General features: G+C 65.1%; 55 protein-coding genes (2 of these 55 running past the window's edge). 18 read left to right on the top strand and 37 right to left on the bottom strand.

The window, feature by feature from the left end; genetic code table 11:
• The 9 genes from V6M89_RS21490 to leuS all read right to left on the bottom strand — a co-directional run.
• A protein-coding gene (locus V6M89_RS21490) for an HDOD domain-containing protein (protein ID WP_332855088.1) crosses the window boundary here: on the bottom strand, positions 1-2079 show its 5' portion. It extends 12 nt beyond the left edge of the window; only the first 2079 of its 2091 coding nucleotides appear in the window; its start codon is at positions 2077-2079; the stop codon falls past the left edge of the window.
• A 207-nt stretch (positions 2080-2286) separates the two neighbouring features.
• Positions 2287-3567, bottom strand: a complete 1281-nt coding sequence (locus tag V6M89_RS21485) for a multidrug effflux MFS transporter (RefSeq protein WP_332855087.1) — start codon at positions 3565-3567, stop codon at positions 2287-2289.
• Between the two features lie 126 nt (positions 3568-3693).
• Positions 3694-4896, bottom strand: coding sequence for a THUMP domain-containing class I SAM-dependent RNA methyltransferase (locus V6M89_RS21480; protein ID WP_442881989.1), 1203 nt, complete (start codon positions 4894-4896; stop codon positions 3694-3696).
• Positions 4897-5005: 109 nt separating this feature from the next.
• Positions 5006-5608 carry a 2-hydroxychromene-2-carboxylate isomerase gene (locus V6M89_RS21475; protein WP_332855086.1) on the bottom strand — a complete coding sequence of 201 codons (603 nt, stop codon included), beginning with the start codon at positions 5606-5608 and terminating at the stop codon, positions 5006-5008.
• A gap of 10 nt (positions 5609-5618) precedes the next feature.
• Positions 5619-6035 (bottom strand): CopD family protein, encoded by a 417-nt coding sequence (locus V6M89_RS21470; protein WP_332855085.1) that lies wholly within the window; start codon positions 6033-6035, stop codon positions 5619-5621.
• 8 nt (positions 6036-6043) lie between these two features.
• On the bottom strand, positions 6044-7315 hold the full coding sequence (locus V6M89_RS21465; protein ID WP_332855084.1) for a glutamate-5-semialdehyde dehydrogenase: 1272 nt from the start codon (positions 7313-7315) through the stop codon (positions 6044-6046).
• Between the two features lie 103 nt (positions 7316-7418).
• Positions 7419-8435: a DNA polymerase III subunit delta gene (gene holA, locus V6M89_RS21460; protein ID WP_217944820.1), complete on the bottom strand. Its 1017-nt coding sequence runs from the start codon at positions 8433-8435 to the stop codon at positions 7419-7421.
• Between the two features lie 9 nt (positions 8436-8444).
• Positions 8445-9017, bottom strand: a complete 573-nt coding sequence (locus V6M89_RS21455; RefSeq protein WP_332855083.1) for an LPS-assembly lipoprotein LptE — start codon at positions 9015-9017, stop codon at positions 8445-8447.
• Between the two features lie 11 nt (positions 9018-9028).
• Positions 9029-11659, bottom strand: coding sequence for a leucine--tRNA ligase (gene leuS, locus V6M89_RS21450; protein WP_332855082.1), 2631 nt, complete (start codon positions 11657-11659; stop codon positions 9029-9031).
• Between the two features lie 142 nt (positions 11660-11801).
• Here leuS and V6M89_RS21445 point away from each other — a divergent pair, with 142 nt between their 5' ends.
• The 3 genes from V6M89_RS21445 (at position 11802) to map (ending at position 13903) form a co-directional block, all read left to right on the top strand.
• Entirely contained in the window at positions 11802-12569 is a 768-nt protein-coding gene (locus tag V6M89_RS21445) for an AraC family transcriptional regulator (protein WP_332855081.1), read from the top strand.
• Between the two features lie 72 nt (positions 12570-12641).
• A complete protein-coding gene (locus V6M89_RS21440; RefSeq protein ID WP_332855080.1) occupies positions 12642-13007 on the top strand; it encodes a VOC family protein in 366 nt (121 codons plus the stop codon).
• Positions 13008-13066: 59 nt separating this feature from the next.
• A complete protein-coding gene (gene map, locus V6M89_RS21435) occupies positions 13067-13903 on the top strand; it encodes a type I methionyl aminopeptidase (RefSeq protein ID WP_332855079.1) in 837 nt (278 codons plus the stop codon).
• On the opposite strand, the gene V6M89_RS21430 is transcribed toward map, so the two are convergent.
• The 5 genes from V6M89_RS21430 to V6M89_RS21410 are packed head-to-tail and all read right to left on the bottom strand — an operon-like array spanning position 13890 to position 16793.
• Entirely contained in the window at positions 13890-14216 is a 327-nt protein-coding gene (locus V6M89_RS21430; protein WP_332855078.1) for a barstar family protein, read from the bottom strand. The genes map and V6M89_RS21430 overlap by 14 nt on opposite strands.
• Complete coding sequence (locus V6M89_RS21425) at positions 14216-14641, bottom strand: ExbD/TolR family protein (RefSeq protein ID WP_332855077.1); 426 nt, start codon at positions 14639-14641, stop codon at positions 14216-14218. The genes V6M89_RS21430 and V6M89_RS21425 overlap by 1 nt, the downstream gene beginning before the upstream one ends.
• Positions 14642-14660: 19 nt before the next feature.
• Positions 14661-15320 (bottom strand): MotA/TolQ/ExbB proton channel family protein, encoded by a 660-nt coding sequence (locus tag V6M89_RS21420; RefSeq protein WP_332855076.1) that lies wholly within the window; start codon positions 15318-15320, stop codon positions 14661-14663.
• Positions 15320-16126, bottom strand: a complete 807-nt coding sequence (dapB, locus tag V6M89_RS21415) for a 4-hydroxy-tetrahydrodipicolinate reductase (protein ID WP_332855075.1) — start codon at positions 16124-16126, stop codon at positions 15320-15322. Before dapB ends, V6M89_RS21420 begins: the two co-directional genes overlap by 1 nt.
• A 16-nt stretch (positions 16127-16142) precedes the next feature.
• A complete protein-coding gene (locus tag V6M89_RS21410; RefSeq protein WP_332855074.1) occupies positions 16143-16793 on the bottom strand; it encodes an outer membrane protein assembly factor BamE in 651 nt (216 codons plus the stop codon).
• A 265-nt stretch (positions 16794-17058) separates the two neighbouring features.
• On the opposite strand from V6M89_RS21410, the gene fur reads away from it, so the two are divergent.
• Positions 17059-17487, top strand: coding sequence for a ferric iron uptake transcriptional regulator (fur, locus tag V6M89_RS21405; RefSeq protein ID WP_116991991.1), 429 nt, complete (start codon positions 17059-17061; stop codon positions 17485-17487).
• Between the two features lie 104 nt (positions 17488-17591).
• On the opposite strand, the gene hrcA is transcribed toward fur, so the two are convergent.
• The gene (hrcA, locus tag V6M89_RS21400; RefSeq protein ID WP_332855073.1) at positions 17592-18608 is read right to left on the bottom strand and encodes a heat-inducible transcriptional repressor HrcA; all 1017 of its coding nucleotides are present in this window, start codon (positions 18606-18608) and stop codon (positions 17592-17594) included.
• A 68-nt stretch (positions 18609-18676) separates the two neighbouring features.
• Positions 18677-19384: an HAD family hydrolase gene (locus V6M89_RS21395; RefSeq protein WP_332855072.1), complete on the bottom strand. Its 708-nt coding sequence runs from the start codon at positions 19382-19384 to the stop codon at positions 18677-18679.
• Positions 19385-19510: 126 nt separating this feature from the next.
• Here V6M89_RS21395 and V6M89_RS21390 point away from each other — a divergent pair, with 126 nt between their 5' ends.
• The 3 genes from V6M89_RS21390 (at position 19511) to V6M89_RS21380 (ending at position 22384) form a co-directional block, all read left to right on the top strand.
• Complete coding sequence (locus tag V6M89_RS21390) at positions 19511-20911, top strand: metallophosphoesterase (RefSeq protein WP_332855071.1); 1401 nt, start codon at positions 19511-19513, stop codon at positions 20909-20911.
• A 143-nt stretch (positions 20912-21054) separates the two neighbouring features.
• Positions 21055-21660 carry a hypothetical protein gene (locus V6M89_RS21385; protein ID WP_332855070.1) on the top strand — a complete coding sequence of 202 codons (606 nt, stop codon included), beginning with the start codon at positions 21055-21057 and terminating at the stop codon, positions 21658-21660.
• Positions 21661-21718: 58 nt separating this feature from the next.
• The gene (locus tag V6M89_RS21380; RefSeq protein ID WP_332855069.1) at positions 21719-22384 is read left to right on the top strand and encodes a hypothetical protein; all 666 of its coding nucleotides are present in this window, start codon (positions 21719-21721) and stop codon (positions 22382-22384) included.
• A 196-nt stretch (positions 22385-22580) separates the two neighbouring features.
• Here the strand turns inward: V6M89_RS21380 and rsmA are convergent, their stop codons facing one another.
• The 4 genes from rsmA to V6M89_RS21360 all read right to left on the bottom strand — a co-directional run bounded on the left by rsmA (position 22581) and on the right by V6M89_RS21360 (position 28275).
• Positions 22581-23357 carry a 16S rRNA (adenine(1518)-N(6)/adenine(1519)-N(6))-dimethyltransferase RsmA gene (gene rsmA, locus V6M89_RS21375; RefSeq protein ID WP_332855068.1) on the bottom strand — a complete coding sequence of 259 codons (777 nt, stop codon included), beginning with the start codon at positions 23355-23357 and terminating at the stop codon, positions 22581-22583.
• A gap of 8 nt (positions 23358-23365) precedes the next feature.
• Positions 23366-24445 (bottom strand): 4-hydroxythreonine-4-phosphate dehydrogenase PdxA, encoded by a 1080-nt coding sequence (pdxA, locus tag V6M89_RS21370; protein WP_332855067.1) that lies wholly within the window; start codon positions 24443-24445, stop codon positions 23366-23368.
• A gap of 19 nt (positions 24446-24464) precedes the next feature.
• Entirely contained in the window at positions 24465-25913 is a 1449-nt protein-coding gene (locus tag V6M89_RS21365; protein ID WP_332855066.1) for a peptidylprolyl isomerase, read from the bottom strand.
• A 100-nt stretch (positions 25914-26013) separates the two neighbouring features.
• Entirely contained in the window at positions 26014-28275 is a 2262-nt protein-coding gene (locus V6M89_RS21360; RefSeq protein ID WP_332855065.1) for an LPS-assembly protein LptD, read from the bottom strand.
• A gap of 107 nt (positions 28276-28382) precedes the next feature.
• Between V6M89_RS21360 and V6M89_RS21355 the strand changes: the two genes are divergently transcribed.
• The 4 genes from V6M89_RS21355 to V6M89_RS21340 are packed head-to-tail and all read left to right on the top strand — an operon-like array spanning position 28383 to position 32653.
• Complete coding sequence (locus tag V6M89_RS21355) at positions 28383-29450, top strand: aminoglycoside phosphotransferase family protein (protein WP_332855064.1); 1068 nt, start codon at positions 28383-28385, stop codon at positions 29448-29450.
• 10 nt (positions 29451-29460) lie between these two features.
• Positions 29461-30195 carry an N-acetylmuramate alpha-1-phosphate uridylyltransferase MurU gene (gene murU, locus V6M89_RS21350; RefSeq protein ID WP_332855063.1) on the top strand — a complete coding sequence of 245 codons (735 nt, stop codon included), beginning with the start codon at positions 29461-29463 and terminating at the stop codon, positions 30193-30195.
• Positions 30195-31520: an aminopeptidase P N-terminal domain-containing protein gene (locus V6M89_RS21345; protein ID WP_332855062.1), complete on the top strand. Its 1326-nt coding sequence runs from the start codon at positions 30195-30197 to the stop codon at positions 31518-31520. Before murU ends, V6M89_RS21345 begins: the two co-directional genes overlap by 1 nt.
• A complete protein-coding gene (locus V6M89_RS21340; RefSeq protein WP_332855061.1) occupies positions 31517-32653 on the top strand; it encodes a UbiH/UbiF/VisC/COQ6 family ubiquinone biosynthesis hydroxylase in 1137 nt (378 codons plus the stop codon). Before V6M89_RS21345 ends, V6M89_RS21340 begins: the two co-directional genes overlap by 4 nt.
• Positions 32654-32777: 124 nt before the next feature.
• Here V6M89_RS21340 and V6M89_RS21335 read toward each other — a convergent pair whose 3' ends face one another.
• The 4 genes from V6M89_RS21335 to V6M89_RS21320 all read right to left on the bottom strand — a co-directional run bounded on the left by V6M89_RS21335 (position 32778) and on the right by V6M89_RS21320 (position 36591).
• Complete coding sequence (locus V6M89_RS21335; RefSeq protein ID WP_332855060.1) at positions 32778-33542, bottom strand: SDR family oxidoreductase; 765 nt, start codon at positions 33540-33542, stop codon at positions 32778-32780.
• A 104-nt stretch (positions 33543-33646) separates the two neighbouring features.
• Positions 33647-35125, bottom strand: coding sequence for an NAD(P)(+) transhydrogenase (Re/Si-specific) subunit beta (locus tag V6M89_RS21330; protein ID WP_332855059.1), 1479 nt, complete (start codon positions 35123-35125; stop codon positions 33647-33649).
• The gene (locus V6M89_RS21325) at positions 35122-35454 is read right to left on the bottom strand and encodes an NAD(P) transhydrogenase subunit alpha (RefSeq protein ID WP_217942466.1); all 333 of its coding nucleotides are present in this window, start codon (positions 35452-35454) and stop codon (positions 35122-35124) included. The genes V6M89_RS21330 and V6M89_RS21325 overlap by 4 nt, the downstream gene beginning before the upstream one ends.
• Before the next feature lie 24 nt (positions 35455-35478).
• A complete protein-coding gene (locus V6M89_RS21320; protein WP_332855058.1) occupies positions 35479-36591 on the bottom strand; it encodes a Re/Si-specific NAD(P)(+) transhydrogenase subunit alpha in 1113 nt (370 codons plus the stop codon).
• 305 nt (positions 36592-36896) lie between these two features.
• Here V6M89_RS21320 and V6M89_RS21315 point away from each other — a divergent pair, with 305 nt between their 5' ends.
• Entirely contained in the window at positions 36897-37394 is a 498-nt protein-coding gene (locus V6M89_RS21315; protein WP_332855057.1) for an NUDIX hydrolase, read from the top strand.
• Positions 37395-37408: 14 nt separating this feature from the next.
• A complete protein-coding gene (mnmA, locus tag V6M89_RS21310; RefSeq protein WP_332855056.1) occupies positions 37409-38515 on the top strand; it encodes a tRNA 2-thiouridine(34) synthase MnmA in 1107 nt (368 codons plus the stop codon).
• 109 nt (positions 38516-38624) lie between these two features.
• On the opposite strand, the gene V6M89_RS21305 is transcribed toward mnmA, so the two are convergent.
• From V6M89_RS21305 to V6M89_RS21295, 3 genes are all read right to left on the bottom strand, one after another.
• Positions 38625-39062, bottom strand: a complete 438-nt coding sequence (locus tag V6M89_RS21305; protein WP_332855055.1) for a response regulator — start codon at positions 39060-39062, stop codon at positions 38625-38627.
• A 30-nt stretch (positions 39063-39092) separates the two neighbouring features.
• Positions 39093-39869 (bottom strand): 5'-3' exonuclease, encoded by a 777-nt coding sequence (locus tag V6M89_RS21300; protein ID WP_332855054.1) that lies wholly within the window; start codon positions 39867-39869, stop codon positions 39093-39095.
• Positions 39870-39932: 63 nt separating this feature from the next.
• The gene (locus tag V6M89_RS21295; protein WP_332855053.1) at positions 39933-40604 is read right to left on the bottom strand and encodes a glutathione S-transferase; all 672 of its coding nucleotides are present in this window, start codon (positions 40602-40604) and stop codon (positions 39933-39935) included.
• Between the two features lie 151 nt (positions 40605-40755).
• Between V6M89_RS21295 and V6M89_RS21290 the strand changes: the two genes are divergently transcribed.
• Together V6M89_RS21290 and V6M89_RS21285 are read left to right on the top strand one after the other, a co-directional pair.
• Entirely contained in the window at positions 40756-42363 is a 1608-nt protein-coding gene (locus V6M89_RS21290; protein ID WP_332855052.1) for an FMN-binding glutamate synthase family protein, read from the top strand.
• The gene (locus V6M89_RS21285; protein WP_332855051.1) at positions 42363-42779 is read left to right on the top strand and encodes a GNAT family N-acetyltransferase; all 417 of its coding nucleotides are present in this window, start codon (positions 42363-42365) and stop codon (positions 42777-42779) included. The genes V6M89_RS21290 and V6M89_RS21285 overlap by 1 nt, the downstream gene beginning before the upstream one ends.
• On the opposite strand, the gene V6M89_RS21280 is transcribed toward V6M89_RS21285, so the two are convergent.
• From V6M89_RS21280 to V6M89_RS21270, 3 genes are read right to left on the bottom strand one after another with little or no spacing between them, the layout of a single operon-like run.
• The gene (locus tag V6M89_RS21280) at positions 42780-43055 is read right to left on the bottom strand and encodes a DUF6587 family protein (RefSeq protein WP_332855050.1); all 276 of its coding nucleotides are present in this window, start codon (positions 43053-43055) and stop codon (positions 42780-42782) included.
• Between the two features lie 2 nt (positions 43056-43057).
• On the bottom strand, positions 43058-44959 hold the full coding sequence (gene feoB, locus V6M89_RS21275) for a ferrous iron transporter B (RefSeq protein WP_332855049.1): 1902 nt from the start codon (positions 44957-44959) through the stop codon (positions 43058-43060).
• Between the two features lie 3 nt (positions 44960-44962).
• On the bottom strand, positions 44963-45232 hold the full coding sequence (locus V6M89_RS21270; RefSeq protein WP_332855048.1) for a FeoA family protein: 270 nt from the start codon (positions 45230-45232) through the stop codon (positions 44963-44965).
• A gap of 247 nt (positions 45233-45479) precedes the next feature.
• Between V6M89_RS21270 and V6M89_RS21265 the strand changes: the two genes are divergently transcribed.
• Positions 45480-45695, top strand: a complete 216-nt coding sequence (locus V6M89_RS21265) for a (2Fe-2S)-binding protein (protein ID WP_116991964.1) — start codon at positions 45480-45482, stop codon at positions 45693-45695.
• A gap of 23 nt (positions 45696-45718) precedes the next feature.
• Positions 45719-46438, top strand: coding sequence for an energy transducer TonB (locus V6M89_RS21260; protein WP_332855047.1), 720 nt, complete (start codon positions 45719-45721; stop codon positions 46436-46438).
• 4 nt (positions 46439-46442) lie between these two features.
• Here the strand turns inward: V6M89_RS21260 and V6M89_RS21255 are convergent, their stop codons facing one another.
• Together V6M89_RS21255 and V6M89_RS21250 are read right to left on the bottom strand one after the other, a co-directional pair.
• Positions 46443-46967: a pyridoxamine 5'-phosphate oxidase family protein gene (locus V6M89_RS21255; protein WP_332855046.1), complete on the bottom strand. Its 525-nt coding sequence runs from the start codon at positions 46965-46967 to the stop codon at positions 46443-46445.
• Between the two features lie 68 nt (positions 46968-47035).
• A complete protein-coding gene (locus V6M89_RS21250) occupies positions 47036-47716 on the bottom strand; it encodes a Fe2+-dependent dioxygenase (protein WP_332855045.1) in 681 nt (226 codons plus the stop codon).
• 165 nt (positions 47717-47881) lie between these two features.
• Here V6M89_RS21250 and bfr point away from each other — a divergent pair, with 165 nt between their 5' ends.
• A complete protein-coding gene (gene bfr / locus V6M89_RS21245) occupies positions 47882-48355 on the top strand; it encodes a bacterioferritin (RefSeq protein WP_332855044.1) in 474 nt (157 codons plus the stop codon).
• On the opposite strand, the gene V6M89_RS21240 is transcribed toward bfr, so the two are convergent.
• The 5 genes from V6M89_RS21240 to V6M89_RS21220 all read right to left on the bottom strand — a co-directional run.
• Entirely contained in the window at positions 48352-49686 is a 1335-nt protein-coding gene (locus V6M89_RS21240; protein WP_332855043.1) for an MFS transporter, read from the bottom strand. The genes bfr and V6M89_RS21240 overlap by 4 nt on opposite strands.
• Positions 49683-50648 carry a PfkB family carbohydrate kinase gene (locus tag V6M89_RS21235; protein WP_332855042.1) on the bottom strand — a complete coding sequence of 322 codons (966 nt, stop codon included), beginning with the start codon at positions 50646-50648 and terminating at the stop codon, positions 49683-49685. The genes V6M89_RS21240 and V6M89_RS21235 overlap by 4 nt, the downstream gene beginning before the upstream one ends.
• A 34-nt stretch (positions 50649-50682) precedes the next feature.
• The gene (locus V6M89_RS21230; RefSeq protein ID WP_332855041.1) at positions 50683-52542 is read right to left on the bottom strand and encodes an alpha-amylase family glycosyl hydrolase; all 1860 of its coding nucleotides are present in this window, start codon (positions 52540-52542) and stop codon (positions 50683-50685) included.
• Positions 52532-54829, bottom strand: a complete 2298-nt coding sequence (locus tag V6M89_RS21225; protein ID WP_332855040.1) for a TonB-dependent receptor — start codon at positions 54827-54829, stop codon at positions 52532-52534. The genes V6M89_RS21230 and V6M89_RS21225 overlap by 11 nt, the downstream gene beginning before the upstream one ends.
• 153 nt (positions 54830-54982) lie before the next feature.
• Positions 54983-55419: the 3' portion of a LacI family DNA-binding transcriptional regulator gene (locus tag V6M89_RS21220; protein WP_332855039.1), read on the bottom strand. 610 nt of this gene lie beyond the right edge of the window; only the last 437 of its 1047 coding nucleotides appear in the window; the start codon falls outside the window, past its right edge; the stop codon is at positions 54983-54985.

Here is a 55419-nt window from a genome sequence, read left to right as displayed (position 1 = left end):
CATCGCCCGCGTTTGCACGCCGGCGACTTGACTGGTGCTGCCACGGGCGGGCAGCAGGATTTCGAAGGTGGTACCCGTTTTACCGGAGCGGCAGGTGATCAGGCCCTGCATTTTCTTCACCAGGCTGTGGACGATGGACAGGCCCAGGCCGTGGTGTGCGCCTTCCTTGGTGCTGCGCACTGCGGAGAACAGATTGGCCAGCACCTCGGCCGACAGCCCCGGACCGGTGTCGCTGACCACCAGTTCCAGGTAAAGCTTGCGTTCGCGGTTGACGTGGCCGCGGTTCGAGATTTCGATCTTGCCGCCGTCGGCCAGGGCTTCGACGGCGTTCTTGATCAGGTTGACCAGGATTTGCTTGAGCAGGTCGGCGTCGCCGTCGATTTCGGCCGGCTCCTCCTGCATGCGCACCACGATCTGCACCGAGGCCGGCACGAAGTCGGTGGCGCGGAACAGGCGCAGCACGTCATCCACCACGCGGCCGACATCGGTCACGCGCGAGCTCTCGGTCGGCTGCAGGTCGGCCAGGCCGTTGATCAGTTGTCCGACGCGGTCGATTTCCTCGTTCAGGATGGACATCTCGCCCACCACCGGCTCGCGCTTGGCCAGCTTGCCGTCCAGCACCGACAGGTAGTTCTTGATGATCGACAGCGGGTTGTTCACCTCGTGCACCACGCGGCGCGAGGCTTCACGGTATTCTTCGGCCACGTGGGCGATCTGGCGCCTGGTGTGGCCACGCTCGCTGATCGCCGTTTCCAGCGCGGCGGCGGCCTGGGTGCCGAACGATTGCAGGAAGCGCTCGCGCTTCTGGAAGCTGGCCATCTGCCACGCCGGCGCGCCGCCGATCAACACGCCCAGGCAGCGCTGGTTGGCCACCAGCGGCAGGCAGACCATGCCCTCGCTGCCGAGGATGCGGAACAGCTGTTCCTCGGCCACGCTCAGGGCTTGCGAGTCGCGGCTGACGAAGGTCAGCTTGCGTTCCGTCGCCGCCTCGGCCACCACGCCGCCTTTGTTCAGCGGGATGACGAATTCGGCCAGCCGCTGCTGCTGCTCGCCGGTGGCGGTGCCGTGCAGCGCGTGGCCGGTCGGATTCTCCAGCAGCACCACGGCGTTTTCAAAGTCGAACAGGATGCGCGCCGAGCGCGTCATCGCATCCAGCAGGCCGGCTTCGCCCTGCTGGCGCGCGAAGGTCTGGCCCATCTCGGACACCAGCACCATATTGCGCACTTCCTCGGACAGCCGCTGCTGCACCGGATCGACCATCGGCGCCGCATAGGCGGTCGGCGTCGGGATATCGTCGGCGCCGGCCAGGTCGATGCCCAGGTAGGCGGCAGACTTCTCCACCTGGCGGGCGGCGCTGCTGACGATCTGCTCCAGTTTTTCGGCATCCAGGCCGCACAGGTGGCCGGCCTCCTCGATGGCCTGCTTATGGTCTTCGTGGAAGCACAGCAGGTGCGCCAGGCGCACCACGCGGATCAGCGGATGGGCCGACTCCAGGCGCGAAATCGGCTCGTGGTGGTACAGCACGCTGTCGGCCAGGAAGGAATCGAGGTGCCAGCGTTCGATCAGCCAGGCGCCCGCTTCCGAGTGGGTGATTTGCAGCGTGCGCTGTTCGACGGCGCACAGGTCCTCGTCGTCGCGCGCCATGAAGTTGAACGCGTATTCCTTCGGCGCGGTGGCCAGCAGCGCCAGGCGGCCGACGTTGTGCAGCAGGCCGGCCAGGTAGGCTTCCTCGACGTGCGGGTACTCCATCTGCTTGGCGATGTCGCGGGCGATGACGGCGGTGGTCAGGGAACCTTTCCAGAAGCCGCGCAGGTCGGTGCTGCTCGAATGCGGGAAGCTGTTAAAGGTCTGGAACACGGATTCGCTGATGACCAGCGTCTTGATCATGTCGGTGCCCAGCGACACCAGCGACTGCTCCAGGCCGACCACGCGCGCATTGCGGTGGTACGCCGAGCTGTTGGCGACGGTGAGGATCTTGCTGGTCATCGCCGCATCCTTGGCGATCAGGGCGGCCAGCTCCGGCATGCCGGCGTCGTCGGCCTGCAAGTGCTCAATCAACTTAATGAGTATCTGCGGCATTGCCGGCAGACGGGCAATCAGCAGGCGATTGCGAATATCATGGTCAGGTTGATGCATCGTATCAAGCGGGTTCTGGGCCGGGTGCGTTGTGCAAAAATCGTGGGCAAAAAACTTCTACCAAAAAGTTATACTAACATAAAGTCTTGTAGTAACTTAACAGCAAGTAAGATTTCTTTCTAAACTAACTCAATTTCCTGCCGTAAATAATTATTGGCCCGGATGGCGTAGAAGCATGCTCCGGTAATAGCGCGACGTCAACCACAAAACGAGAGCAGAGGTACTAAATGCCATCTGTCCCGCGGCTAACCACAGCACGGAGTGTGATAGGAAGGGTGCAATCACCCCCGCCACCAGCGCGCCCAGCAGGGTGGTGGCGAAAGATTGGCAGGATGCCACCGTTCCGCGGATGTGCGGGAACAAGTCCAATGCCAGCAAGGTCGCGCCCGGCGCGACCACCGACATGCCGAAGGTATAAAAGAACATCGGCGCCACCGACCACGGCAACGCCGGCGGCAGCAACAGGTGGTAGCAAAGGTTAAATATCGACGCCGCCAGCAGGAAACAAAAGCCTATGCCTATCTGTCGCGAAAATGTCATCTTTCCGGCAATCCGGTTGGCCGCCAGCGCGCCGAGGAAAATCCCGCTCACCGACGGAATGAACAGCCAGCCGAACTGCGAGGCGCCCAGCCCCAGGTGCTGCGGCAGGAACACCGGCGCCGACGAGATGTACAGGAACAGGCCGGCGAAATTGAAGGCCACCACGCCGGACTTCATGTGGAACAGCGGCGAGCGCATGATCTCGCTGTAATTACGCAGCAGGAAGTGCGGATTGAAGGGCTGGCGCTTCTCTTTCGCCAGCGTCTCCGGCAGGCGGCGGTAGCAGTAGATGAACAGCAGCACGCTGTAGGCCAGCAGCGCCAGGAAGATCGCCCGCCAGTCGAACAGCGTGACCACCCAGCCGCCCAGGATCGGCGCGATGGCCGGCGCGATCGAGAAGATCATCGTCACCATCGACAGCAGCCGCGCGGCGGCGGCGTCGTGGTACAGGTCGCGGATGATGGCCCGCCCCACCACCACGCCGGCGCCGGACGACATGCCCTGCAGGATGCGGAACACCCACAGGTAGTGCACATTGTGCGCGGCGGCGCAGCCCAGCGTGCCGATGGCGAACAGCACCAGCGACACCAGGATCACGTTGCGGCGGCCGAAGGCGTCCGACAGCGCGCCGTGCCACAGCACCATGCCGGCGAAGGACAACATGTAGAAGGTCAGGCTTTGCTGGACCTCGATCGGCGTGGCGTTAAGCGTGGCCTGGATATTCGGGAAGGCCGGCAGGTAGGCGTCGATGGAGAAAGGCCCCAGCATCGACAGCGCCGCCAGCGTGGCGGCCAGCGCGCCGGCGCTCAGGACTTTCAGGTGCGACGGCGGCGGTTCCGGCACCTCCGCGACAGGATCTGGGGGAAGATTTGCGGGAGGTGTAGGGAACATACGGTGCTTTCCGGCGGTAGCGCGCCGGCTTGCACCCAACCCGCAAATCAGAGGCAGGGGTCTGACCCCGAGGGGTCAGACCCCGCGTGGCCCTGCGGGGTTAGGGCGCGCAACAGCGCGTGGTGCTTAGACTTCTTTAGGTTTGGCGGCTTCGCGGCGGTTGAAGCCCGCCACCATATCGAAGCGGAACAGACGGCATTCCAGCGCGCCGTTGAAGAAAGGCGTCTTGCGCGATTCCTTCAAGCGCAGCAGCTTCGGCAGGCCCAGGTCGGCCGTGAACAGGAACACCGTCCAGCCGGCGAAACGCTGCTTCAAGGTGGTCGACAACGCCGAGTAGAAGCTGCTCGCCAGTTCGTCTTCCGGCAGCGTGCTGTCGCCGCGCACGCCGATACGCTCGCCGTACGGAGGGTTGGTCAGCAGGATGCCCGGCTGCTCGGTCGGCGCCTTCACTTCCTGCGCCTCGATCTGCTTGAGCGGCACGTCGAACATGATGCCGGCGCACTTCAGGTTGTGGCGGGTCATCTCCACCATGTCGCCCGAGATGTCGGAGCCGAAGATGGTCGGCGATTCCGGCAGCGGATTGGCCTTGATCGAATTCTTCATCTCGTTCCACGGCGCCGGATCGAAGTCGTTGAAGGCTTCGAAGGCAAAGCGGCGGCGCGCGCCCGGCGGGATGCCCTGCACCATCTGCGCCGCTTCGCACAGGATGGTGCCGGAGCCGCACATCGGGTCGAACAGCGGCATGCCCGGCTTCCAGCCCGACACGCGCAGCAGGCCGGCGGCCAGGTTCTCGCGCAGCGGCGCGTCGCCGGTTTCCTCGCGCCAGCCACGCTTGAACAGCGCTTCGCCGGAGGTGTCGAGGTAGATGATGAACTGGCGCGCGTCGAGGAAGCCGACGATGCGCATGTCCGGTTCCTTGGTGTTGACCGAAGGACGCTTGTCGAACTGGTCGCGGAAGCGGTCGCAGATCGCGTCCTTGATTTTCAGCGTGGTGAACTCCAGGCTTTTCAGCGGGGACTTCACGGCGGTGACGTCGACACGGATGGTGTGGTCGTAGGTGAACCAGTCTTCCCACTGCTGCGCCAGCACCAGGTCGTAGATGTCGTTTTCGTTCTGGTAGCCGGTGACGGCCATGCGCATCAGCACGCGCGAAGCGATGCGCGAGTGCAGGTTGATGCGGTAGGAATCGAGCAGGTCGCCGGAGCAGTGCACGCCGCCCGGCACCTGGTTGTGCACCTTCATGGTGGTGCTCAGCAGGGCGATTTCGCCCAGTTCTTCGGCCAACGCCGCTTCCATGCCGCGCGGGCATGGGCAAAAATAGGATGCCATAGGTGTACCTTTTGTCCGTTAATAAACCGCACCGCCGTCGCTCCCGCGAAAGCGGGAGTCCATGCCGGGCACGCTCAGCATGGGTCCCCGCTTGCGCGAGGACGACAATTTACTTCTGCATTGCTCTTTCCAGGAAGTCCAGGCGGTCCTGGCCCCAGAAACTTTCACCATCCAACACATACCACGGCGAGCCGAATACGCTGGCCGCCGTTGCGTCTTCCGTATTGCGGTCGTACTCGGCCTGCACGCTGGCCGTCTCCGACGATTTGATCAACGCCTTGCCATCGAGGCCGCAACTGCCGGCGATCTGCGCCAGCGTTTCTTCGTCGCCGATATTCTTGTCTTCCGCCCACAGGCCGCGCATCACCGCCGACGACAGCGCCAGCGCCACATCCACGCCGTGCGTCAGGCGCGCGGCGATCACCATGCGGTTGGCCAGGTCCGGCGACACCGGGAAAAACTTCGGCTGCGTATTCAGCGGAATGCCGAGGAACTCCGACCAGCGCGTCAACTCGACCAGGCGATAGGCCTGGCGCTGCGGCGCGCGCTTGGCCAGCGGCAGGCCGCCGGACAGGCCGAACACCTTGCCCAGGTCGACCGGGCGCACTTCAACCTGCACGCCGTGCTGGCGCGCCATGGCGACAAAGCGCTCGTGGCCGAGATACGTCCACGGCGAATGGGCGGCGAAAAAATACTGGCAAACTTTACTCATGACGTTCCGATCAGAAGGGTTTGACGACAACCAGCAGCACTACTGCCAGCACCATAAACACCGGCATTTCATTGAAGACGCGATACCACTTGTGGCTGCGGGTGTTCACGCCCTTCTCGAACTTTTTCAGGATGCCGCCGCAGGCGTGGTGGTAGCCGATCACCAGCACCACGAACAACAGCTTGGCGTGCAGCCAGTGCGGCAAATCCGCGCCGTACTGCATCCACGCCAGGGTCACACCGAACACCACCGCGAACACCGACAGCCACATCGAAAAACGATACAGCTTGCGCGCCATCGTCAGCAGGCGCTGGGTCGAGACCTCATTGGTCTCCATCGCCAGGTTGACGAAGATGCGCGGCAGGTAGAACACGCCCGACATCCAGGCGATCACGAAGAAAATGTGCAGTGCTTTAATCCAGAGCATACGCTTCCTTAGTTACGGACTTCACCGTGGCCGAATACCACGTATTTCAACGACGTCAAACCTTCCAGGCCCACCGGGCCGCGCGCGTGCAGCTTGTCGTTGGAGATGCCGATCTCCGCGCCCAGGCCGTATTCGAAACCGTCGGCAAAGCGCGTCGAGGCGTTGATCATCACCGACGCCGAATCGACTTCGCGCAGGAAGCGCATCGCGTCCGTGTGGTCTTCGGTGACGATGGCTTCCGTGTGCTTGGACGAGTAATGGTTGATGTGCTCCATCGCCTCGTCGATGCCGGCGACGATCTTCACCGACAGGATCGCGGCCAGGTATTCGGTCGACCAGTCTTCCTCGACGGCGGCCACCAGGTGCGGATAGCCCGCCGCTGCCAGGATCGCCATCGCTTCCGGATCGGCGCGCAGCTCGACCTGCTTGGTCGCGTACAGCTTGGCCAGTTCCGGCAGCACCGCCGGCGCGATCGCGCGCGCCACCAGCAGCGTTTCCATGGTGTTGCAGGTGCCGTAGCGGTGGCACTTGGCGTTGAACGCAATGTCCAGCGCCTTCTTCATGTCGGCCTTGGCGTCGATGTAGACGTGGCAGATGCCGTCCAGGTGCTTAATCATCGGCACCGTCGCCTCTTCGATCAGGCGCGCGATCAGGCCCTTGCCGCCGCGCGGCACGATCACGTCCACGTACTGCGGCATGGTGATCAGCGCGCCGACGGCTGCGCGGTCGGTGGTGTCGACCACTTGCACGCCGTCGGCCGGCAGGCCCGCGCCCAGCAGGCCTTCCGTGACCAGCTTGGCCAACGCGCGGTTGCAGTGGATCGCTTCCGAGCCGCCGCGCAGGATGGTGGCGTTGCCGCTCTTGATGCACAGGCCGGCCGCGTCCACCGTCACGTTCGGGCGGGATTCGTAGATGATGCCGATCACGCCCAGCGGCACGCGCATCTGGCCCACCTGGATGCCGGTCGGGCGGAACTTCAGGCCCGAGATTTCGCCGATCGGATCGGGCAGCGCGACGATCTGGCGCAGGCCTTCCACCATCGTCGCGATGGCCTTGTCGGACAGCGCCAGGCGGTCCAGCATGGCCGGCGCCAGGCCGTTGGCGGCCGCCGCGTCCATGTCGAGCTGATTGGCGGCGCGCAGTTGCGGCGCGTCGCGTTCGATCGCGTCGGCGATCAGCGTCAGCGCGCGGTTGCGGGTCGCGCTGTCGGCGCGGGCCATGGCGCGCGATGCCTTGCGCGCCTGCTGGCCCAGTTGTTCCATGTAGTGCTTGATATCCATGTTCATCCCATTAGAACCCCGTCATTCCCGCGCAGGCGGGAATCCATAGAACGCTGGCGGGTATGCTCAGCATGGATTCCCGCTTTCGCGGGAATGACGTGCATTAGCCGCGTGCGACTTTCAAGGCCAGTTGCAGCATCGAGTCCCACGCGTCGCCGGCGTGCGCTTTGGCGCGCAAGCCCTTGATCATCTTGTCGACCTGCGCCGCGTCCCGCATCGCCGCTTCCAGTACAGGCAGCGAGATGCGGCGCAGCGCCGGCTCCATCATGCGTTCCTTCGGTCCCCAGATACGATACTCCTTGAGCAGCGCACCCAGCGGACGGCCCTGCGCCATGCCCGCCTTCAGCTTGAGCAACGTGCGGATTTCCTCCGACACGGCCCACAACACCAGCGGCAGCGCTTCGCCCTCGCCCTTCAAGCCCTCCAGCATGCGCACCAGACGCGCCGGATCACCCGACAGCATCGCTTCACTGAGCTTGAACACATCGTAACGCGCCACGTTCAGCACCGCATCGTGCACCTGCTCGTAGGTCAGCTTGCCCGGCTCGTGCAGCAAGGCCAACTTCTGTATCTCCTGATGGGCCGCAAGCAGATTGCCTTCAACGCGATCGGCGATGAAATCGATGCTCTGTCTATCCGCGCTTTGCCCTTGTGCGGCAAGGCGCTGGCCTATCCAATTGGGTAACTGCGCCCGTTCAATCTGGGCGATGTCGATATACACCGCCGCCTGCTGCAGACTGGCGACCCAGGCCGCCTTCTGCGTCTGCCAATCCAGCTTGGGCAGCGTGATCAGGGTCAGGTTGTCCGGACTCAGGTCTTTCACATAATTCTGCAGCGCCGCGCCGCCGTCCTTGCCGGGTTTGCCGGTCGGGATGCGCAGCTCGATCAGCTTCTTGTCACCGAACAGCGACAGCGCCTGGTTGGACGCCAGCAGCTCGCCCCACTTGAAGCTGCGCTCCACGGTCAGCACGTCGCGCTCGGAATAGCCTTGCGCGCGCGCCGCCTTGCGGATCTTGTCGGCGGCTTCCAGCGCCAGCAGATGCTCGTCGCTGGTGATCACGTACAGCTGGGACAGCGACTTCGTCAAATGGCCGTCCAGCGCTTCTAACCGCAGTTGCATCGCGCGTCCTTACTGGCCGGAGGCCGGCGTCGGCGGCGGCAGCGACACCTGCGGCGGCTTGATGGCCGCGATGCGGCGCATCATCTGCTGCACCAGGTCGGTCTGCATATCCTTGTACAGCAGCGCTTCTTCCTGCTCCTTCGCCAGCAACTGGGTTTCGTTGAAGTCGATCGGGCGGGTCAGCAGGATCTGCGTGCGGGCCAGCAGCTCCTTGCCCTGCTTGTCCAGCACGCGGAACACGATGTTGTACGACAGCAGATACTGGCTCACGCGGCCATTGCGGTTCAGCGTCAGGATGGTCTTGGAGCGGGTCTTCTCCGGATCGGACAGCACCTCGATCACGCCGTCCGCATCCTTGGCCGCGCTGACGACGGTGGTGCCGCCGTTGGCGCGGATGTTGCGCTTCAAATCGATCGCCAACGGCGACGCTTCCGGCAGTCCGATGTACATCGACGGGAACGGCAGCGTGTAGTGGCCGCCGTCGCCGCGCAGATGGAAGCCGCAGGCCGACACGGTCAGCGCCACGGCCAGCACGGCGGCGCCCAGGCGGCCGCGCCGGAACAACTCGGAAGTAGTAAGCATGTGCTATCCAGTTAAACCACGATGTTGATCAATTTGCCCGGCACCACGATGATCTTCTTCGGCGTGCCTTCGATGAACTTCTGCACCGCTTCGTTGGCCAATGCCGCCGCTTCGATGCTTGCCTTGTCGGCGGTCTTGGCCACGACCACGCTGCCGCGCAGCTTGCCGTTCACCTGGATCATCATTTCGATCTCGGACTGCTCCAGCGCGGCCGGGTCCACCTGCGGCCACTGCACGTTGAGGATGTCGCCGTGCGCCTTGGCGTAGCCCAGTTCTTCCCACAGCACGTGGGTGACGTGCGGGGCGACCGGGTTCAGCAGGCGCAGGAAGATCGCGTAGCCTTCGGCGACCGACGCGGCATCCGCATCCTTGGCCGATTCCAGCGTGTTGAGCATCTTCATGCAGGCCGACACCACGGTGTTGTACTGGATGCGCTTGATGTCGTAGTCGGCCTGCTGCAATACCTTGTGCAGTTCGCGGCGCAGCGCTTTGCCTGCATCGGTGGTGGCGACCGCGGTCAGCGGCGCGCCGGCGGCGGCGATGGCCTCGCGCTGCGCGTAGCCGAAGGCCCACACGCGGCGCAGGAAGCGGTTGGCGCCTTCGACGCCGCTGCCCGACCATTCCAGCGTCTGCTCAGGCGGCGATGCGAACATCGTGAACAGGCGCGCGGTGTCGGCGCCGTACTGGTCGATCTGCGCGGCCGGGTCGATGCCGTTGTTCTTCGACTTCGACATCTTCTCGGTGCCGCCGATGTTGACCGGATTGCCGTCGGCCTTGGAGGTCGCGCCTTGCGGGCGGCCCTTGTCGTCCAAGGTCAGGTCGACGTCGGCCGGGTTGAACCAGGTCTTCTTGCCGGCTGCGTCTTCGCGGTAGTAGGTCTCGTTGAGCACCATGCCTTGCGTGAGCAGGTTGACGAACGGCTCGTCGAACTTGACCAGGCCGAAGTCGCGCATGATCTTGGTCCAGAAGCGCGCGTACAGCAGGTGCATGACGGCGTGTTCGATGCCGCCGATGTACTGGTCCATCGGCATCCAGTAGTCATTGCGTTCGTCGACCATGGCCTTGTCGGCGCCCGGCGAGGTATAGCGCATGTAGTACCACGACGAATCGACGAAGGTGTCCATCGTATCGGTTTCGCGGCGCGCAGGCTTGCCGCACTGCGGGCAGTCGCACTTGAGGAAGGCTTCGTATTTGTTCAGCGGGTTGCCGGTACCATCGGGTACGCAGTCTTCCGGCAGCACCACCGGCAGGTCTTTTTCCGGCACCGGCACCACGCCGCAATCGCCGCAGTGGATCATCGGGATCGGCGTGCCCCAGTAGCGCTGGCGCGAGATGCCCCAGTCGCGCAGGCGGAAGGTGATCTTCTTCTCGCCCAGGCCCTTGGCGGCCATGTCGGCGGCCACCGCTTCGACGGCTTCGGCGTAGCGCAGGCCGTCGTACTTGCCGGAGTTGGTGACGATGGAGATGTCCTTGTCGCCGTACCATTCCTGCCAGGCTTCGGTCGAGAACTCTTTACCCTCGGCGGCGATGACCTGCTTGATCGGCAGGTTGTATTTTTTGGCGAAGGCGAAATCGCGTTCGTCGTGCGCAGGCACGCCCATGACGGCGCCGTCGCCGTAGGTGATCAGCACGTAGTTGCCGACCCAGACTTCGACCTGCTCGCCGGTCAGCGGATGGGTGACGAACAGGCCGGTCGGCATGCCCTTCTTCTCCATCGTCGCCATGTCGGCTTCGATCACGGAGCCCAGCTTGCACTCGGCGTTGAAGGCGGCCAGTTCCGGGTTGGTCTGCGCGGCGTGGATGGCCAGCGGGTGCTCGGCGGCCACGGCGCAGAAGGTCACGCCCATCACGGTGTCCGGACGGGTGGTGAAGACGTACATCTTGCCGTCCTGGATCAACTCGCCGTCGGCGCCCTTGATCTGGTGCGGGAAGGCGAAGCGCACGCCGGTCGACTTGCCGATCCAGTTGGTCTGCATGGTGCGCACGCGCTCAGGCCAGCCTGGCAGCTTGTCGTCGACGTAGGCCAGCAGCTCATCGGCGTAGTCGGTGATGCGGGCGTAGTACATCGGGATTTCGCGCTTTTCGATCAGCGCGCCCGAACGCCAGCCGCGGCCGTCGACCACCTGTTCGTTGGCCAGCACGGTCTGGTCGATCGGATCCCAGTTCACGGTGCCGGTCTTCTTGTAGATGATGCCTTTTTCCAGCATCTTGAGGAACATCCACTGGTTCCACTTGTAGTATTCCGGCTTGCACGCGGTCATTTCGCGCGACCAGTCGATCGCCAGGCCCATCGACTCCATCTGCTCGCGCATGTGGGCGATGTTGGAGTAGGTCCACTGCGCCGGCGGCACGTTGTTGGCCATCGCCGCGTTTTCCGCAGGCATGCCGAACGCATCCCAGCCCATCGGCATGAGGACGTTGTAGCCGTTCATGCGCAGATAGCGGTACATCACATCATTGATCGTATAGTTGCGGACGTGGCCCATGTGCAGCTTGCCCGATGGGTAAGGCAGCATCGAACAGGCGTAATACTTCCCTTTCGGGAAACGCGGGTCGTGCTCGACGGCTTTGTAGGCGTCGATGGCTTTCCAGTGGGATTGAGCGGCTTTTTCTACGTCAGCGGGACTATATTTATCTTGCATGATGGTGTGCGGCCAATAAGTGAATATGAACCGGACATTATAACCCAGGGGGTCAAGTCTGACATTCGGACACGGCCTCTGCTGCACTGCGGAAGAGGCCGTGACCGAATGTCAGACTTGACCCCCGGGGTATACTGGGCGGATGTATTACCGCGAATACCCTCCCCACCCGGCGCTGGCCGCGCATGTCGAGTGCATGTGGGCCGCCTGCGCGCCGGGCGGCGCCCATACGCACCGGGTGCTGCCGGATAATTGCGTCGATATTCTCTGGCAGGACGGCGGACGGCCCGGCTTCGCGGTCGGCATGATGAGTAGCGCCATCCTGGTGGCCAGCGGCGGGCCGCTGCGGACGGTGGCGGTGCGCTTCAAGCCCGGCGCGGCGGGCGCCTTCCTGGCCGCGCCGCTGCACGCGCTGACCGACCAACGGGCCGATATCGACCAGCTGTGGGGCCGCAGCGATGCCTACCGGCTGGCCGATGCGCTGTGGACCTGCGAGCTGTCCGACCGCGAGCGCATCGCCCTGATCGAACACCAGCTGTTGCTGCGGCTGCGCGCGGCCGGCCCACCGGGCGATCCGGGCGACCGGCTGATCCGCCGCGCGCTGGCCGCGCTGGACGCCAGTAGTGGTGCGCTGCGCATAGAGGATCTGGCGGCGCAGCTGGGCGTGTCGCGCCAGCACATGGCGGCGCTGTTCCGCGCGCGGGTCGGTCTGTCACCCAAGCTGTATGCGCGCATCTGCCGCTTCCGCCGGGCTACGGCCGCGCTCAAGACCGGCCCGGCGCAAGGGTCAGGCTCGCTTAACTGGGCGCAACTGGCGCTGGAATGCGGCTATTTCGACCAGTCGCACCTGATCCACGATTTCCAGGAATTCGCCGGCAGCGCGCCGGAGCGTTTCCTGCTGGCTGCCTAGCTTCCATTTTTACAATCGCCGGCGGCGGCATTGTGCCAAGATGATGTTTTCAACATCTCAGTGGAGACAAGCATGATCAAGGGATTACGCACCGTGGCCTACCCGGTCACCGACCTGGCGGCCGCCAAGGCCTGGTACAGCAAGGTATTCGATACCGCGCCCTATTTCGACCAGCCGTTCTACGTCGGCTTCAACATCGGCGGCTTCGAGCTGGGCCTGATCCCGGACGGCAAGCCGGGCCAGACCGGCAGCATGGTCTACTGGGGCGTGGACGATATCGCCGCCGAAGTCGAGCGCATCGTCGCCCTGGGCGCCACCGTGCAGGGCGCCATCCAGGACGTCGGCGAGAACATCAAGACGGTCGAACTGGCCGATCCGTTCGGTAATTTGCTTTGCCTGATCGACAACCCGCACTTCGACCCGAAAGCGGTGCGCTAAAGGCAGCTGCCCGTATTTGTGGCATCATACGGCCCTCCAAAAATGAAAGAGGTAGTGCCATGTCCCGTCGCAACGCCAATATGATCAAGTCGCCCGAGCAAATCGTCCTGGCGCGCGTCGCCGCCCAGCTGGCGGCCGACGTGCTGACCATGATCGCGCCGCACGTCAAGGCGGGCGTCAGCACGGCCTACCTCGATAAGCTGTGCAACGACTACATCGTCAACGTGCAGCAGGTGACGCCGGCCAACGTCGGCTATGGCGGTTTCCCGGCCACCGTGTGCAGCTCGGTCAACCATGTGGTGTGCCACGGCATACCGGCGGAAGACCACATCCTCAAGGATGGCGACATCATCAACATCGACGTCGCCGTCATCAAGGATGGCTGGCATGGCGACACCAGCCGCATGTACTACGTCGGCGAGCCGTCGAAGTCGGCGCGCAAGCTGGTGGAGACCACCTATGCGGCGATGTGGGCCGGCATCCGCGCCGTCAAGCCGCGCGCCACGCTGGGCGACGTCGGCTTCGCGATCCAGACCATTGCCGAGAAGGCCGGCTACAGCGTGGTGCTGGATTACTGCGGCCACGGCATCGGCATGGTCTACCACGAGGAGCCGCAGGTGGCGCACTACGGCCGTCCGGGCCAGGGCGTGGTGCTCAAGCCGGGCATGCTGTTCACGATCGAACCGATGATCAATGCCGGCAAGGCGGCAACCAAGGAATTGAACGACGGCTGGACCGTCGAGACGCGCGACAAATCGCTGTCGGCGCAATGGGAGCACATGGTGCTGGTGACCGAGACCGGCTTCGAGGTGCTGACGCTGGCCCCGGGCGAGACCGGCGCCAAGGCGCTGATCCCGAACGCCGTGCCAGCCGGTGCCGCCGCTAGCGCAGCGTAAGTTTCAGGGCCGGCTTTTCGCCGTAGTCTTCGTAGCGCTCGTTGATGCCGGCCACGCAGTACGTCACTTCTTCCAGGATATCCGGCACGGCGGCCTTCATGGCCTCCGCGCCCGTGATGACGATTTCCAGCACTTCGTTCGGCTTCAGGCGGAACTTGCTCATGCCGTCTTCGTCGCGCAGATAGCTCAGGCAATCGACCCAGGCGTCCATGGTGTTGCCGTAGCCGTCGGGGAAGCCCAGCACGGTCTTGCAGGCGGCGTGGAAGCTATCAAAATCGGTGATCGCCGCGCCGTTCAGTTCTGCGGTTGCCATTATTTTTTCTCTTTCTTGGGGTCCGTCACGAATCCCAATTTCGTTAATCCATTCGACTGCGCGGCCGCCATCACCTGGGCCACCACTTCGTAGCGGGTGTCCTTGTCGGCGCGCAGTTGCAGTTCCGGTTGCGGCTCCAGCTTGGCCGCTTCGACCAGGCGCGCTTCCAGCACGCTCGGCTCGACCGGGTCGTTATTCCAGAATATTTTGCCGGCGCCGTCGATAGCCAGCGTGACCGTGGCGGCCTGCTGCGGGCTGGCTTGCGCCTGCGCCTTCGGCAGGTCCAGCTTGACGGCGTGGGTGAACATCGGCGCGCTGAGGATGAAGATCACCAGCAGCACCAGCATCACATCGACCATCGGCGTGACGTTGATGTCGGCCATCGGCCCCGGATTGCGGTGGTGGTTGAATGCGCCAAAGCTCATGCTTACTCCCAGCAGTGGATTACTTCGTCAAATACGCGTGCAGGTCGTGCGCGAAGGCGTCCAGCTCGGCCAGGGTCAGCCGGTTGACGCGGTTGAATCCGTTATACGCCAATACGGCGGGGATCGCCACCGTCAGGCCGATGGCGGTCATGATCAGCGCCTCGCCCACCGGGCCGGCCACTTTGTCGATCTGCACCGTGCCGCTGGCCGACACATTGGCCAGCGCATGGTAGATGCCCCACACGGTGCCCAGCAGGCCGACGAACGGCGCGGTGGCGCCGATCGACGCCAGCAGGGTCAGGCCGCCTTCGAGGCGGTTGGTGGAATTCTGGATCGCCACCCGCAGCACGCGCGTGACCTGGGCCGCATGGCCCATTTCGCCGCCCAGCGAGGCGCGGCCGGCGGTTTTCAATTGCGCGGCGCCTTGCTGCGCCAGCGGCAGGAATACCTGTTCTGGATCGGCCAGGCTCAACGCGGCGACGCCGTCCTGCATCGACGGCGCCTCCCAGAACGCCTGCACGGCCGGCGCGCTACGGCGGATGCGCCACGCGGCGTAACTCTTGGCCAGGATGAAGAACCAGCTCACCAGCGACATCGCCAGCAACACCAGCGCCACGATGTGGCTGATGGTGTCGCCCTGCTCCCAGTAACTCGCGAGGGTGAAGTGGTTGGGCGTCATCAGTTCAGCGCCAGCACGTCGTTCATGTCGTACAGGCCGGTCGCCTTGTCGGCCAGGAAGCGGCAGGCGCGCAGCGAGCCGTGGGCGTAGGTCACGCGGCTGCTGGATTTGTGGCTGATCTCGATGCGCTCGCCGGTGCCGGCGAACAGCACCGTGTGGTCGCCGACGATGTCGCCGCCGCGGATGGTGGCGAAGCCGATCGACGATGGATCGCGTTCGCCGGTCACGCCTTCGCGCGCGTAGACGGCGCAATCCTTCAAATCGCGGCCCAGCGCGTCAGCCAGCACTTCGCCCATCTTCAGCGCGGTGCCGGACGGGGCGTCGACCTTGTGCCGGTGGTGGGCTTCGATCACTTCGATGTCGTAGCCGACCGCCAGCGCCTTGGCCGCCTGTTGCAGCAGCTTGAGCGTGACGTTGACGCCGACGCTGAAGTTGGGCGAGAACACGATGGCGGTTTTCTTGGCCGCTTCGGCGATGGCCGCCTTGCCCGCTTCGTCGAAGCCGGTGGTGCCGATGATCATCTTGATGCCGTGCTCGGCGCAATACGCCAGGTGCTCCAGCGTGCCTTCGGGACGGGTGAAGTCGATCAGGAACTGGGCGCCGGCCAGGCCCTTGGCCAGTTCGGACTCGACCGGCACGCCGGCCGGCTTGCCGAGGAAGGCGGCGGCGTCGCTGCCGACGTTGGCCGAGCCCGCGCGGTCGAGCGCGCCGGACAGGGTGGCGTCGGGGGCGTCGAGCACCGCTTCGATCAGGATGCGGCCCATGCGGCCGCCGGCGCCGGCGATGGCGATGTTCAGGTCTGTCATGCTTCTGTCCTCGTGCTTATTTCTTGTCGTTGTTCACCGTGACGCCGACCGGCGAGGCGGCGGAGTTGTCGCTGCCGGCCGGAATCGGCGAGGTATTGCCGACCGGACGCGCGTCCGGAACGCTCAGGTCCTTCTTGACCTTGGGCGCCGGGCCGGCGATGCGGGCGATGTATTCTTTTTCGGTCGGCAGGTTGCCGCCTTCCCAGCGCGCCACCTTGCCGTCCTTGTCGAAGAACACGATCACGCGGCTGGTGGTGATTTCGCCGTTGCCCTTGGCCATGCGGAAGGCGTAGTCCCAGCGGTCGGCGTGGAACGGGTCGGCCAGCAGCGCGGTGCCGAAGATGAAGCGGACCTGCTCGCGCGTCATGCCGGCCTTCAGTTGCGACAGCATCTCTTCGGAGACGAAGTTACCCTGCTGGATGTCCGGACGATACGGCGAGAAGAACCACATGAACTTCTGCAGCTTGGTGATGGTGGTGGTTTGCGCGCCTTTGTTGGCGTCCAGCGTCGTGCCGGTTTCTTTCACGTCGGTCGATTTCTCGCCCAGCGTGGTGTTGGACGCGCAGCCGCCCGCGGCCAGCGCGACGCAAACAGCGCCGGCGAGCAGAGGCGCGCGGCGGGTGAAACGGTGCAACAAAGACTGCGATAAAGCCTGGGTGACGCGCATGGTTGTCCTCAATCTGATCGAGCGGAAGTGCCGAAAAACGCTATATCATAAAGCACAAGGTGCGAGATGGGGCTGCGCGGGCACTCGGAGAGATCGCATTATCCAGCAAATTCGGAACTATGTCCTTGTTTTATAAAGATTAATTGTAAAACATTGCAAATGTAAATTTCACGCGGGAGGGTGCATATGGGCGCCGATGGTGCGGCTGCCGCCGGAGTGTTAAACTGTGGCCTAGCTATCGCCAACCACACTAAGAGTCGCCACCATGAGCAACAATCCTACCGACCTGAAGGCCAGCGGCCTGAAAGCCACGCTGCCCCGCCTCAAAATCCTGGACATCTTCCAGAACAGCGAAGTGCGCCACCTGACCGCCGAGGATGTCTACAAGATCCTGCTGTCCGACAATATGGACGTGGGCCTGGCGACCGTGTACCGCGTGCTGACCCAGTTCGAGCAGGCCGGCCTGCTGAACCGCAACCACTTCGAGACGGGCAAGGCGATCTTTGAATTAAACGAAGGTTCGCACCACGATCACCTGGTGTGCCTCGATTGCGGCCGGGTGGAAGAATTCTTCGACGAGGAAATCGAATCGCGCCAGCAGATCGTGGCCAAGGAGCGCGGCTTCAAGATCGCCGAGCATGCGCTGGCGATCTATGGCAACTGCACCAAGACCGCCTGCCCGCACCGCGCTTGATTTTCACCCCGCACGGCGACTGAGCCTGGGGTCTGACCCCGTACGGGGGCATCTCGCACTGCGAGATGCGGGCGTAGCCCTCCCCAGACCCCGCCTTGCCGGGTTTAGTTGTGGCTGAGCGCGTTCGATAACAGCTTGGCCGTGATGTCGACGATCGGTATCACCCGCTCATATGCCATGCGGGTCGGGCCGATCACTCCCAGAGTGCCGACGATTTTGCCGTTGGCCATGTAGGGCGCGGTGACCACGCTCATCTCGTCCATCGGCACCAGGCTCGATTCGCCGCCGATGTAGATCTGCACGCCGCTGGCCTTGCTCGAAACGTCGAGCAGCTGCATCAATCCCGTCTTCTGCTCGAACATGTCGAACATCTGCCGCAGCGACGTCATGTTCGACGACAGGTCGCTCACCGACAGCAGGTTGCGCTCGCCGGAGATGACCATGTCGTCCGAATGGTCGGCCATCGCCTCGCTGCCCGCCTCCACCGCCGCCTGCATCAGCCGGCCCATGTCGTCGCGCAATTGGCGCACTTCGTTTTGCAGGCGCATGTGCACTTCGTCGAAGGCCAGGCCGCCGTAGTTCTGGTTGATGTAGTTGGCCGACTGGACCAGCTGCGCCGGACTGTAGTCGACGTCGGTCAGCAGCAGCCGGTTCTGCACGTCGCCGGTCGGGCCGACGATCACCAGCAGGATGCGCTTTTCCCCCAGCCGCAGGAATTCAATCTGCTGGAACACCGATTCGCGCCGCGGGCTCAGCACCACGCCGGCGAACTGCGACAGCGACGACAGCATCTGCGCCGCGTTGGCGATCATCTTCTGCGGCTGCGGCGCCTGCAGCCGCATGCGGCCCTCGACCGATTGCTCGTCCAGGTGCTGCACCGTCAGCAGGGTGTCGACAAAGATGCGGTAGCCGCGCGGCGTCGGCACCCGGCCGGCCGAGGTGTGGGGACTGGCGACGTAGCCCAGCTCCTCCAGGTCGGCCATGATGTTGCGGATGGTCGCCGGCGACAGGTCCAGCCCGGAGATCTTGGACAGGGCGCGCGAGCCCACCGGCTGCCCGTCCGCGATGTAGCGTTCGACGAGGGCCTTGAGCAGGGTTTGTGCGCGTGGTTCGAGTTGCATGTTCATTCACTGATGGTATTTCTGCTTATTATGCACGCTCTGCGCCGGACGGGGGCCGTTGCGTGGCGTCAATGCTGCATTTGCTCGCGCACCCAGGCCAGAAGTGCATCGAAACTTGCACAAATGGCGTCCGGCGCCACACCGGCCTCCAGGTGCGCGGTGCTGCCGGCCCGGTTCATCCACACCGCGCGCAGGCCCGCGCCCTGCGCGCCCTGCACGTCCAGCCGCAAATCGTCGCCGACGTAGACCGCGTCCTGCGGCGCCACGCCCATCGCCTCGCAGGCGGCCAGGAAGATGGCCGGATCGGGCTTGGCGCGGCCGAAGCGCGCCGAGGCCAGCACGGTTTCAAAATGGTGGTGCAGGCCGATGACTTCAAGATCGGCGTTGCCGTTGGTGATCACGCCCAGCCGCAGCGTCGCCTGCAGCTCGGCCAGCGCCGGCAGCACGTCGGCGTATGGCGTGACGGCGTTGCGCCGCAGGTGGAAGTGCTGCATGGCGCCGTCGATGTGGGCAGCGTCGGCGCCGGCTTCGGCGAAGGCCTGCTCCAGCGCCACACGGCGCAGCTGGTACAGGTCGACCACCAGCTCCGGCCGCTGTTCCAGCAGGGCCATGCGGCGCGCGCGCAGCTCGGCGATCGAATAGCGCTGGGCCACCTCGGGCGCGTGCTCGGCCAGCCAGGCGTGCCAACTGGTTTCGGCCGCCGCGATCACCGGGCCGATCGGCCACAGGGTGTCGTCAAGGTCGAACAGCAGGGCGTGCGGGCGGCGGTTGGTCATGGCGGGCAGACAGAAATGTGGAGTCTGCGTATTGTCGCACCGATCGCCGCTTGACGACGGCATGGTAAATTACCGGATTCCCCTGCTGGAGCCGCCGTGCCTTTGACTACGCTTGTGACTACGTTCGTGACGACCTGCCGCCGCTGGGCGCCGCCCCTGCTGACCGCCATGCTGGCGGGCTGCGCCACCGTGGGCCAGGCGCCGGCCTTTTCCTCCTTCGTGGTGCTGGGCGAACACGGCGCCGCCGTGGCGCGCGTGCTGATCGATGCCCCCGCCTGCCCCGACCTCGTCATCGACCAGCGCCCGCAGGCGATGGCCGTGCGCGCGCCGGCCGCCACGCCGGCGCTGCGCAGCACGCCGTCGGCGCCGGCCGATTCCAAGCCGGCCGCCTTCCCGCTGCTGACCTGCGAGGCGCCGCTGCCGGCCGCCGGCAGCTACGCCCAGGCGAGCGTGCTGGGCCGGGTGCTGCCGCTGCCGCAGGCGGCGCCGCAACGCATCGTCGTCATCGGCGACACCGGCTGCCGTCTGCAAAAGAACAGCAACAGCTACCAGGCCTGCAACGACAGCGCCGCCTACCCGTTCGCCGCCATCGCGGCCGCCGCCGCCGCGTGGCGCCCCGACCTGGTGATCCACGTGGGCGACTACCACTACCGCGAAAACGCTTGCCCGGACGGCAACGCCGGCTGCGCCGGCAGCCCCTGGGGCTACGGCTGGGACGCCTGGAACGCCGATTTCTTCGCGCCCGGCGCGGCGCTGCTGCAGGCGGCGCCGTGGGTCATGGCGCGCGGCAACCACGAAAACTGCCTGCGCGGCGGCCAGGGCTACTGGCGCCTGCTCGACCCGCGTCCGCTGCTGGCCGGGCGCGACTGCAACCGCGCCGCCGACGACGCCGTCGGCAACTACAGCGATCCCTACGCCGTGCCTATCGGCCAGGACACCCAGCTGCTGGTGCTGGACACCGCCAACACCACCTGGAAGGGCCTGAAGCCGGGCGAGCTGGGCTACGACAAATACCGCGACCTGTACCGCAAGCTGGACGCGCTGGCCCGGCAGGCGCCGCGCAACCTCGGCATCGACCACCATCCGCTGCTGGGCATGGGCGCCGACCGCAAGGCCGACGGCGCCCTGGTGCTGCTGCCGGGCGACGCCGGCCTGCAGCAAGCCTTCGGCTCGCTCAACGCGCAGCTGCTGCCGGCAAACATACAGGCGATGCTCTCCGGTCATGTGCACCTGTGGGAACAGGTCAGCTTCGCCAGCGAGCATCCGAGCCAGTTCATATCCGGCTTTTCCGGCACCGCCGAGGACACCGTGCCCTTGCCGGAACGCCTGCCGGACGGCGTGACGCCGGCGCCGGGCGCGCGGGTCGAGCAGTTCAGTTCCTGGGTCGACGGCTTCGGTTTCATGACGATGGAGCGGCTGGGCGCCGACCAGTGGCTGGTGCAGGTGCACGACCAGCAGGGCCGGGTGCGCAACAGCTGCCGCCTCGACGGCAGGCGTTCGCGCTGCGAGCTGGCGCAGGTCAAATAAGCGGCGCGGCGGCCGCAAGTGTCACAAGCTGTTACATCGCTTAGCGGTCCGGAGTTACCAAATGCACTAAAATACGGGCCATTCCGTGTAAGATGCTGCACCCGAGTATTGCCGGGCCCTATTCGTTTTGGAGAGAGATTTTTATGAAAAGTTTGTATCTGCGTTCGGGCCTGGCCCTGGTGTGCGCCGCCCTGCTGAACGCCTGCGGCGGCGGCAATGGCAACCTGGCCCTGTCCGGCACCATCACCGGCCTGACCAAGCCCGACCTGGTCCTGATCAACAACAAGACCGGCGAAAAACTGCCTATCCCCGCCAATACCAGCACCTTTGTGTTCACCAAGCTGGCGGCGGTCGACGAGGAATTCAACGTCACCGTCTCCACCCCGCCCACCGGCGGCAGCTGCAAGCCGGTCGGCACCAGCAACGTCGGCAAGGCCAACGCCTACACCTCGTACTCGATCCAGTTCGCCTGCCAGGCCAACCCGTGGACCTTGGGCGGCACCGTGACCGGCCTCACCAGCTCGGGCCTGATCCTGGCCAACGGCGCCGACACCGTCAGCGTGCTGCCGCCGGCCAGCGCCGGCGCGCCGGTCAGCTTCACCTTCGGCACCAAGGTCGGCGACGGCTCGCCCTACGGCGTGACCGTGCTGGCGCAGCCGAAAGATCCGGCCCAGGTCTGCACGCTGAGCAACAACGTCGGCACCATGCCGGGTTCGGACTTCTCCGGCGTGACCGTCACCTGCAAGTAATTCCGGCGCCGGCCCGCATCGCGATGGCCGGCCGATCCGCCTCTTTTTGGAGTAATTGATGAAATTTTCGACTTTGAGCGCCGTCACGGCGCTGATGCTGGCCGCCGCGCTGTCCGCCTGCGGCGGCAAGGCCCAATTCGCCGTGCAAGGCACGATCAACGGCCTGAACAACCCTGGCCTGGTGCTGGCCAACGGCGACGACCGCCTGCCGGTGGCGGCCGCCACCACCAGCTTCGTGATGCCCAAGCAAATCCCGTACGGCACCGACTACAACGTCACCGTGCTGACCAATCCGGCGCACCAGACCTGCGCACCGGTGTCGGGCGGCTCCGGCTCGGCCGGCCATACGGTGGCGATCGCCGTGATCATCAACTGCGTCCAGAACAGCTACACGGTGGGCGGCCAGTTCGTCGGCCTGTTCAACAAATCCGAGGCGGTCGCCGCCACCGCCACCACCGCTGCGGTGGCCGCCGTCCCGCGCGTGGTCACGCTGCTGAACGGCTCCACCGGCGGCCAGGTCGCGGTCTCGAGCGCCGCGGCCGTCGACACCGTGCTGGGCAAGGGCGAGTTCGTGTTTGGCCTGCCTGTGGCCGACGGCAGCGCCTACGGCGTGACCATCGTGCCGGACGCCACCTCCGACATCAATTGCACGCTGACCAACAACACCGGCGTGGTCAACGGCGCCGCCGTCAGCAACATGGTACTGAGCTGCAAACCGAAGTAATCAAGAGGGGGAGCGCCGCGCGGAATGCGCGGCGCGGCGGCCGCAGAGTTATACGGTATCGTGATGTTCGATATTCGAAAAATAAACTTGCGTTATATGTCGCGCCGCAGCATACTTCATTTGTCTCCTCCACTTCTTGCAAAGGAATTGGATTTAGCCCGCTTTCACCAGCGGGCTTTTTTTTTGCCCGCCGCTTTTAATGCGGCTTGAGCAGGTTGGCCAGCGCCACGTACTGCGCCAGGCCCACGGTTTCCGGACGCATGGTCGGGTCGATGCCGGCTTCGACGATCTGCGCTTCGGTGAACATGCCGGCCAGGCAGTTGCGGATCACCTTGCGGCGCTGCGAGAACGCCTTCAACACCACCGCCTCCAGCGTCGGGCCGTCGCACGCCAGCGGGTTGGCGACCGGGATCATGCGCACGATGGCCGACTCCACCTTCGGCGGCGGATCGAACGCTTCCGGCGGCACCACGAACAGCAGCGACATGTCGTAGCGCCACTGCAGCATCACCGACAGGCGGCCGTAGGTCTTGCTGCCCGGCTCGGCCACCATGCGCTCCACCACTTCCTTCTGCAGCATGAAATGCTGGTCCTGCACCTGCGGCGCGAACGTCGCCAGGTGGAACAGCAGCGGGCTGGAGATGTTGTACGGCAGGTTGCCGACGATGCGCAGCTTCTGCCCGGCCGGCACCGGGATGCTGGCGTAGTCGAACTTGAGCGCGTCGCCGGCGTGGATGGTCAGCTTGGCCGGGTTGTAGGTCTTTTCCAGCCGCGCCACCAGGTCGCGGTCGAGCTCGACCACGTGCATCATCTTCAGCGTGCGCATCAGCTGCTCGGTCATCGCGCCCAGGCCGGGCCCGATCTCGACCATCGCGTCGTCCGGTTCCGGGGCGATCGCCTCGGTGATGCTGGACAGGACGTATTTATCGTGTAAAAAGTTTTGGCCGAAGCGTTTGCGGGCGACGTGTTTCATGGTTGTTCTTATTTGAGAGGTGAGGAGGAGGCGGCCATGGCCAGCGCGGTGTCGATCGCGGCGGCCATGCTGCCGCAGTCGGCCAGGCCCAGGCCCTGGGCCGCCAGGTCGAGCGCGGTGCCGTGGTCGACCGAGGTGCGGATCAGCGGCAGGCCCAGCGTGATGTTGACGCCCTGGCCGAAGGTCGCGTATTTGAGCACCGGCAAGCCCTGGTCGTGGTACATGGCCAGCACGCAGTCGGCGTCCTGCAGGTATTTGGGCTGGAACAGCGTGTCGGCCGGATACGGGCCACGCGCGTCGATGCCGCGCGCCTGCGCCGCCGCGATGGCCGGCGCGATGACGTCGATCTCTTCGCGCCCCAGGTAGCCGCCCTCGCCCGCGTGCGGGTTCAGGCCGCACAGCAGGATGCGCGGCGCGGCGAGGCCGAACTTGCTGCGCAAGTCATGGTCGATGATGTCGAGCACGCGCGCCAGGCCGTCCCGGCTCAGCGCGGCGGCGACGTCCTTCAGCGGCAGGTGGGTGGTGGCCAGCGCGACCCGCAGCGGCGGCGGCAGCGGCCGGCCGGCCGGCGCCGGCGGCTGGCCGGCCAGCATCATCACCACTTGCGCGGTGCCGGTCTGGTCGGCGAAGTATTCGGTGTGGCCGGAGAACGGCACGCCGGCGTCGTTGATGGTGCTCTTTTGCAGCGGCGCGGTGACCACCGCCTCGAACCAGCCGGCGCGCACGCCTTCGATGGCGGCGTCCAGCGTGGCCAGCACGCTGCGGCCGTTTTCCTTGTCCAGCTTGCCGGGCACGACGTGCGCCGCCAGCGGCACGTCGATCACGCTGATGCGGCCGGGGCCGAACTGCGGCAGGCCGCCGTTGCGCACCGCCTGCAAGGACAGCGCCGACAATTGAATCGCGGGATCGATATAGCTGGCGGTCATGGCCAGGAAGGCGGCGTCGCCCAGCAGCACGCAATTGACGTCGTGGCGGCGCGCCCAGGCGGCGCGGATGGAGATCTCCGGGCCGATGCCGGCCGGCTCGCCGACGGTGACGGCGATCGCGGGGCGCAGCGCGCTGCGCCCGGTGTGCAAAGTGGCGCTCACGCGTGCTCCCCTTGATGGCTTATTTGTTGGCGGCGGCGCCGTCGTCGGTGCGGTACTCGACGTAGGCACGGTCGCGCACTTCGCGCTGCCAGCTTTCCGCCGCTTCCTCGACCTTGCGCTCGCGGATGGCCTGGCGCGCGGTGTTGCGCTCGCGCTCTTTCGAGACGTCGTCGCTCTTGCGCTCCAGCACTTCGATCAGGTGGATGCCGAAGCTGGTTTCCACCGGCTGGCTCACTTCGCCGATCTTCAGGTTGTTCATCGCCGCCTCGAACTCCGGCACGATGTCGCCCGGATACAGCCAGCCCAGGTCGCCGCCCTTGGCGGCCGAGCCGTCGTTCGACACCAGCCGCGCCAGGTCCTCGAACTTGGCGGCGTTGTTGTCCAGGCGTTCCTTCAGCTCGGCCAGCTTGCGCTTGGCGTCGGCCGCGCTCATGGTCGGCGTCACCTTGATCAGGATGTGGCGGGCGTGGGTCTGCTGCACCGCGGCCACGGCTTGCGCCTCGGCCAGGCTGCGGCGGTCGACCGCCTTCAGGATGTGGAACGCGCCCACGCTCTTGATGATCGGCGTGACCTGGCCCGGCTTGAGCTTGGTCAGCGCTTCGGCGAACACCGGCGGCAGGCGCTCGGGCTGGCGCCAGCCGACCACGCCGCCCTGCAGGGCGTCGCTGGCGTCGGAATAGGTGGCGGCCATCTTGGCGAAGTCGGCGCCGGTGCGCAGCTGGCGCATCACTTCCTCGGCGCGCGCGCGGCGCTGGGCGATCACTTCGGCGGTGGCGTTGTCGGGGATGCGCACCATGATCTGCGAGATGTTGATCTCGAACTGCTCGGCGGCGGCGGCCTTCTCGGCGGCCATGAAGCTGTCCACCTCGGCGTCCGAGATCTGGATCTTGGCGTCGACCTCATGCTCGCGCAGGCGCTGCATGATGATTTCTTCGCGGATTTCCTCGCGGAAGGCGGCGTACGGCGTGCCGTCCTTTTCCATCTGGTTGCGCAAGTCCTGCACGCTGAGCTTTTGCGCCTCGGCGATGCGGCCGATGGCGCGGTCGAGCTGCTGGTCGTCGACCCGCACGCCCATCTCCTTGGCCATCTGCAGCTGGGCGCGCTCGACGATCATGCGCTCGAGCAGCTGGCGGCGCAGGTCGGCCGGGTCCGGCATCTGCACGTTCTGCGCCTTCATGCGGGCGGTGACGGACTTGATGCGGTTGCCCAGCTCGCGCTGGGTGATGACGTCGTCGTTGACCACCACCACGATCGAGTCGATCGCCACGTTGCCCGATTCACCCGGCGGCAGGAAGCCCTTGCCGTCGGACTTGACGCTGGCGGCGGCGGCCGGCGTGGTGTTCAGGGCCGGCGCGGCGGCCGGGGCGGCGCTGGCCACCGGGGCGGCGGCGGCGGGCGCCGGCTTCTTCGAGAACAGGCTGCAACCGCCCAGGGCGGCCGTGCACAACAGGACTGCGAGGATTTTCATTTCGAACTTCATCTTAAGAACGCTCATGAGTCAGGTGTAAAAGAATCAAAAAGCGTCCGCTGCCTGGGTAGTGCGGCGGCGGACGCCGGGGTGGCTTGCTTTAGCGGCCGTAGCCTTCGTTCAAACGCTGATAACCGGGGATGCTGTTCTTCATCGCTTCCAGCGGGTTGCCCACGCCCAGGTGCGACAGGCCGTTCAGTTCCAGCTGGAAGAAGATCGGCGTCGACGCCTTGGTCGAGGTGGTCACGAAGCGCTGCGCGCCCATGCGGAACACCCAGCAGTCGCCGTTGTATTCCAGCCCGACCAGGCTCTCCAGGATCTTCTTGTCCTGCATCGAGTAGCTGACCCGGCCGACGCCGTACCAGCGCTGGAAGATCGGCCACTGGCTCGACAGCTCGATGTTCTTGAAGTTGTCGCGCAGGTAGCGGAAGCCGGCGTTGAGCACCTTCTTCTGGCCCGGCGTCCACTGCACGGTATAGCTGCCCGACACCACCCGGCTCTGGCTGGGGCTGTACTGCACGGCGCTGTCGAAGCCCCAACTTTCCGAGATGCGGCCGGTGGCGGCCAGCAGCATGTCCGAGCGCGAATCGACCACCGGGGTGGTCGAGGCCAGCTGCACGCGCTGGTCGCGGAAGTAGAAGCGCTGGCCGAACGCCAGCCGCAGCGTCTCGGCGCCGGCGGCGTCGAGGAAGCGCGACACCAGCGCCGCCGTCAGCTGGTTGGCGTCGCCGATGCGGTCCGAGCCGACGAAGCGGTTTTCGCTGAAGATCTGGCTGAAGTTGAAGGTCGCGGCGTCGGTGTCGAAGGTCGGGAACTTGCTCTGGTCGCGGTACGGCGTGTTGACGTAGAACAGGCGCGGCTCCAGGGTCTGCGTCATGTCGCGCTGGCCGAACTTGATGTCGCGCTCGAACACCAGGCCGGAGTCCAGCGAGAACGTCGGCACCACGCGCGACAGGTTTTCCGACGCCTGGGTGCCGTAGGCGTCCATCTGGTAGCTGGCCAGGTTGAGCATGACCTTGGGCGTGACGAAGTAGCTGGGGCCGACGATCGGGTAGCTGACCTGCGGGATCGCCACCAGCCGGGTGCCGTTGATCAGGGTCGGGTGGTAGAAGCGGGTCAGCTCGCTGTCGACGGCCCAGTCGAAGCCGCCGGCGACGTCGTACTGGGCGGCGTGGAAGTTGATCGCCGGCAGCCGGTCGTAGGGGCGCGACACGAACAGTGTCTTGTCGATCACCGATTCCGGGTCTTGCAGCACCTGGTATTTCTGCACCCGCGCGGTCAGGGTCCAGAAGTCGCCGTGGTAGTCGGTGCGCAGCTCGCGCAGCAGCTGCCGCTCGGTCGAGCTCGACACGGTCTTGGAGAAATCATTCGGATAGTTGTTGTCCGAGGCGGCGCGGATGCTCCAGCCGTACGACCAGTCCTTCGACAGGTCCTGGGCGTGGCTCGAGCGGATGCTCCAGCGGTCGGTCGAGCCGCCCGGCGTGGCCGGCACGTACTGCTTGTCGTGCGGCAGGTATTCCAGGTAGGTTTCGCCCTGGTACAGGCCGCCGTCGGTCTCGCCCAGGTAGCGCGCGTTGGCGCCCAGCTGGAAGCCGCGCCGCGGGATGATCTTCGGGTACACCGTCAAATCGCGGTTGGGCGCGATGTTGAAATAGTAGGGCACGGTCAGCTCGGCCGCGCCCTTGGAGCCGAAGCCCGGCATCGGCGACAGCCAGCCCGAGCGGCGCGCGCCCGACAGCGAGAACGACATCGCCGGCGTGCCCAGGATAGGCACGTCCTTGAAATACACAATGGTCTTGCCGGCCGTGCCGACGTCGCGGCCCGAATCGAGGTTCAGGGTGTTCGAGCGCAGATACCAGTCCGGGGTCGGCCCCTGGCAGGTGCTGTAGGTGCCGTTGACCACCACCGCCTCGTCTTCATTGATGAAGTTGATGCGCTCGGCCTTGCCCTGGGCGTGGTTGGCTTCCAGCTGGTAGGTCGGGTTGAGCATATAGCCCTTGCCGCTGTCCATGTTCAGCTTGAGCTCGTCGCCGGTGAAATAGTCGCCGAAGCGCCAGATCTTGACATGGCCCTGGGCCTCGACCTCGTCCTCGACCTGGCGGTAGCAGGCGGTATCGGCCTTGACGCGGGTCTTGTCCTTGACCAGTTCGGCGTCCCGCTCGAGCGTGATTTCGCGCTCGGGACGGCCGCTGATGTCCTCGGCCTGGATGGTGGTGACCGCGTTCTTGTCCTCCACGCGGGGCGCGCGCGCCTTCGGCGGCACGCTCTGGGCGTAGCTGGGCACCGCCGTGGCGGTGACGAGGGCAGTCAGGGCGTAAGCCCAGCGTTGCGAGGAGGTAGGGGGGGCCGGTAGCCAGCGCATGCGACTCATGAAAAGAAGGGAGGAAACACCATGACAGGCGATTTTTTGATTTGAATCCCTTATTATATGGGAATCTTCACCCAACACCGGTTTCCAGGGCTCGCTTAATGTCTTTATTACAGAATTTAACTTCCGATACATCTTCCGGCCAGGCGCCAGACCTCCGTCTGGAACAGCTGACCGCCTGGCTGGCCACGCTGAACGTGGTCGACGTCGCCAGCGCGCGCCCGGCCTCGGCCGACGCCAGCTTCCGCCGCTATTTCCGCGTCGATGTATTGCCTGATCAACAAGCCGCGCTGGGCGCCACGCTGGTCGTCATGGACGCGCCGCCCGAGCGCGAAAACGTGCTGGCCTTCGTCAAGCTTGACGAAATGCTCACGCACGCCGGCGTCAGCGTGCCGCGCATCGTCGCCACCGACTACGAGCGCGGCTTCCTGCTGATGTCCGACCTGGGCGTGACCACCTACCTGCAGGTGCTGGACCACGACAACGCCTCGACCATGTACGCCGAGGCGCTGGAGGCGCTGGTCAAGTTCCAGCTGACCAGCCAGCCCGGCGTGCTGCCCGAGTACGACCGCGCCTTCATGCTGCGCGAAATGATGCTGTTCCCCGAGTGGTACATCGGCCAGCACCTGAAGGCCACCTTGACCGACAAGCAGAGCGCCGAGCTGCAAGCCGTGTTCGACGCCATCCTGGCCAACGTCACCGCCCAGCAGCAGGTGTATGTGCACCGCGACTTCCATTCGCGCAACCTGATGTGGATGGACGCCGGCAATCCGGGCGTGCTGGACTTCCAGGACGCGCTGTACGGCCCGATGACCTACGACCTGGCCTCGCTGCTGCGCGACGCCTACGTGCAGTGGGACGAGGAACTGGTGCTGGACTGGACGATCCGCTACTGGCAGCACGCCAAGTCGCTCGGCCTGCCGGTCAGCCAGGACATCGACGCCTTCTACCAGGACTTCGAATACGCCGGCCTGCAGCGCCACCTGAAGATCCTCGGCCTGTTCTGCCGCCTGAACTACCGCGACGGCAAGGCCCAGTACCTGCACGACCTGCCGACCGTGATGGACTACGTGCGCAAGACCGCCAACCGCTACAAGGAGCTGCGGCCGCTGGTGCGTCTGCTCGACCAGCTGGAAGACAAGCAGCCGCAAGTCGGCTACACCTTCTGAGGCGGCGCGCATGAAAGCCATGATCTTCGCCGCCGGACGCGGCGAACGGATGCGTCCACTGACCGACACCACGCCCAAGCCGCTGCTGAAAGTGCGCGGCCGGCCGCTGATCGTCTGGCATATTCTGAACCTGGTACGGGCCGGCATCACCGAAATCGTCATCAACCACGCCCACCTGGGCGAGCAGATCGAAGCGGCGCTGGGCGACGGCAGCCGGTTCGGCGCCAGGCTGATGTACTCGCACGAAAGCACCGCGCTGGAGACCGCCGGCGGCATCGCCACCGCGCGCCACCTGCTGGGCGAGGAGCCGTTCGTGGCGGTGTCGGGCGACATCTACATGCCCTACTTCGACTTCGCCCAGGTCAAGGACGTGTTGCACGACAAGGACATGTGGGGCAATCCCTACCCGGCCGACAAGCGCGACATCTGCTGGCTGTACCTGGTGCCCAACCCGGACTTCCATCCGGAGGGCGACTTCGGCCTGACGATGTACACGCTGACCAACGAAGGCTCGCCGAAATGGACCTTCGGCAACGTCGGCGTCTACCGCCCTGAAATGTTCGACGGCATCGCGCCCGGCGAGTACGCCAAGCTGGGACCGCTGATCCGCGCCTACGCCGACAAGCAGCAGGTCGGCGCCGAAGTCTACGAGGGCGAATGGCACAACCTCGGCACCGTGCAGCAGCTCGACCTGCTGAACGCGCCGCCGGCCGTGCGCCTGGCCGCCGCCAAGGGCGTGCAGTGATGCATAGCTACGCCGCCCGCCGCGCGCACCTGCTGGCGCACATGCCGCCCGGCGCGGTGGCGGTGCTGCCGACCGCGCCCGAAGTCACGCGCAACAGCGACAGCGAATACCTGTACCGCCACGACAGCTACTTCTACTACCTGACCGGCTTCGCCGAGCCGGAGAGCGTACTGGTGCTGGTGGCCGCGCGCGGCGACCAGCCGGCGCGCTCCATCCTGTTCTGCCGCCAGAAGAACCTCGAACGCGAAATCTGGGATGGCTTCCGCCACGGCCCGGACGGCGCGCGCGCGGCCTTCGGCTTCGACGCCGCCCATCCCATCGAAGACCTCGACGGCGAAATCAGCAAGCTGCTGGCCGACGCGCCGGCCCTGTACTACGCGCTGGGCAGCGCCCTGGACACACAGGTCAAGCTGTGGCTGGCCAATGTGCGGCGCATGGCGCGCACCGGCGTCACCCCGCCGGCCAGCGCGGTCGACCTGCTGCCGCTGCTGGACGAGATGCGCCTGTTCAAAGACGTCGCCGAACAGGCCACCATGCTGCGCGCCGCCACCATCTCCTCGCAGGCGCACGCGCGGGCGATGCGCGCGTCGCGGCCCGGCATGTACGAATACGAAATCGAAGCGGAGCTGCTGTACGAGTTCCGCCGCAACGGCGCGCAAGCGCCGGCCTACAACTCCATCGTCGCGGCGGGCGCCAATGCCTGCGTGCTGCACTACAGCGCCAACAACACCCAGAGCCGCGACGGCGACCTGATACTGATCGACGCCGGCTGCGAGCTCGATGGCTACGCCTCCGACATCACCCGCACCTATCCGGTCAACGGCCGTTTCAGCGCGCCGCAAAAACGCCTGTATGAACTGGTGCTGGCGGCGCAGTCGGCGGCATTGCAAGCGATCGCGCCCGGCCTGCCGTATTCCGGCGTGCACGAGGCGGCGGTGCAGGTGCTGGCGCAGGGCATGCTGGATCTCGGGCTGTTGAACCCCGGCGCGCATGGCAGCCTTGCCGACGTCATCGCCAACAAGAGCTATCTGCAGTTCTACATGCACGGCACCGGCCACTGGCTGGGCATGGACGTGCACGACGTCGGCCAGTACCGCGACACGGCGGCCGAAGGCAAGCCATCGCGCCCGCTGCAAGCGGACATGGTGCTGACGGTGGAGCCGGGCATCTATGTGCGCCCGGCCGAAGGCGTGCCGGAGGAATACTGGAACATCGGCATCCGCATCGAGGACGATGTGCTGGTCACGCAAGGCGGCTACACGATACTGAGCGCCGCCGCACCGAAGACGGTCGCCGACATCGAACAACTGATGCAACAGCAATGACAGATACAACTTTTGAAGTCGCCATCTGCGGCGCGGGACCGGCCGGCATGGCGCTTGCCGCGCTGCTGGCCAAACGCGGCATGCCGGCGCAGCGCATCGCGCTGATCGACGCCAAGACGCTGGAGCAAGCCAGCAAGGACCCGCGCTCGATCGCGCTGTCGTGGGGCAGCCGGCAGATACTGGAGGAAATCGGCGCATGGCCGGTGGCCGCCACCGCGATCCACCAGATCCACGTATCGCGCCGCGGCCAGTTCGGCCGCAGCCTGATCGACCGGGACGAGCACAAACTGCCGGCGCTCGGCTACGTCCTGCGCTACGGCGATCTGGTGACGGCGCTGGGCGCGGTCTGCGAACGCGCCGGCATCGCCACGCTGCGTCCCGCCCGCGTTGAAGCGGTCGACGAAAGCGCCGACGCCGTCGCGCTGACCATCGCCGGCGCGGCCTCCTCTTCCGCCACTGCCGCCATCGTCGTGCAGGCCGAAGGCGGCTTGTTCAGCGACCAGGAAAGCAAGGCCCAGCACCGCGACTACCAGCAGACCGCGATCATCGCGCAAGTGCGCAGCAGCCGCCCGATCGCGCACCGCGCCTACGAACGCTTTACCGAACAAGGCCCGCTGGCACTGCTGCCGCAAGGCGAAGACTACTCGCTGGTCTGGTGCGTGCGGCCCGATACGGCGGCGCGCTTGCAATCCCTGGACGACGCGGCCTTCCTCGCCGAACTGGGCGCCGCGTTTGGAGAGCGCGTGGGCAGCTTCACGCACGCCTCGCCGCGGCTGGCCTTCCCTTTGGGTTTGAATGCCGATCCGCGCAGCAGCGCGCGCACGGTCGCCATCGGCAACGCGGCGCAAACGCTGCACCCGGTGGCCGGACAAGGCCTGAACCTCGGCCTGCGCGACGTCGCCGTGCTGGCGCGCCTGCTGGCGCAAGGCGCGAATCCGACGATGCTGGCGCAATTCACCGAACTGCGCCGCCAGGACCGCGACACCACCGTGCGCCTGACCGACACCATGGCCCGCATCTTCGCCAACGACTCGCCGGCGCAAGCGCTGCTGGGCCTGTCGCTGGCCGCGATCGACATGGTCGCCCCCGCGCGCGGCGTGCTGGCCGAGTTGATGATGTACGGCCGCCGTTGAACCTTAGGGACTTCTGCCCCGCGCCCCGTCATTCCCGCGAAAGCGGGAATCCATGCTGAAGTGGCTTGGCCTGCGCTCCATGGATTCCCGCGTGCGCGGGAATGACGAATGCCGCCGTTGCCTCTCAGGTGCGCGTGATCGAAGCGCCGCCGTCGACCAGCGAAGCGGTGCCGGTAACGAAGGATGAATCGTCCGAAGCCAGGTACAGCACCGAGCGCGCCAGCTCCTCCGGCTGCGCCACGCGTTTCAGCGCATGCAGGTTGGTGACGAAGGCAGCCGATTCAGGCGTGTTGTTCATATCGCGATACATCGCCGTATCGACCGCGCCCGGCAGCACCGAGTTTACCCGCACGCCTTGCGGACCGTATTCCGAAGCCAACGCCTGGGTCAAGCCGATCAGGCCCGCCTTGCTGGCCGCATACGCCGCCACGCCCGGGAAGGCAAAGCTGTAGCCGACGAAGGTCGAAGTGAAGATCACCGAACCGCCGCCATGCTTGATCATTTCAGGAATTTGATGCTTGGCGCCGAGGAAGGCGCTGGTCAGGTTGGCGGCGATGGTCTCGCTCCAGCCCTGCTCCGAGACGCCGGTGGTGGCGCCCATTTCGCCCAGCGTGCCGGCGTTGTTGTAGGCGATATCCAGACGGCCAAACGCTTCGACAGCGGTGGCCACCAGTTGCGCATTGAACGATTCGGAAGTGACATCGCCAGCCAGCGCGATGGCCTGGCCGCCGTCGGCGACGATTTCCGCCACCAGCGACTCCAGTTCGGCCAGACGACGCGCGGCGACGACAACCTTGGCGCCTTCAGCGGCGAACAGTTTGGCGGTGGCGCGGCCGATGCCCGACGATGCGCCAGTAACGATAGCGACTTTGTTTTGTAAGCGGTTCATGGTGAGACTCCTTGAGGTGGGTTGATGTAGCCATCGTATGCTTCATCAACCCCACCATCAATCGGCCAAACACCAATGGACCGCTCACAAATTATGAATCAACCCTACTCCACGGCCTTGACCATGTCCTCGATGACCTTCTTCGCATCGCCGAACACCATCATCGTATTGGCCTGGTAGAACAGCTCATTGTCCAGGCCCGCATAGCCGGAAGCCATCGAACGCTTGTTGACGATGATGCTCTTGGCCTTGTACGCCTCCAGGATAGGCATGCCGGCGATCGGCGATTTCGGATCCTTGGCGGCCGGGTTGACCACGTCGTTGGCGCCCAGGATCAGCACCACGTCGGTCTGGCCGAATTCGCCGTTGATGTCCTCCATCTCGAACACCTGGTCGTACGGCACCTCGGCCTCCGCCAGCAGCACGTTCATGTGGCCCGGCATGCGGCCCGCCACCGGGTGGATCGCATACTTCACGGTCACGCCCTTGTGGGTCAGCTTCTCGACCAGTTCCTTCAGCGAGTGCTGCGCGCGCGCCACGGCCAGGCCGTAGCCCGGCACGATGATCACGCTCTCGGCGTTGGCCATGATGAAGGCCGCGTCGTCGGCCGAACCGGATTTGACCGGACGCTGTTCCTTCGAACCCGCCGCACCCGCCTCCACCGGCGCGCCGCCGAAGCCGCCCAGGATCACGTTGAAGAACGAACGGTTCATCGCCTTGCACATGATGTAGGACAGGATCGCGCCGGACGAACCGACCAGCGAACCGGCGATGATCAGCATCGAGTTATTCAGCGAGAAGCCGATCCCCGCCGCCGCCCAACCCGAATACGAGTTCAGCATCGACACCACCACCGGCATGTCGGCGCCGCCGATCGGGATGATGATCAACACGCCCAGCACGAAGGCGATCGCGGTCATGATCAGGAACGGCACCCAGGCCGGCTCGGTACCGCCGGCGAAGCAGAACGCCAGGCCCAGGCCCACCATGACGATGGCCAGGATCAGGTTCAGCATGTGCTGGCCGGCGAAGCTGACCGGCGCGCCCTGGAACAGGCGGAACTTGTATTTGCCCGACAGCTTGCCGAACGCGATCACCGAACCGGAGAAGGTAATCGCGCCGACGAAGGTACCGATGAACAGCTCGATGCGGTTACCGAACGGCAGCGCCTCGCCGACGGCGGCGATGCCGAAAGCGTGCGGCTCCGACACCGCGGCCACCGCGATGCACACGGCGGCCAGGCCGATCAGCGAGTGCATCGCCGCGACCAGTTCCGGCATCTTGGTCATCTCGACCTTCTTGGCCAGCACCGCGCCGATGCCGCCGCCGACGATCACGCCCAGCGCCACCAGGCCGAGGCCCATGCCGCCCGAGGCGCCCGCCACTGCCGCCGCCGTGGCTTCCGCCTTCAGCTTCAGGATCAGCGCGATCGTGGTCACGGCGGCAATCGCCATGCCCGACATGCCGAACGCATTACCGGTACGCGCCGTGGACGGCGACGACAAGCCTTTCAACGCCTGGATAAAGCATACCGATGCGATGAGATACATCATCGTCACCAGGTTCATGGAGATGAAATTCATGCGTGCTCCTCCTTGATGGCCGCCGCGACAGGCTTCGCCTTCGGCTCTTTTTTCTTGAACATTTCCAGCATGCGCTGCGTGACCAGGAATCCGCCGAACACATTGACGGCGGCCAGCGCCACCGCGACGGTGCCGGCGACCTGGCCGATCAGGCCCTCGGTCAGCGAGGCGGCCAGCATGGCGCCGACGATGATGATCGCCGAGACGGCGTTGGTGACCGCCATCAGCGGCGTATGCAGCGCCGGCGTGACGGTCCAGACCACGTGGTAGCCGACGTAGATGGCAAGCACGAAGATGATCAGATTGATGATGGTGTGGCTGACTTCCATTGTTTTCCCCTTATTTTTCGTTACTTATTTTCGTAACAGCTCGCCGCCCGAGCACAGCAGCGTGGCCTTGATGATTTCGTCTTCGCGGTCGATCACCAGCTTGTCTTCCTTGTCGATGATCAGCTTGAGGAAGTCCAGCACGTTGCGCGCGTACAGCGCCGACGCGTCGGCCGCCACCAAGGTCGCCAGATCCGGCTCGCCGACGATGTGCACGCCATGCTTGATCACGGTTTTATTCAGCTCCGACAGCGGGCAGTTGCCGCCCTGCGACACGGCCAGGTCGACGATCACCGAACCCGGTTTCATCGCCTTCACGGTTTCCTCGGAGATCAGCACCGGCGCCGCACGGCCCGGGATCAGCGCGGTGGTGATGATGATGTCGGCCAGCTTGGCGCGTTCATGCACCAGCTCCGCCTGACGGCGCATCCAGTCGGCCGGCATCGAGCGCGCATAGCCGCCCACGCCCTTGGCGATTTCCTTCTCCTCGTCGGTCAGGAAAGGCACGTCGATGAACTTGGCGCCCAGCGACTCCACCTGCTCCTTGACCGGCGGCCGCACGTCGGACGCCTCGATCACCGCGCCCAGGCGCTTGGCGGTGGCGATCGCCTGCAAGCCGGCCACGCCCACGCCCATGATCAGCACCCGCGCCGCCTTGACGGTGCCGGCCGCGGTCATCAGCATCGGCATGAAGCGCTGGTACGTGTTGGCCGCCACCATCACCGCCTTGTAGCCGGCGATGTTGGCCTGCGACGACAGTACGTCCATCGACTGCGCGCGCGTGATGCGCGGCACCGCCTCCAGCGCGAAGGCCTGCAAGCCGGCCGTCGCCATCGCCGCGTTGTTGTCGGCGTCGAAGGGATTCAACATGCCGATCACCACGGTGCCGGCGGCGATCAGCCCCCGCTCCTCCGCATTCGGGGCACGCACTTTCAAAACCACGTCCGCAGCAAAGGCTTCCGCCGCGCTGCCGATCTGCGCACCGGCGGCCGCGTAGGCCTCGTCGGTGACCGATGCCGATACCCCGGCGCCGGCCTGCACGATCACTTGATGCTTGGCTGCGAGTTTCTTGACTGTTTCAGGCGTTGCCGCAACCCGGGTTTCTCCCGGCCGCGTCTCGGCCGGTATGCCTACTCTCATGGTGCCTCCAAAGGATTAATAAACTGACTAGAATCTAACACGGATTGCCGGGACAGCATCGCCCCTCGATGGCCCCAGCATACTTAATAACTAATGATCAATAAATAGCGGTTTTATCACATCATTTATTACTATTTATCATGAATTGCCGCCAAAACACTGAATCTTGCGCAAAGCAGCCAGTCAAACACGGATTAACACAACAAACCTTGCGATTTTTCAATACGAAGCCATCTTTACGTGCAGGCGGGTTCAAACCAAATGCCAGGAACAGGCTAAAATGTCGGCTCTTTCAAGGATGACTCATGCCGCGTATCTGGAAACCCTCTGTTACTGTTGCCGCCATCGTCGAAAAAGATGGCAAATTCTTGCTGATCGAAGAAGAGACCAGCGATGGCATCCGCATTAACCAGCCGGCCGGTCACCTCGACCCGCACGAATCGCTGGAGCAGGCCGTGATCCGCGAAACGCTGGAGGAAACCGCCTACGACTTCACGCCGACCGCGCTGGTGGGCATGTATATGTCGCGCTACACCTCCAACCGCACCGGCGAGGAAGTGACGTATCTGCGCTTCACCTTCTGCGGCGTGCCGGGCGCCAGGCATGACCGTCCGCTGGACGAAGGCATCCTGCGCACCATGTGGCTCACGCGCGACGAACTGGCCGCCTGCGCCGACCGTCACCGCAGCCCGACGGTGCTGCAATGCGTGGACGAATACCTGGCCGGGCGCCGTGCCCCGCTGGAACTGATACAAACCCACACTTCGGTGTACAAGGAAGCGGTGAGCACCGCGAATGGATAAGGCAGGAAAGTAAGATGAGCAAGAAAAAAGTCGTGATCGGTATGTCGGGCGGGGTCGATTCCTCGGTCGCGGCGTGGATGCTCAAGGAACAAGGCTACGACGTGGTCGGCCTGTTCATGAAGAACTGGGAAGACGACGACGATTCCGAATACTGCTCGACGCGCCAGGACTGGATCGACGCCGCCAGCGTGGCCGACGTCATCGGCGTCGACATCGAGGCGGTCAACTTCGCTTCCGAGTACAAGGACCGCGTGTTCGCCGACTTCCTGCGCGAATACCAGGCCGGCCGCACGCCCAACCCGGACGTGCTGTGCAACGCCGAAATCAAGTTCAAGGCCTTCCTCGACCACGCCATGCACCTGGGCGCCGACCTGATCGCCACCGGCCACTACGCGCGCGTGCGCCAGAACGGCGACCGCCACGAGCTGCTGAAAGCCGTCGACCACACCAAGGACCAGAGCTACTTCCTGCACCGCCTGAACCAGGCGCAGTTGTCGAAAACCCTGTTCCCGCTGGGCGAGATCCCGAAAACCGAAGTGCGCCAGATCGCCGAAAAACTGGCGCTGCCCAACGCCGCCAAGAAGGATTCGACCGGCATCTGCTTCATCGGCGAGCGGCCGTTCCGCGAATTCCTCAACCGCTACCTGTCGTACAAGCCGGGCCCGATGAAGACGCCGGACGGCAAGGTGGTGGGCGAGCACGTGGGCCTGAGCTTCTACACGCTGGGCCAGCGCAAGGGCATCGGCGTCGGCGGCATGAAGGCGTACAAGAACCCGGACGGCAGCAGCGACGCCTGGTACGTGGCGCGCAAGGACGTGGCCGAGAACACGCTGTACATCGTCCAGGGCCACGATCATCCGTGGCTGCTGTCGTCGGCCCTGCGCGCCGACCAGGCCAGCTGGATCGCCGGCGAGGCGCCGACCGCGCGCGCGATGTCGGCCAAGACCCGCTACCGCCAGGCCGACGTGGCGTGCGAGATCGCCCCGCAAGGCGATTCCGATTTCGCGCTGAAATTCATGGATGCCCAGTGGGCGGTGACGCCGGGCCAGTCGGCCGTGCTGTACGACGGCGACGTCTGCCTCGGCGGCGGCATCATCGACAGCTCGACCTTCGCCGTCTGATTAGCCGCCACCCCACACCGCAGCCGCGGGGGTCTGACCCCGCACGGGGGCAATTCCGCAGGAATTGCGGGCGCAGCCCTCTCCAGACCCCTTCGGGCCGCACCGCGGGTTAAGCGTCGCCGGACTCGCCGGCTTCAGGCTCGGCTTCGGCACTATCCTTGGCCAGCGCCGCGCGCTGGCGCTTGACCATGGCGATCACGGTATTGCGGATGGTATTGAGCACGGTGTCGGCCTTGAACGGCTTGACGATGAAGCCGTTCACGCCCATCGCGTGCGCGGCCTGGATGGTGGCGGCGTCGAATTCGCTGGACACCATGAAGATCAGCGCCTTCGGCCAGCCGGTCTTGATCTCGCGCACCACCTCTTCGCCGTTCTCGATCTGCTCGCGGGCGATGCAAACGATGTGGGGATTGTGCTTGAGCAGCAGCGCCAGGCCGCTGGCGCAGGTGTGGGTCTGGCCCACCACGTCATAGCCGCCATCGAGCAGGACCGTGTTGAGCAGGCCGCGCGCGACGGCGCTGGAGTCGATAATGACCGCTTTTAACATCTTGCAAACCTTGTCTTAGTGGGCGTGCGCTCAGGTCTTATCCCAGGCCAGCATATTCCAGGTCACGCCGACCCGCACGTCCGTTTTTAATTGCACCAATTGTCTCGAAAGATACAGCATTTCGCGTTCTTTTCGTAGAGTTTCGCCCAGCGTATCCTTCAGAATGCCGGCCCCGGCCATGATCCCGTCCAGAGTGCCGTAAGTACGCAACAGTTTGGCCGCCTTCTTGACGCCGACCTTGGACACGCCGGGGATGGAGTCGGTGGCGTCGCCCATCAGCGCCAGCAGGTCCGGCAGCTGTTCGGGCGGCACGCCCCATTTCTGCTCGACCCAGGCGTGGTCGTGCCATTCGCCCTTGAAGTGGTCCCACACGCGGGCGCCCTGGGCGATCAGGCCGTGCAAGTCCTTGTCGGTGCTGGCCACGGTGGCCTCGCCGCGGCCGTCGGCCAGCCAGCGCAGCACCACGGTGCCGATCACGTCGTCGGCCTCCACCTCCGGCAGCGACACCACGTGCAGGCCGACGCCGCGCAGCTTGTCGTAAAAGCCCGGCAGCGCCTCGCGCAGCGCCGACGGCATCGGCGCGCGGGCCTCGCGGTAGCCGTCGTACAGCTCGTGGCGCCAGGTGCGGCCGCCGAAGTCGAAGGCCGGCAGCACGTGGGTCGGTTCGTGTTCGTGCAGCATTTTGCGGAACGAGGACAGCGCGTGGCGCAGCGCGATCTCGGCCTTTTCAGGACTATCGGGTTCGGGGCTGGCTTCGTAGACGCGGCGCACAATATTGAGGCCGTCGATGGCAAGGAGTCTACCCATGTTCAACATCTTCCGGGCTTGTTCAATCCATCATTTTACCCGACCGCGCCGCCGCATCGCGCCTTACTTCAGCAGCTCGTACGGGCCGCCGCGCTCCAGCGCGCGCTGGAAGGCCGGGCGGCTGTGGATGCGTTTGAGGAAGGCCATCAGATTGGGACGGCGCTCGTCCAGCCCGCCGCGCGCGGCCGCCGCCTCCAGCGGAAAACTCATCTGGATATCGGCCGCGCTGAACTCGGCGCCTGCGAACCACGGCGTCTTGCTCAGCTCCGCCTCCAGGTAGTCCAGGTGCGCCTCGATCTGCGGCTGGATGTAGCCCGCCTTGACCTTTTGCGCGATGCCGCGCGCGATCGGCTTGACGAAGAACGGCGCCGGGCTGGTCTCGACCCGGTCGAAGATCAGCTTCATCAGCAGCGGCGCCATCGCCGAGCCTTCGGCGTAGTGCAGGAAGTAGGTCCAGCGGCGGCGCTCGGCCGTGCCGGCCGGCGGCACCAGCCGGCCATTGCCGTAGGTCTCGACCAGATACTCGACGATCGCGCCCGACTCCGCCACCACGATGTCGCCGTCGCTGATCACCGGCGACTTGCCCAGCGGGTGGATGGCACGCAGCTCCGGCGGCGCCAGCATGGTCTTCTTGTCGCGCTGGTAGCGCACGATCTCGTACTCCAGCCCCAGCTCCTCAAGCAGCCAGAGCACGCGCTGCGAGCGCGAATTGTTCAGATGGTGGACGACGATCATGGTGGAATTCCCAAAAAAAGAACGGCCGTGCGCCGCAATCCCGCTAGCTTAGCATTGTTGGCAAGCTTGCGCCGCCGCCCCGCCACAGACTGATGGATTCCCATAAGAAACAGCAGTACACTGCCCCCATCAGCCGCCCACCGGAGCACCCATGAAACTGTTTTCCCCGCGCTACCTCGTGTTCAACGCCGCCATCGTCACCTTGGCCGTATCGCTGGCCTTGGGCGCGCCGTGGTGGATCCCGCTGGCGGCCGCCGCGCTGGTCGTGGTCGGCGTCACCGACCTGCTGCAAACCAAGCGCGCGCTGCGCCGCAACTACCCGATCCTGGCGCACTTCCGCTTCTTCTTCGAATCGATACGCCCCGAGATCCGCCAGTACTTCCTGGAAGACGACACCGTGGCCGAGCCGTTCTCGCGCAACCAGCGCAGCATCGTCTACCAGCGCGCCAAGATGGACACCGACAAGCGCCCCTTCGGCACCCAGCTCGACGTCTACGCCCCCGGCTACGAATGGATCAACCACTCGATCAGCCCCGCGCCCGAGCAGCACCACGACTTCCGCATCGAGATCGGCAACCACCCGGACTGCCGGCGCGCCCAGCCCTACTCGGCCAGCGTGTTCAACATCTCGGCGATGAGCTTTGGCGCGCTGTCGGCCAACGCCATCCTGGCGCTGAACGGCGGCGCCAAGGCCGGCGGCTTCATGCACGACACCGGCGAAGGCAGCATCAGCCCCTACCACCGCCGCAACGGCGGCGACCTGGTGTGGGAGATCGGCTCCGGCTACTTCGGCTGCCGCAACGCCGACGGCACCTTCTCGGAAGAGAACTTCGTCGCCAACGCCACCACGCCGCAGGTCAAGATGATCGAGCTGAAGATGTCGCAGGGCGCCAAGCCGGGCCACGGCGGCGTGCTGCCCGGCGCCAAGGTGACGATAGAAATCGCCACCACGCGCGGCGTACCGCAGGGCCAGGACTGCATCTCGCCGTCGACGCACTCGGCCTTCGGCACGCCGCTGGAAATGCTGGCCTTCATCGACCGCCTGCGCACCCTGTCCGGCGGCAAGCCGACCGGCTTCAAGCTGGCCATCGGCCACCCGTGGGAATTCTTCGGCATCGTCAAGGCCATGCTGGCCACCGGCATCACGCCGGACTTCATCGTGGTCGACGGCGGCGAGGGCGGCACCGGCGCCGCGCCGGTCGAGTTCACCGACCACGTCGGCACGCCGCTGCAGGAAGCGCTGCTGCTGGTGCACAACACGCTGGTGGGCGCCAACCTGCGCGACAAGATCAAGATCGGCGCCTCGGGCAAGATCATCACCGCCTTCGACATCGCCCGCATCCTGGCGCTGGGCGCGGACTGGTGCAATTCGGCGCGCGGCTTCATGTTCGCGCTGGGCTGCATCCAGTCGCAGAGCTGCCACACCGACCGCTGCCCGACCGGCGTCGCCACCCAGGACCCCAACCGCCAGCGCGCGCTGGTGGTGCCGGACAAGACCCGGCGCGTCGCCAACTTCCACGAGAACACCTTGAAGGCGCTGGCCCAGCTGATCGCCGCCGCCGGCCTGACGCACCCGTCGCAGCTGAAGGCGCACCACCTGGTGCGGCGCATCTCGACCAACCAGGTCAAGCTGGCGTCGGCACTGCTGCCCTATCTGGAGCCGGGCGAGCTGCTCGACCCCAGCCAGCTGTCGCGCCTGCCACCGGTGTTCGGCCTGTACTGGCCGATGGCCCAAGCCGAATCGTTCAACCCACTGTGATGAGCAATATGTCCCGCTACACCGTCATCCACGCCACGCCGTCCGTCGCCACCTACCAGGCCTTGCGCATCGGCGCCGGCCTGAGTCCCAAGTCCACCGAAGCGGCCACGCGCGGCCTGCCGGCCACTTTATTCGCCGTACAGGTGCTGTGCGACGGCGAGCCGGTCGGCATGGGCCGTGTGATCGGCGATGGCGGCTGTTTTTATCAGGTGGTGGATATCGGCGTGCTGAAAGCGCACCAGGGACAGGGACTGGGCAAGGCCATCATGAAGGAGATCAAGACCTACCTCGACCGCGAGGTGCCGCCGGGCGGCTACGTCAGCCTGATCGCCGACGGCAAGGCCAACGAGCTGTATGCGCAATACGGTTTCGCCCCGACCGCGCCGGCCTCGATAGGGATGGCCTACGTGGCCTGATCAGCGCTGCACGCGCAGCATGATGACGCGCTTGAGCGGCGCGGAGGTGGGTGCGTCGGGTGACGCCGACGGCGTGGTCTCGCAGGAACCGCAGCTGGAGCAGCCGTCGCCGCAGCTCGATTTCGTGTTAAACAGTTTAGCCAGTTTATTCTGGTCGTAGCCGCGCCGCGACAGCAGGTAGACGATCTGCCTGCGCAAGGCCGCCGGCAGATACTTGGTGCAGAAATGCGCCAACGCCGCCACCACGATCAACGCCACGATCACTTGCTGCCACATGCTCAGCCTCCGATGAAGAACAGGGAAATGCGGTAAGTCAGGAACGACGCCGTGTAGGCCAGCGCGAACATATAACCGGCCATCATCAGCGGATAGCGGATGCTGTTGGTCTCGCGCCGCACCACGCTCAGGGTCGACATGCACTGCGGCGCAAACACGTACCAGGCCAGCAGCGACAAGGCGGTCGGCAAGGTCCACGAGCTGGCGATGATAGGCGTCAGCGACTGCGCCAGTTCCTCGCCGCTCTGCGACAACGCGTACACCGTGCCCAGCGCACCCACCGCCACCTCGCGCGCGGCCAGGCCGGGCACCAGCGCGATGCAGATCTGCCAGTTGAAGCCGATCGGCGCGAACACATATTCCAGCCCGCGTCCCAGGATGCCGGCCATGCTGTAATAGATGGCCGGATGCGTCGCCCCTTCAGGCGCGCCGGGGAAGGAGCTCAGGAACCACAGCAGCACCATCAAGGTCAGGATGATGGTACCCACGCGCGACAGGAAGATCTTGCAGCGTTCCCACAGGCCCAGCGCCAGGTTCTGCAAATGCGGCCAGTGGTAGGCCGGCAGTTCCAGCATCAGCGGATGCTTGTGGTTCGAACCCATCGAGCGCTTCATGACGTAAGCCACCGCCATCGCCGAAGCGATGCCCGCGAAGTACAGCACAAACAGCACCAGCCCCTGAAGGCTCATGAAGCCATACACCTCGCGCTCCGGAATGAAGGCCGCGATGATCAGCGCATACACCGGCAGCCGCGCCGAACACGTCATCAGCGGCGCGATCATGATCGTCACCAGCCGGTCGCGCGGGTTCTGGATGGTGCGCGCCGCCATCACGCCCGGAATCGCGCAGGCAAAACTGGACAGCAGCGGAATGAAGGCGCGCCCCGACAAGCCGACGCCGCCCATCAGGCGGTCCAGCAGGAAGGCCGCGCGCGGCAGGTAGCCGCAGTCCTCCAGGATCAGGATGAAGAAGAACAAAATCAGAATCTGCGGCAGGAACACCAGCACGCTGCCGGCCCCGCCCAGGATGCCTTCGACCAGCAGGCTGCGCAACAGGCCATCGGCCATCGCGCCCTTCAGCATGGCGCCGACGCTGTCGACACCGCCCTTGATCATATCCATCGGCACATTGGCCCAGCTGAACACCGCCTGAAACACCAGGAACATCAACACCGCCAGGATCACCGGGCCGAGCACCGGATGCAGCACCACGTTGTCGATCTTCTCGGTCAGGTTGCCGGTATCGTGCGCGTCGCTGCTGACCAGCGCCAGGATGCGGCGCACCTCGCGCTGCGTCTCTTCCACACCGACCGCGTCGATCGCCGACAGCGGCTGCGGCTTGACCGCGTGCAGCGGCAGCATCGCGTCCAGCGCGCGCAGCAGCGACTTCTCGCCGCCGGCCTGCACCGCCACGGTTTCCACCACCGGCATGCCCAGCTCCTGCGCCAGGCGCTCGGCGTCGATCTCGATGCCGCGCTTCTTGGCCACGTCGACCATGTTCAGCGCCAATATCATCGGCAGGCCGAGTCGTTTAATCTCCAGCACCAGGCGCAGGTTCAGGCGCAGATTGGTGGCGTTGACCACGCACACCACCACGTCCGGCGACTGCTCGCCCGCGCGCAGTCCGGCCACCACGTCGCGCGTGATCGCCTCGTCCGGCGTATGAGCCGACAAACTATATGCACCCGGCAGGTCCAGCACGCGGAAGCCGTTGCCGCCCGGGGACTGGAACGAGCCCTCCTTGCGCTCAATGGTCACGCCGGCGTAGTTCGCCACTTTCTGGCGCGCGCCGGTCAGGCGGTTGAACAGCGCGGTCTTGCCGCAATTCGGATTGCCCAGCAACGCCACCATCGGTGTCGACGTCAGGACCGGCGCTACCGGCGCCGCGATATCTGCTGCACCCATGATTTATTCCGGTTGTATCGAGATCAGCGCCGCTTCGAAGCGGCGCAACGCGAACGTCGAGTTGCCGACCTTGATCGCCAGCGGCTCGCCACCCGGCATGCCGCGCTTGAGCATGCGGATTTTTTCGCCCGGCACAAAGCCCAGCTCCATCAGCCGGCGCGCCAGCGTGGCGCCATCGTGGGCGGCGTCGTCGCCGGGGGCGATGTGCACCACGGTGGCGCTGGCGCCGACCGTCAGGGCATCGAGGGTGATCAGGGGAGCTGCGTGCGTCATAGCGAAGTCCGTTCAAATCGCCGCCCGGCCAGTGCCGCTGCGGCTTGCCGGCGAACTGCAAGATCGCGTTCTTGCCGGAAATAAGATACTAACATTATAAACGGTAATGCGAATTACTTCTATTTGCGCTTGCATCTCGCTCAAAGTTGAGGCAGTATACGATTAATGATAATGATTCGCATTAAGTAACCAACAGGCAATCATGTCAGTTCATTCTTTTTGTAATGCCTAGCCAGAAGGTGTATCGATGATTGTATGTGTCTGCAACAACATATCTGATCGTGAAATCCGTCAAGCCGTGGAATTGGGATTGACGTCGATGGAAGAATTGCGCCGCGACCTGGGCGTGGCGACGTGCTGCGGCCAATGCTTTTCCTGCGCCGAAGAAATCCTGAGCGAGCACTTGGCCGCCACCGCCGAGATCCAGGAAACCGTCCTGAAGCGCCCTGTCTTCAGCAACTAAGCTCAGCTATTAAGATCGCTCCGATGAACACCATGACCTATGGCCGCACGGCGAACACGCCGGCGGCAGACGACAGCGGCCTGGCCGCTCTGCTGAAAACGCAATGGCAAACCCGCGGCCGCAAGTTCGCGCCGCTGGCCGCCATCGTCATGGTGCATGTGTTCGGGTTTTATATGTTGCAGTCGGGAATGTTGAACCACGTCACGCACGCGATCCTGCCGCAGGTGGTCAACGTCACCTTCATCGCCGCGCCGGAGCCGCTCAAGCCGGCCGCGCCGCCGCCCAAGACCGTGCCGGTCGTGCGCCAGGCGCCGTCCTTTATTCCGCCGGTTCCGCTGGTGAACGTGGTCCAGACCGAGCCGACCATCACCGTCGCGCCGCCGCAGCCGCGCACCAGCGAACCGGTCGCCGTCGCAGCACCGCCCGCGCCACCGGCGCCAGCCCACGCGGCCACGCCGGCCGCGCCGAAAACCGTGTCCGGCGTCGAATATATCCGCGCGCCGCAGGCGGTCTATCCGAACATCTCGCGCCGCATGGGCGAGAGCGGCATCGTCATCCTGCGCGTGCTGATCAGCGAAAAAGGCCAGGCCGAGCAAGTGGTCGTCCACAAATCGTCCGGCTCCAGCAATCTCGACGAAGCCGGCCGCCAGGCCGTGCTGCGCGCGCTGTACAAGCCCAACATGGAAGACGGCAAGCCGGTTCCCGTGTACGCGCTGGTGCCGATCAACTTCCAGCTGGGCTGATCGCTCAGACGTCCAGCCTGCCCTCGATGGAGTCATCGAGGGTTTTGCCGATCACGGCGCCGATCAGCATCTTGACGCTGGCCACCGCCTTGCCGTGCTTGGTATCCCAATAGTAGCCGTAGGTCGGCGCGAACTTGATCAGCGTGATGCGCGGATCGTCCTCGCCGCCGGTGAACCAGGTCTTCATCGTAAAGCTCCACAACTCCTTCAGCTTGACCGGATCGCGCAGCACCGTGGCGATGCCCTCCAGATGCATGAACTCCGAGTGCGCCGAGCCCTGGAAATACAGCGTGGCCGACGGTTCGGCCGCCAGCTCCAGGTTCTTCAAGCTGTCGCTGGCGCTGACGAACCACAGATTGCCCAGCGCATCGACCTGCAAGGCGGTCATCGGCCGCGCGTCGCCGGGGCCGCCGGCCACGTCGCTGGTGCAAAAGAAGCAGCCCGGCGTGCTGTCGACAAAGTCGCGGATTTTCTTGACGGCGTCCTCGCCGATCAAATCCTGGTGATGATTCTCATTGGTCGAGTCCATGGTGGCGCACTCCGGTAGGGGAAAGAATCGATACTACCCCTGGCGGTTTCAGCCCTCTGTGGCTTGCCTCACACATCGGCCCACATGCGCAGCAGGTTGTGATAATGACCGGTCAGGTCGACCGTGATCTCGTTGTCGCCATGTGCGGCGCGCAGCTTCTGGATGTTCTGGTCGAGCTCGAACAACATGCCGCGTTTGGCGTCGTCGCGCACCATGCTCTGCACCCACAGGAAGGAGCTGACCCGCTCGCCGCGCGTGACCGGCGCCACCTGGTGCACGCTGCTCGACGGATAAACGATCAAATCCCCCGCCGCCAGCTTGACCTCGTGCGTGCCGTAGGCGTCGCTGACGATCAACTCGCCGCCGTCATACTCCTCCGGCTCGCTGAGGAACAGGGTCGACGACACGTCGGCCCGCATCGCGTTGGCCGTGCCGGGCCGCGTGCGGATGGCGCCATCGACATGCATGCCGTAATGCTCGCCGCTGGCGTAGCTGTTGAAATAAGGCGGCAGTATGCGCAACGGCAGCACCGCCGCGAAGAACAGCGGATGGCTGGCCAGCGCCTGCGTGATGAAGGCGCCCAGCTCCTGCGCCAGCGGCGACAGCTCCGGCAGCTGGCGGTTGCGCTTGACCTGCGCGCTCTGCGGCCCGGCGGTGCCGCGGCCGTCGATCCAGTCGACCTGCGCCAGGCGGTGGCGGAACTCCTGCACCTGCGGCTTGGTCAGCACGGCGGGGATATGCAGCATCATGGGGGGGCTTCCTTTCGTAACGGCGACATGGGAATGTTAATTGTTTTCATTTGCGCCAACAATCTCACTCCGCCGATATTGGTACACTTTGCACGCATCGGGCCACGCAAGCCCGGCGTTCGTGGCAAAATGTCAGTATTCCACCACCATTTTAGAAAGCATCCCATGAAGGGTGACCCAGAAGTTATTCGCCTGCTGAACGCTCAGCTGACCAACGAACTCACCGCAATCAACCAGTACTTCCTGCACTCGCGCATGTACCGTCACTGGGGTTTCGAGAAGATCGCGAAGAAGGAATACGAAGAATCGATCGGCGAAATGAAGCACGCCGACAAACTGATCGACCGCATCCTGATGCTGGACGGCCTGCCTAACCTGCAAGCCATGCACAAGATCATGATCGGCGAGAACACCGAAGAGATGATCGGCTGCGACCTGAAGCTGGAAAAAGGCGCCCAGGTCACCGTCAAGGAAGGCATCGCCGCCGCAGAGAAGGCCGCCGACTACGTGTCGCGCGACCTGCTGCTGATGATTTTGGAAGACACCGAAGAACACATCGACTGGCTGGAAACGCAGCTGGACCTGATCGGCAAGGTCGGCATCCAGAACTACCTGCAAAGCCAGATGAACGAAGACTAAGCCGGACTAGCTTCCTCTGCAAGCCGCGGGTTCGCCTGCGGCTTTTTTATTTTCACCGCCAGCACGGCCAGCGCGCCGCACAGCATCAGGCCACCGGCCAGGCGGATCACATTCTCCGGATTCCCGCCCAGCAGGCTGCGGTAATACAGCGGCAGGGTAAAGATCTGGATGATCATCGGGATCACGATGAACATATTGAAGATGCCCATGTAGACGCCGGTGCGCTCCGGCGGAATGCAACCCGCCAGCATCACATACGGATTGCCCATGATGCTGGCCCACGCCAGCCCGATGCCCACCATCGGCACGAACAGCAGCGCCGGCGTATGGATCATCGGTATCGCCAGCATGCCGATGCCGGCCAGCGCCAGGCAGACGCTGTGCGTGATCTTCGGCCCATGGCGGCGCGTGAACGGCACCAGCGCCAGCGCCCCCACGAACGCGATGAAGTTATAGAACGCACCCACCTGCCCGGACAACAGGCCGGCGTCGCGGAAGCCTTGCGAGGCCTGGTCGGTGGTGCCGTAGATGGTGGTCGACAGCGACAGCATGATGTACTGCCAATAGCAGAACATCGCATACCACTGGAACAGCTTGACCCAGGCCAGCTGCTTCATCGTCGGCGGCATCTCGCGGATCGCGCTGGCGACGTCGCCCAGCGTGTGGCGCCAACCGGCCGGCCGCGCGCGGATCTGCGCCAGCTCCTCGCTGGTCAACGGGTATTCGGGCGTGGTCTTCAAGGTCCACAGCACCGAGGAAATCGAGAACACCGCGCCGATCAAAAAGGCGACGATGACGATGTGCGGAATATGGCTGCCGTTGACGGCGTCCTTGTTCATGCCCAGCCAGACCAGCAGCGACGGCGTCAGATAGGCCAGCGTTTGTCCCAATCCGGTAAAGGCGCTCTGCGTCAGGAAGCCGACCGAATGCTGCTGCGGGTCGAGCTTGTCGCTGACGAAGGCGCGGTACGGCTCCATCGTCACGTTGTTGGCGGCATCCAGTATCCACAGCAGGCTGGCCGCCATCCACAGCGTGGGGCTGAATGGCATCGCCAGCAGGCCAAGGCTGCACAGGATGGCGCCGATCAGGAAGTACGGCGTGCGCCGTCCCCAGCGCGTGACCGTGCGGTCGCTCATGGCGCCGATCAGCGGCTGCACCAGCAGGCCGGTCATCGGCCCGGCCAGCCACAGGTAAGGCAGGCTGGCCTCGTCCGCGCCCAGGTATTTGTAGATCGGGCTCATGCTGCTCTGCTGCAGGCCGAAACTGAACTGGATGCCGAAGAAGCCGATGTTCATGTTCACGATCTGCCAGAACGACAGCCGCGGCTTCATGCGACGGCTCCGGGCATGACCGCGTCGCCGCGCCAGGCCGCGATCCACGGCTGGTAGAACGCGATATCGGCCGGCACCGCGCCGGAGATGCCGCAAATGGCGCCGGCAAAGGCGTTGGCGCGCGCCAGCGTGAGGCTGATCGGCCAGCCCCGCGCTTGCCCGAACAGGAACACGGCGGAGAAGGCGTCGCCCGCGCCCACCGTGTCGACGATGCGCACCGGCGCATGGCATTCCTGGTTGGCGATGACGGCGCCGTCGGCGCCGAAGTACAGCGCGCCGCGCTCGCCCAGCGTGACGATCAGGCCTTGCAGCGAGAAAATACGCATCAGCGCCTGACAGGCGTCCACCATCTCGGCGCTGTCGATGGCCTTGGTGCCCGGCTTGGTGTGGGTGTACCAGCTGAACAGATCCTTCAGCTCATCCTCGTTGACCTTGACGATGTCCGCCAAATGCAGCGATTCGTAAGCGCAGCGCTCCGTCACCTGACCGTCGCGCACATTCAAGTCCAGGTAGCGCTGCACGTTGAACGCGCGGGACGCATCGAGCATCGCCCGCAGCGCCGTGCGCGAACGCTCGTGCCGCTGCGCCATGGTGCCAAAATAAATCGTGTCCGGCGCGGCCTGCGCCAACGCCGCCAGCGCCGGCCCGGTCTCCACGTAATCATAGGCCTGGTCCGGCAGGATGATGAAGCGGTGGCCGTCCGCATTGCGCTCGACCACCACGCGGCCGGTGGCCTCCTGCGGATCGATTTGCAGGCCTGCCTCGCTCATGTCGAAGCGTTCGAACTCGTTGCGCACCAGCGCACCGTTCTTGTCGGCGCCGATACGCGTGACCATCAGCGTCGCCACGCCGAACGCCGCCAGATTGCGCGCGACGTTGAACGGCGCACCACCGACAACCTGCTCGGTGATGAAATCGTCGACCAGCGCTTCGCCGAATACGGCAATGGTTTGTTGGGTCATGCTTGTCTCCACGCCCTGCTTGGGCGATTCTATATTATTCGCGTTCCAGCCAGTGCATCGCATACGGTTCCAGCACCAGCGTGCCGCTCATCGCCTGCTCCGCCACGCAATCTCGCCATGCGCCTTGCAGCGTATAACTTTGCGGCTGGCCGGAAAAGTTCATCAGCGTCAGGAAACGCTCGCCGCGCGCCAGCGTCAGCATGCCGTCCGGCGCATCGGCCAGCAGCGCGCGGGGCGCGTTGGCCGCCAGCGCATCATGCCGGCTACGTATGCGCACCAGCTTGGCCAGCGCTTGGTGCATCGTCCCCGGCACGGTGGAAACATCGTAGCGATGCTTCCAACGCTGCTGATCGAACACCGGCCGTTGCAACCAGCGGCTGTCCATCGCATGCTGCGGGCGATCTTGGTAGCTGTAGTCGTTCTCCATTGCCAGCTCGTCGCCCATGTACAGCACCGGCAACGCGCCGAAGCTCAGGGCCAAGCCGTGCAGCAGCAGCATGCGGCGCAGCGCCAGCGCGCGTTCCTCGTCGGTGCCGGCCGCCTGCAGGCCGGCCAGCGACGCCGCCATGCCGTTGCTGCCGTGCGCCGCGTTCGGATCGGTGCTCTGGAAGGCGGCGCCGATGGCGTAACTGCCCTCCGCGCCGCTGAAGAAGCGCGCCGCGCGCGCCAGCCGCACCGCGCTATCGCTGCCGTCGGCCGAAGCCTCGGCGCGCAGCACGTTCCAGCCGATGTCGTCATGGCAGCGCACGTAGCTGAGCCACGTCGCGGCGGTCGGCAGCGCTGGCGTGTTGCGTATCACTTCCCGCAGCACGCCGGTGCCCTGCTCCGCCAATGCCACCCAGCCGGCCGCCATCAGGCTGCTGTGATAGGCGATGTGGCACTCGGGCGCTTCCGCGCTGCCCAGGTAGGCCGGCAGCTCGCGCGTCGGCACGATGGCTTCGGCCTTCAGCAGCACGCCCGGCGCGACGATATCGACGATCGCCCGCAAGGCTTGCAGCAGTTGGTGCGCTTCCGGCTGGTTCATGCTGTTGGTGCCCTCGCGCTTCCACAGGAAGGCGGTCGAATCGAGGCGGAACACTTCGATTCCCCGATTGGCCAGGCGCAGCAAGGCGGCGGCCATCGCGGCAAACACCGCCGGGTTGGCGTAGTTCAGGTCCCACTGATACGGGTAGAACGTGGTCCACGCCCAGCCATCCAGCTCCTCGATAAAACTGAAATTTCCCGGCGCGACCTGCGGGAACACCTGGCCCAGCGTGCGTTCGTAGCGGTCCGGCATGTCGCGGTCGGGGAACACATGGAACATCGCCCGCGCGCCGGCGTCGCCGGCCTTGGCGGCGCGCGCCCAGGCATGATCGTCGGCCACGTGGTTCAGGATGAAGTCCGAGCACAGACTGATGCCGGCCGCGCGCAGCTGCATGGTCAACGCATCCAGGTCGGCATTGCTGCCCAGCGCAGGATCGACCTCGTCGAAACTGGAGACAGCGAAACCGCCGTCATTCTCGCCCGCGCGCGGACGCAGGAACGGCAGCAGGTGCAGATAGCTGACGCCCAGTTCCCGCAGATACGGGATGCGCGCCGCCACGCCGTTCAAATCGCCGCCGAAGTTCTGCACATAGGCGCAGTAACCCAGCATGCGCTGGCTGAGGAACCACTCCGGCTGCGCCGAGCGTTGCGCATCCAGCGTCCGCAACTCCACCGGCCGCGCCTGGTACAACACGCCCAGCGATTCCATCAGTTCACCCAGCCACGCATCGAAATCGGCACGCTCGCCATACAGGCCGGCCAGCAGCCGGCGCAGCACCGGCTCCGCCGCCGCCAGCCGCTGCGCAGCCAGCGGACGCAGGTCATCGGAAAGGACCGCCAGCAGGCGGTCCGACATTACTTTAGAAGGCATAGGACAGACTGACTTTCGCGGCACGGCCGGAGATGGAGCGGGCGGCATGGCCGTCGCCTTCGACTTCGGTGTAGCCGATCTTGTTAAGCAGGTTGTTCACGCTCAGCGACAAGGTAGCCTTCTCCGTCACGTGATAATTGACGAAGGCGTTCACCACCTGGTACGCCGGCAGCACGATGGTGTGCGCATCGTCGCCCCAAGACTTGCCGGTGCCGATCAAGCTGGCGCCGACTGTAGCCTGGCCGAAGGTGTAGGTCGGTGCGATCTGATACACCACCTTGGCCTGGCGGCGCGGCGTGTTGCCGATTACCGCCACATCGCCGGGCGCGGTGCCGGTGATCTTGGCATCGGTGTAGGTCATGCCGCCGGTGACGCGGAAGTCGTTCAGCGCGTAGGCGCCTTCCAGCTCCACGCCCTTGGCGTCGTACTTGTTGGAGGTGCTGCGCTGCGTGGTCGCCTCGTAATTGCTCTCGTCGGTCTTGGCCTGGAACAGCGTCACGAACGTACTCACGCCGCCGCTGCGCCACTTCACGCCGCCCTCGATCTGCTTGACGGTGTTGATGTTGATCGGCGCGCTGCCATCCAGCGGTGTGCCGAACAGGATGCGGTCCGCATTGAAGGCCACGCCATCGCTGACGCGGGCGAACGCCGCCAGGTTGCCGGTAATGCGGTAGTTGCCGCCAACCGAGTACGAGTTGTGGTTGATCTTGTAGTCCACCAGCTGCTGCGTGGCCGGATCGTAGCGCAAGGCGCCGCCGCTCATGGTGGCGATGTTGGCCGTGCCGCTGGCGCGCTGGCGGTCCTGGCGCACGCTGGCGTCGATGTTCAGCGGGCCGGTTTCATAGCCCACGTTCAGGTAAGGCGACGTCAGTTTGTATTCCATGTCCACCGCGCGCGAGCAGCAGCCGCCGAAGGCCGGGCCGACCAGGCCTGGCGTGGCGCTTGCCGTTTGCAGCAAGGCCGGTTTGTCGCCGCTGGCCTGCATCAGGTACTCGTTGAAGTTCCAGGTCAGCGCCAGCTTCTGCGTCGACAGATACAGGCCGGCGGTGGTGGTCAGCTTGGAGCCGTCGGCCAGCTTGAAGGTCTTGGCCAGCTTGGTGTCGTTCAGCGTATTGCCGGCGTCGTCGATCGAGGTGTTGAACACCACGGCGGAGAAGGCGCGGCCGTTGTAGGCCTTGCCCTTGTTCGGTCCCGTCGCGAACACGTAATTGCCGACCGTGCCGTTGTTGCCGGCGAAGACGCCGGTGAAGCGCCCGCTGTTGCTGGAGGTGCGGAACTTGTCGCTCAGGTTCCAGCCGTCGCCCAGGTCGAACGAGCCTTCCAGGCCGACCGTATCGCTCTTCACGTGCAGGCCGTCGTTGACGTTGGTCGACACCGGCGTGTTGTTCTTGCCCAGCGTGACATCGCGCACCCAGTACGGCGAGTAGAACGTCACCTTACGCGGATCGATGCCGGGGATTTCCTGGATCTGCTGGTTCACCACCTGCACCGGCACCGGCAGCACGGTCGGCGATTTGTCGTCCACATGCTTGAACGACAGGCGGATGAAGCCGTTGTCCAGGTCATGCGTGATATTGCCGCGAATCTGGCCGCCGTCCTCGGTGCTCATGCCGGTGTTGCGCACGCCTTCGCCGCTGCGGTAGTTACCGCCGATGAAGAAGCGCGTCTTGTCCGACAGCGGCGCGCCGTAGTCGAAGTCCAGCCGGGTTTCGTCGTAGCCCAGGCCGTGGCTGATGCCGATATGGCCGCCCTTTTCCTCGCCGGTCTTGGTGATGAAGTTGATGATGCCGCCCGGCGCATTGGTCGCCAGCGTGGAGGCCGAACCGCCGCGCACCACTTCCAGGTGGTCCAGCGTGCCGTCGATCTTGACGAAGCTGTCCGGCGTGATGAAGTTGAAGTCGCCCGATTGCAGCACCGGCAGGCCGTCCTCCTGGATCTGCACGTAGCGCGCGCCGCCGGCCGAAATCGGCACGCCGCGCACGGTGATGTTGGCGTTGCCCTCGCCGCCCGACGATTCCGAGCGCACGCCCGGCACCGAGCGCAGCACTTCGGCGGCGCTCAGCGGCGCGCCGTTCTTGATGGTCTCGCCTTCCAGGGTACTGATCGACACGCTGGATTTCATTTTGGTGGAACCGCCGGAGGTGCCGGTGACGACCACGCGCTCCATGTTCAGGCCATCGGTCGGCGCGGCCGGTGCGGCTTCCTGCGCCGAGGCGCCGCCCATGTGCAGGACAGCCGTTGCAACAGCGGCAGCGATGCCGCCCAGTTTGAATGTGCGTTGTTCCATTGTCGTCTCCAGATATTGTCGTTTTGATCTGCCGCTTAATTGAGCAGGTACGCCATTATTCATCGGATTTCGATTTAATGCAATCGATTGCATAACACTGCAAAAATATATTTAAAGTCCCTGCTATGAAGCTTATGCAATCGGTTGCATAAATCAGACAGAACTGTTGCGAACGATCAGTTGGGTAGGAATTTGCAGCGAAGGCGCAGGGCGGCCGTCGACCAGCTCCAGCAGCTGGGACACCAGCGCCCGGCCGGCCTCGCGGATAGGTTGTTGCACGGTGGTCAGCGGCGGATGGAAGTAGCCGGCCAGCTCGATATCGTCATAGCCGACCACGGCGACCTGTCCCGGCACATCGTAGCCATGCTGGCGCAGCGTGTTAATCGAGGTCATGGCCATCAGGTCGCTGCCGGCGAACACGGCGTCGAAGCGCACGCCGCGGCGCAGCAGTTCCTGCACCGCCTCGCTGCCGCCCTCCGGCAGGAAGGACACCGACACCTGCAAGGCCGGATCGACCGCCATGCCGGCCCGCTCCAGCGCGCGGCACAGGCCGGCGTAGCGCTGGCCCACTTCGGGCAGGTTGATATCGC

The sequence above is a fragment of the Duganella sp. S19_KUP01_CR8 genome (assembly GCF_036688705.1).
GTDB lineage: Bacteria > Pseudomonadota > Gammaproteobacteria > Burkholderiales > Burkholderiaceae_D > Rugamonas.
The sequence above is the reverse complement of the archived record's forward strand: the minus strand, read 5'-3'. Positions and strand labels throughout refer to the sequence as shown.

Excerpts from the sequence above, each read along its gene's own strand:
- V6M89_RS21235 (WP_332855042.1), bottom strand. The coding sequence starts at position 50,648 with ATGACCCAACAAACCATTGCCGTATTCGGCGAAGCGCTGGTCGACGAT.
- V6M89_RS21455 (WP_332855083.1), bottom strand. The coding sequence starts at position 9,017 with ATGCTTACTACTTCCGAGTTGTTCCGGCGCGGCCGCCTGGGCGCCGCC.
- V6M89_RS21305 (WP_332855055.1), bottom strand. The coding sequence starts at position 39,062 with ATGTTAAAAGCGGTCATTATCGACTCCAGCGCCGTCGCGCGCGGCCTG.
- map (WP_332855079.1), top strand. The coding sequence starts at position 13,067 with ATGTCCCGTCGCAACGCCAATATGATCAAGTCGCCCGAGCAAATCGTC.
- V6M89_RS21420 (WP_332855076.1), bottom strand. The coding sequence starts at position 15,320 with ATGACGCCCAACCACTTCACCCTCGCGAGTTACTGGGAGCAGGGCGAC.
- holA (WP_217944820.1), bottom strand. The coding sequence starts at position 8,435 with ATGCAACTGCGGTTAGAAGCGCTGGACGGCCATTTGACGAAGTCGCTG.
- mnmA (WP_332855056.1), top strand. The coding sequence starts at position 37,409 with ATGAGCAAGAAAAAAGTCGTGATCGGTATGTCGGGCGGGGTCGATTCC.
- V6M89_RS21345 (WP_332855062.1), top strand. The coding sequence starts at position 30,195 with ATGCATAGCTACGCCGCCCGCCGCGCGCACCTGCTGGCGCACATGCCG.
- V6M89_RS21265 (WP_116991964.1), top strand. The coding sequence starts at position 45,480 with ATGATTGTATGTGTCTGCAACAACATATCTGATCGTGAAATCCGTCAA.
- V6M89_RS21480 (WP_442881989.1), bottom strand. The coding sequence starts at position 4,896 with ATGGCATCCTATTTTTGCCCATGCCCGCGCGGCATGGAAGCGGCGTTG.
- V6M89_RS21410 (WP_332855074.1), bottom strand. The coding sequence starts at position 16,793 with ATGCGCGTCACCCAGGCTTTATCGCAGTCTTTGTTGCACCGTTTCACC.
- fur (WP_116991991.1), top strand. The coding sequence starts at position 17,059 with ATGAGCAACAATCCTACCGACCTGAAGGCCAGCGGCCTGAAAGCCACG.
- V6M89_RS21425 (WP_332855077.1), bottom strand. The coding sequence starts at position 14,641 with ATGAGCTTTGGCGCATTCAACCACCACCGCAATCCGGGGCCGATGGCC.
- V6M89_RS21330 (WP_332855059.1), bottom strand. The coding sequence starts at position 35,125 with ATGAATTTCATCTCCATGAACCTGGTGACGATGATGTATCTCATCGCA.
- murU (WP_332855063.1), top strand. The coding sequence starts at position 29,461 with ATGAAAGCCATGATCTTCGCCGCCGGACGCGGCGAACGGATGCGTCCA.
- V6M89_RS21320 (WP_332855058.1), bottom strand. The coding sequence starts at position 36,591 with ATGAGAGTAGGCATACCGGCCGAGACGCGGCCGGGAGAAACCCGGGTT.
- V6M89_RS21365 (WP_332855066.1), bottom strand. The coding sequence starts at position 25,913 with ATGAAAATCCTCGCAGTCCTGTTGTGCACGGCCGCCCTGGGCGGTTGC.
- V6M89_RS21280 (WP_332855050.1), bottom strand. The coding sequence starts at position 43,055 with ATGTGGCAGCAAGTGATCGTGGCGTTGATCGTGGTGGCGGCGTTGGCG.
- V6M89_RS21250 (WP_332855045.1), bottom strand. The coding sequence starts at position 47,716 with ATGATGCTGCATATCCCCGCCGTGCTGACCAAGCCGCAGGTGCAGGAG.
- V6M89_RS21340 (WP_332855061.1), top strand. The coding sequence starts at position 31,517 with ATGACAGATACAACTTTTGAAGTCGCCATCTGCGGCGCGGGACCGGCC.
- V6M89_RS21300 (WP_332855054.1), bottom strand. The coding sequence starts at position 39,869 with ATGGGTAGACTCCTTGCCATCGACGGCCTCAATATTGTGCGCCGCGTC.
- V6M89_RS21430 (WP_332855078.1), bottom strand. The coding sequence starts at position 14,216 with ATGGCAACCGCAGAACTGAACGGCGCGGCGATCACCGATTTTGATAGC.
- dapB (WP_332855075.1), bottom strand. The coding sequence starts at position 16,126 with ATGACAGACCTGAACATCGCCATCGCCGGCGCCGGCGGCCGCATGGGC.
- V6M89_RS21270 (WP_332855048.1), bottom strand. The coding sequence starts at position 45,232 with ATGACGCACGCAGCTCCCCTGATCACCCTCGATGCCCTGACGGTCGGC.
- V6M89_RS21395 (WP_332855072.1), bottom strand. The coding sequence starts at position 19,384 with ATGACCAACCGCCGCCCGCACGCCCTGCTGTTCGACCTTGACGACACC.
- V6M89_RS21285 (WP_332855051.1), top strand. The coding sequence starts at position 42,363 with ATGAGCAATATGTCCCGCTACACCGTCATCCACGCCACGCCGTCCGTC.
- V6M89_RS21475 (WP_332855086.1), bottom strand. The coding sequence starts at position 5,608 with ATGAGTAAAGTTTGCCAGTATTTTTTCGCCGCCCATTCGCCGTGGACG.
- feoB (WP_332855049.1), bottom strand. The coding sequence starts at position 44,959 with ATGGGTGCAGCAGATATCGCGGCGCCGGTAGCGCCGGTCCTGACGTCG.
- V6M89_RS21440 (WP_332855080.1), top strand. The coding sequence starts at position 12,642 with ATGATCAAGGGATTACGCACCGTGGCCTACCCGGTCACCGACCTGGCG.
- hrcA (WP_332855073.1), bottom strand. The coding sequence starts at position 18,608 with ATGCAACTCGAACCACGCGCACAAACCCTGCTCAAGGCCCTCGTCGAA.
- V6M89_RS21295 (WP_332855053.1), bottom strand. The coding sequence starts at position 40,604 with ATGATCGTCGTCCACCATCTGAACAATTCGCGCTCGCAGCGCGTGCTC.
- bfr (WP_332855044.1), top strand. The coding sequence starts at position 47,882 with ATGAAGGGTGACCCAGAAGTTATTCGCCTGCTGAACGCTCAGCTGACC.
- V6M89_RS21335 (WP_332855060.1), bottom strand. The coding sequence starts at position 33,542 with ATGAACCGCTTACAAAACAAAGTCGCTATCGTTACTGGCGCATCGTCG.
- V6M89_RS21355 (WP_332855064.1), top strand. The coding sequence starts at position 28,383 with ATGTCTTTATTACAGAATTTAACTTCCGATACATCTTCCGGCCAGGCG.
- V6M89_RS21230 (WP_332855041.1), bottom strand. The coding sequence starts at position 52,542 with ATGCCTTCTAAAGTAATGTCGGACCGCCTGCTGGCGGTCCTTTCCGAT.
- V6M89_RS21360 (WP_332855065.1), bottom strand. The coding sequence starts at position 28,275 with ATGCGCTGGCTACCGGCCCCCCCTACCTCCTCGCAACGCTGGGCTTAC.
- V6M89_RS21225 (WP_332855040.1), bottom strand. The coding sequence starts at position 54,829 with ATGGAACAACGCACATTCAAACTGGGCGGCATCGCTGCCGCTGTTGCA.
- V6M89_RS21385 (WP_332855070.1), top strand. The coding sequence starts at position 21,055 with ATGAAAAGTTTGTATCTGCGTTCGGGCCTGGCCCTGGTGTGCGCCGCC.
- V6M89_RS21465 (WP_332855084.1), bottom strand. The coding sequence starts at position 7,315 with ATGGATATCAAGCACTACATGGAACAACTGGGCCAGCAGGCGCGCAAG.
- V6M89_RS21315 (WP_332855057.1), top strand. The coding sequence starts at position 36,897 with ATGCCGCGTATCTGGAAACCCTCTGTTACTGTTGCCGCCATCGTCGAA.
- V6M89_RS21470 (WP_332855085.1), bottom strand. The coding sequence starts at position 6,035 with ATGCTCTGGATTAAAGCACTGCACATTTTCTTCGTGATCGCCTGGATG.
- V6M89_RS21260 (WP_332855047.1), top strand. The coding sequence starts at position 45,719 with ATGAACACCATGACCTATGGCCGCACGGCGAACACGCCGGCGGCAGAC.
- V6M89_RS21445 (WP_332855081.1), top strand. The coding sequence starts at position 11,802 with ATGTATTACCGCGAATACCCTCCCCACCCGGCGCTGGCCGCGCATGTC.
- V6M89_RS21240 (WP_332855043.1), bottom strand. The coding sequence starts at position 49,686 with ATGAAGCCGCGGCTGTCGTTCTGGCAGATCGTGAACATGAACATCGGC.
- V6M89_RS21380 (WP_332855069.1), top strand. The coding sequence starts at position 21,719 with ATGAAATTTTCGACTTTGAGCGCCGTCACGGCGCTGATGCTGGCCGCC.
- V6M89_RS21325 (WP_217942466.1), bottom strand. The coding sequence starts at position 35,454 with ATGGAAGTCAGCCACACCATCATCAATCTGATCATCTTCGTGCTTGCC.
- rsmA (WP_332855068.1), bottom strand. The coding sequence starts at position 23,357 with ATGAAACACGTCGCCCGCAAACGCTTCGGCCAAAACTTTTTACACGAT.
- V6M89_RS21485 (WP_332855087.1), bottom strand. The coding sequence starts at position 3,567 with ATGTTCCCTACACCTCCCGCAAATCTTCCCCCAGATCCTGTCGCGGAG.
- leuS (WP_332855082.1), bottom strand. The coding sequence starts at position 11,659 with ATGCAAGATAAATATAGTCCCGCTGACGTAGAAAAAGCCGCTCAATCC.
- V6M89_RS21255 (WP_332855046.1), bottom strand. The coding sequence starts at position 46,967 with ATGGACTCGACCAATGAGAATCATCACCAGGATTTGATCGGCGAGGAC.
- V6M89_RS21290 (WP_332855052.1), top strand. The coding sequence starts at position 40,756 with ATGAAACTGTTTTCCCCGCGCTACCTCGTGTTCAACGCCGCCATCGTC.